This window comes from Bradyrhizobium sp. Bra64 (assembly GCF_024519875.1).
Classification (GTDB): Bacteria; Pseudomonadota; Alphaproteobacteria; order Rhizobiales; family Xanthobacteraceae; genus Bradyrhizobium; species Bradyrhizobium japonicum_G.
Genome location: NZ_JALJRD010000011.1, coordinates 54752 through 110251, shown reverse-complemented (window position 1 = coordinate 110251; position 55500 = coordinate 54752). Strand labels below are relative to the sequence as shown.

Genomic DNA, 55500 nt, shown 5'->3' with positions numbered 1-55500 from the left:
AAGTTCATGGTCAACCAGCTGGTGCTGCGCGGCTCCTCGCTTGCAACCCCGGAGGGGCACAGCCGTATCACCTATCGCAACTTCTTCTATCCGCACCACCGCTGGCAATTCACGGGATTGCGGCTCGCCGACTACGAATAGAAGTCTTATCCGACGACAAATGCGCGCCGGACAGCGCGTTCAGGAGAGTATCATGAATGTGCACGCCAGCGCTTTGGCCGAAGCCCATCTTCCCGACGAGCAGACCACCGCTTTTGCCCGCGAGGCCATCGTGGACCTTTCGCAGCAGCCGAAAAAGCTGTCGCCGAAATATTTCTATGATGCGGCCGGATCGGAATTGTTCGAGGCGATCACGCGCCTGCCGGAATATTATCCGACGCGCACCGAGCTTGCGATCCTGAAGGAGCGCGGCAGCGAGATCGCGAAGATCATTCCGGAGCATGCGGCACTGGTCGAGTTCGGCGCCGGCGCGACCACGAAGGTGCGCCTGCTGCTCAACCACTGCAAGTTCGCGGCCTATGTCCCCGTCGATATCTCCGGCGACTTCCTGAAGGCGCAGGCGAACGGCCTGAAGCGGGATTTCCCTTCGCTCGGCATCTACCCGGTCGCCGCGGACTTCACCACGCCGTTCGAGCTGCCCAAGGCGGTCGCGTCGATGCCCAAGGTCGGCTTTTTCCCGGGCTCGACCATCGGTAATTTCGAGCCGCACGAAGCGCAGGCCTTCCTGAAAAGCGCGCGCGCCATCCTGGGCCGGGGCGCGCAGATGATCATCGGCGCCGACCTGGAGAAAGAGGAGCGCGTGCTCCACGATGCCTATAACGATGCCGCCGGCGTCACCGCGCGCTTCAACCTCAATGTGCTGGTGCGCATCAACCGCGAGCTCGGCGGCAATTTCGACCTCTCCGCCTTCACCCATCGCGCGATCTACAACCGTGAGCGGCACCGCATCGAGATGCACCTGATCAGCAAGAAGAGCCAGACCGTGCGTCTGCTCGGCACCAGCTTCTCGTTCCGCCCCGGCGAGAGCATCCACACCGAGAACAGCTATAAATACAGCATCGAGCGTTTTGCGACCCTGGCGCAAGGCGCAGGCTGGCGGGTGCGCGAGAGCTGGACGGATGAGGCGAGGATGTTTTCGGTGCATGCGCTGGAGGTTGCGGAGTAAACGCGCCACCGCATCTGAGAGCGCTTTGCCTGCGGCGCATCCTTCGAGACGCCCGCTTTAGGCGGGCTCCTCAGGATGAGGAAGGAGTGCGCGGCAGCAAGTTCAACGGGCAGCGACGCGGATTAGCCTCATCCTGAGAGCCTGACCGAAAAAGGAGACCGCGCAGCGGTCGCCTCGAAGGACGAGGCGTGCAATCAGGCCGCTCCCGCGGCTCAATGCTCCTCGGCCTCTTTCGGCGTCGCCCCCAGCGACACCGACTCCCACACCGCGACCAAGATCATGATCAGGCTCGTCGCGACCGACAGCCAGAGCGGCGAGAGGTCGGCGGCGAACCACCACAGCGCCAGCAGCAGGATGATGCCGATGCCGTGCGAGAGCTGGAGGAAGCCGCGGATCGCGTGCTTGAACAAAATGGTGCCGACCAGGAACACCAAGGGACCACCGATCGTGCTCACGATGGTCCTGAGATCGGAATGGCCGGTTGGATGCTTCAGCACCAGCTCGTCCGACACCGCGGTCAGGATGATGCCGGCGATGATCGGCATGTGCAGATAGGTGTAGGCAAGCCGGGCCAGCCGGCCGGATTCGGCGGACTTCGAGATACGCTCGGAGCCCGCCTCGGCGCCCTTGTGGAAATAGACCCACCACATCGCGATGCTGCCGACCAGCGCCGAGACGAAGGCCAGGATGTTGTCCGCGGTCCACTCCAGCTCGGCGAAAGTGGCGCCGTTGACGACGACGGCCTCGCCGAGCGCGATGATGACGAAGAGAGAGCAGCGTTCGGCCATGTGGCCGCCTTCGACGGCCCAGGCCTCGACCGACGAGAAGCCCAGCCTGGGGACCCAGAAGCGGACCGCCGGCGAGACATATTCCCAGGTGACCGCCGCGATCCAGAGCCACAGCCGAGTCTCCCCCTCGGACAAGCCGCCCGCGATCCACAATACCGCGGAGATCGAGAGCCAGGTCAGGATGCGAATGGCATTGTGACGCACCGGAATCCGGTGGGACGGGGTTGCGAACAGCCAGAAGGCGGTGCGTCCGACCTGCATGGTCGCGTAGGACATCGCAAACCACAGGCCCCGGCCCTCGAAGGCGGTCGGGATCGTCGTCGACAGCACGAGGCCGCCCAGCATCATCAGGAAAAGCAGGATCCGGACCGGCGTCAGGTCGGGATTGAGCCAGTTGGTGACCCAGGCGGTGTACACCCACACCCACCACACCGCGAGAAACAGCACCGTGACGTGCACCGCACCGAGCGGCGTGAAGTGGTGCAGCAGCGTGTGCGAGACCTGCGTGATTGCGAAGACGAAGACGAGATCGAAGAACAGCTCGGCATTGGTGACGCGGCTGTGCTGGTTCGGCGCGATGACGCGAAACATGGCGCCGCGAGGATTGTCCGCAGCCATCGTCAGCCCCCCGTCACGCGATCAGTGAGGTGTCCGCCGGATCAGGTGCCCGGTACACCTGTCTGCAGCGCCAGCGCATGCAGCACGCCGCCCATCTGGCCGCGCAGGGACTGATAGACGATCTGGTGTTGCTGGACGCGGGATTTGCCGCGGAAGGATTCCGAGATCACGGTCGCGGCATAGTGGTCGCCGTCGCCGGCGAGGTCACGGATGGTCACCTCGGCATCGGGGATCGCCGCCTTGATCATCGCCTCGATATCGTGGGCGTCCATGGGCATTCGGGTCGTGCTCCTTGTCTCGGCTGCAGACCAGCCTCGTCGTCGAATCGCGGCCGGGGTCCGGATCTGCAAAGCCAAACTTGCCGGCAGGGCCAAACTTAGCGTGAACGGTCTTCTACGTCACGCTTTCCGGCACTATATCCCTGATCCGATCAGGATAAAGGCACGACAAAGTGCCGCGCGCGGCAGATTGATCGAAAAGGCGTGAATCATGAAGCTTCCAGGACCCGACCACCCCATCACCATCACCCCGAATCCCCGGCGCGTCCGCGTCACGGCGGGTGATGTCGTGATTGCCGAGAGCGCCAAGGCGCTGACGCTGAAGGAGGCCAGATACCCGGCGGTGCAATATCTGCCGCGCGAGGACGCCAACATGGCGCTGCTGGAGCGCACCGGCCGCGTCACCCACTGCCCCTACAAGGGGGACGCGAGCTATTACAGCGTCAAGGCCGACGGCAAGACGCTCGACAATGCGATCTGGACCTACGAGACGCCGTTCCCCGCGATGACCGAGATTTCCGGCCACCTCGCCTTCTATCCGGACAAGGTGAAGATCGAGGAAGTGGGGTAAGTCGCTGAGAGTTCGTCATGCCCGGCATGGCCGCCGCTACGCCCTGAATATCGTGAGCCCGAGTATCAGCAGCACCAGGAAGATCACGACGAAGACGTAGAACAGGAAGCGGGCGATGTCGGCGGAGGCGGCCGAGACGCCGGTGAAGCCGAGCACGCCGGCCACGATCGAGATCAGCAGGAAGATCAGCGCCCATTTCAGGATCGTCATTGCCAGCTCCAAATTGGTACGCTTTTCGCGGTCCTCAAGCCCTTTTGGCGAACGCTAACTTCCCTGCGGGGAACTGGTTCCTAGCGGTTGCCGGCCCCGCGGGACGTCCCAAACGACACTTGCTGAATCCAGTTCCTGGCGGCACAGTCCGGCCGGGATGGAAGCGCAAGCCGGGGCAACCATGATCACGATGTCACATTCCGCGACGATCGGCGCAGAGGCGCACGCCGCGCCGAAGACCAGGGCGCGCAACGTCTCGCTCGACCGCGCCCGCACCTTCCTCACGCTGGTCGTGCTGCTGCATCACGCCGTCATTCCCTATACTTATTTCGGCCACACCGATCCGGCGTCCTGGATCGGCTTCGACATCGTCGTGCTCGCCACCGACAGCTTCTTCATGGCGATGTTCTTCTTCCTGTCGGGCCTGTTCACCTGGCCCGGCATCGCGCGCAAGGAGCCATCGGTCTTCCTGCGCGACCGCCTGTTGCGGCTCGGACTGCCGTTCGCGATCGCCGCCCTCACCGTCATCCCGCTCGCCTATTACGCGATCGCACTGCGGCAGGACCCCGAACTGAGCTTCGCGGCGTTCTGGTGGAAGACGATCAGCGTTGGCCCGTGGCCCAGCGGCCCGATCTGGTTCGTGTGGGTGCTGCTGGCGTTCGACCTCACCGCGAGCCTGCTCTACCGGGTCTCGGCGCATCTGGTCGATCCGGTCAACCGAATCTCGCTGCGCGGATTTGACCAGCCGGCCGTGTTCTGGCTGCTGCTCGCCGTCGTGAGCGTCATCGTCTACGTGCCGGCACTGCTCTATCTCGGCGCCAACAGATGGTTCGAGTTCGGGCCGTTCTCGGTGCAGGAGAGCCGCATCCTGCTCTACTTCGCCTATTTCTTCATCGGCGTCAGCGTCGGTGCGGCGAACTTCGATCGCGGCATCCTCAGCGCCGACGGCCAGTTGCCGAAACAGCGTTGGCTGTGGGCGATCGTGACGCTGATCCCGTACTGCCTGATGTGGGGCATGATCTACGTCAAGCGCGAAATCCTGGGGAATCCGGACCCGCAACCGCACTGGTACCAGGCGATCTACGGCACGTTCTTCGTGCTTTTCTCGGCTTCGATCCTGCTCGCGATCCTCGCCTTCTTCCTGCACGAGAAGTCGCCGGGGCCGAACCTGCTCGACCGCATGCAGGCGGATGCCTATGGCATGTTCCTGGTGCACTACCCGATCGCGCTGTGGATCCAGTACGCGCTGTTCGACTATGGATTACAGGCGATCGTGAAGGCCGCGATCGGCTTCGTGCTCACGGTGGTCCTGAGCTGGGGCCTGACCGCGGCGTTGCGGAAGATTCCGGGGGCGTCACACGTGTTGTGAGGCGCACGCTCTCTCAACTCCGTTGAAGCAGCTTACGCCGCCTTCCCGCCCATATAGTCCGGCAGCCAGCGCTCGAACGAGGTCCGCAGCGTATCGATCGCGACCGGCGCCTCGCCGGCGATGGCGATCGCGTCGCCGCCGGTGGTGCCGATCCGCACGCAGGGCACCTCGCAGCCGCGCATCTTGGCGAGCACCAGGCCGGCTTCGGTTTCCGGCACGGTGACGAGATAGCGCGCCTGGTCCTCGCCGAACCAATAGGCCTGCGGCACCAGCGCGGTCGGCGCCGCCAGCAGTTTGGCGCCGATGCCGCTCGCCATCGCCATCTCGGCGAGCGCGATCAGTAGGCCGCCATCCGACAGGTCGTGCACGGCAGTTGCGGTGCCCGCATGGATCATGCCGCGCACGCAGTCGCCGTTGCGCTTCTCGGCGGCGAGATCGACCGGCGGCGGAGCGCCCTCCTCGCGGCCGCAGATGTCGCGCAAATAGACCGACTGGCCGAGCCAGCCATGGGTCTCGCCGACCAGAAGGATCGCCTCGCCCTCGGCCTTGAAGGCGAGCGAAGCCGATTTGGTGAAGTCGTCGAGCAGGCCAACGCCGCCGATCGAGGGCGTCGGCAGGATCGCGCGGCCGTTGGTCTCGTTGTAGAGCGAGACGTTGCCGGACACGACCGGGAAGTCGAGCGTGCGGCAGGCTTCCGAGATGCCCTTCAGGCAGCCCACGAACTGGCCCATGATCTCGGGCCGCTCCGGATTGCCGAAATTGAGATTGTCGGTGATCGCGAGCGGCTTGCCGCCGACCGCGGTGATGTTGCGCCAGGCTTCCGCCACCGCCTGCATGCCGCCCTGATAGGGATCGGCCTCGCAATAGCGCGGCGTGACGTCGACGGTCAGCGCTAGGCCCTTTGGCCCGTCCTCGACGCGCACCACGGCGGCATCGCCACCGGGACGCTGCATGGTGTTGCCGAGGATGACGTGGTCGTACTGCTCCCAGACCCAGCGTTTGCTGCACATGTCGGGCGTGCCGATCAGCTTCTCCAGCGCTGCACCGAGACCCATCGGCGCCGGCACCTCGCGCGCATGCACGATCGGCAGCGCGGCGGAGGGCACATGCGGGCGGTCGTAGAGCGGTGCCTCGTCGCCAAGCTCCTTGATCGGCAAATCGGCCATGACGTCACCGCCATGCTTGACCACGAAGCGCTTGCTCGGCGTGGTGTAGCCGACCACGGCGAAGTCGAGCCCCCACTTCTTGAAGATCGCTTCGGCTTCCTTTTCCTTCTCGGGCTTGAGCACCATGAGCATGCGCTCCTGGCTCTCCGAGAGCATCATCTCGTAGGCGCTCATGCCGGTCTCGCGGGTCGGCACCGCGTCGAGATCGAGATCGACGCCGAGGTCGCCCTTGGCGCCCATCTCGACCGCCGAACAGGTCAGGCCGGCCGCGCCCATGTCCTGGATCGCGATGACGCAGCCCTGCTCCATGATCTCGAGGCAGGCCTCCAGCAGCAGCTTCTCGGCGAAGGGATCGCCGACCTGCACGGTCGGGCGCTTCTCCTCGGACTTGTCGTCGAATTCGGCCGAGGCCATCGAGGCGCCGTGGATGCCGTCGCGGCCGGTCTTGGAGCCGAGATAGACGATCGGCATGTTCACGCCGGAGGCGGCGGCATAGAAGATCTTGTCGGCGTCGGCGAGGCCGACCGCCATCGCGTTGACGAGGATGTTGCCGTCATAGCGAGTGTGGAAGCGCACCTGGCCGCCGACCGTCGGCACGCCGAAGGAATTGCCATAGCCGCCGACTCCCGCGACGACGCCGGAGACGAGATGCCGCGTCCTGGCATGCTCGGGCGCACCGAAGCTCAGCGCGTTGAGGCAGGCGATCGGGCGAGCTCCCATGGTGAAGACGTCGCGCAGGATGCCGCCGACGCCAGTGGTCGCGCCCTGGTAGGGCTCGATGTAGCTCGGGTGGTTGTGGCTCTCCATCTTGAAGACCACGGCCTGGCCGTCGCCGATGTCGATCACGCCGGCATTCTCGCCCGGGCCCTGGATCACCCAGGGCGCCTTGGTCGGCAGGCCCTTCAGATGGATGCGCGAGGATTTGTACGAGCAGTGCTCGTTCCACATCGCCGAGAAGATGCCGAGCTCGGTGAAGGTCGGCTCCCGCCCGATCAGCTTCAGGATGCGCTCATACTCGTCGGGCTTTAGCCCGTGGGCGGCAACCAGTTCGGGGGTGATCTTGGGTTCATTCTTCATGGATTCGAGGCTTTCGGCGGCGGTTGGCCGTTCTTAGGAACATCGGGGGCCTACGAAAAGCCCTTTATGAAGCATTTTCCCGCTGTCCCACGTTTTGCGGCCGGGGGATGCGGGAACGGGAATTGCAAGGCGCTGACGGATCGGATTTAAGGGCTGAAGACCCGTAATTGAAGGCCCGTTTCTTTGCACGAATTGACCAAAGCGCCGCCGCCCCGCCGCCCCGACCTGCACGTCGCCACCGAGGGCGAATTCAAGGGCTGGCGGACCTGGATTCGCGACAGTTTCGAGAGCCATATCGGCCCGTTCTGGCACAGGATCGAGAACGACGGCAGCGTCCGCAGCGCCTTCCGGGTCGAGAAAAAGCACCTCAACGGCTCCGGCAACGTCCATGGCGGCTGCTTCATGGCATTTTCCGACTATTGCCTGTTCGCGATCGCCACCCACGAACTGGACGGGCCGGCAGTGACCACCAATTTCGCCTGCGATTTCCTCGACGCAGCCCGCGAAGGCGAGCTGATCGAGTGTGTGGGTGAGGTTTCCCGTGCCGGCGGCTCGCTAATCTTCCTGCGCGGCAAGCTAACATCGGGCGGACGGCCCCTGTTCACCTTCTCCGGCACGATCAAGCGGGTGAAGCGGAAGCCCGCCGTGCAGCCAAACGCATAGCTCGACGCCTTCCCTTTTCGCGTCCCCTCGCCCAGAGTTGGGTCAAGCGCTATCGCGCCGGGGAGCAAAAACAAGGGTGCCGCAGAGCACATCAAGGACGGGCCGCACAGCGGCCTCCGTCGCATCGCCATTGCCATCCATGACCGCCACCGGCGCGCGCAACTGGCGCGACTACGCGCTGCTGTTCGCGCTCGCCTGTTGCTGGAGCTCCACCTATCCACTGGCCAAGCTGGCGCTTCCCACCATCCCGCCGATCACTTTCATCTCCGCGCGCTCGCTGATCGCGGCCGCGTTCCTGTTCGCGATCCTGGGGATGCGCAGCATCAGGATCCCCACCGACGCAAAAGCCTGGAAGCTGTTCGCGACCCAGCAGCTGATCAACTCGACATTCCCGTTCCTGATCATCACCTGGTCGCAGCAATATGTACCAGCCTCGAACACGGTGGTGCTGGCCTCCACCACGCCGATTTTCGCCTTCCTGATCACCTCGCTGATCACGCGGCACGAGCCGGCAACGCTGCTCAAGCTCGCAGGCGCGATCCTCGGCCTTGCCGGCACCATCGTCATCGTCGGCCTCGACGCGCTGCGCGGGCTCAGTAGTGAGATTATCGCGGAGATCGCGATCCTGCTCGCCACCATCTCCTTTGCCTGCGCGACGATCTTCGGCCTGCGGCTCTCCGACTACGACCCGATGGTGGTGGCGGCAGGCTCCCTGCTGTTCGGGGGCCTCGTATTGCTGCCGCCCGCGCTGATCATCGACCAGCCCTGGACGCTGCATCCGACGCCGACGGCGATCGTCGCCACCATCGTGATGGGTATCGTCTCCAGCGCCTTGGGATTGATGCTGTTCTACATGTGCCTGGGCCGGCTCGGAACGCTGACGACCAACGCGCAAGGGTACTTGCGTATCCCGATCGGCGTCGGCCTGTCCGTGCTGCTGCTCGGCGAGAGCGTGCCGTCGAACCTGGCGCTGGGACTGCTGCTGGTCATGGCGGGCGTCGCCGCGATGACGGTGCCGGCCGAGCGGCTGAAGTTGCGCCTCAAACGTTGAAATTCAACCGCCAGGTCAGAACCCCATTCACGCCGCACGGTCAAGATGCTGGACCAGGCCCGCGAACAGGCCGCGGCCGTCGGTGCAACCCATGATATCTTCGACGTGGTTTTCCGGATGCGGCATCATGCCGAGCACGTTGCCCTTGTCGTTGACGAGGCCGGCGATGGAATGCGCCGCGCCGTTGATGTTGTGGCTCTCGTCAACCGCGCCGTCGGGGGAACAGTAGCGATAGAGCACCCGCCCCTCGCCTTCGATGCGCTTGATGGTCTCTTCATCCGCTTCGTAATTGCCCTCGCCATGGGCGACGGGGACGCGGATCACCTGCCCGGCATTGTAGCCGCGGGTGAACGGCGTGTCGGAGCGCTCGACGCGCAGATGCACGTCGTGGCAGATGAATTTCAGCCGCGCATTGCGCATCAGCACGCCCGGCAGCAGCCCGGATTCGCAGAGGATCTGGAAACCGTTGCAGACGCCGAGCACGAGGCCGCCCTTGGCCGCGTAGTCGCGCACCGCATCCATCACGGGCGCCCGCGCTGCGATGGCGCCACAACGAAGATAATCACCATAGGAAAAGCCGCCCGGCACCACCACGAGATCGGTTCCTGCCGGCAGCGACGTCTCGGCGTGCCAGACCATCGCGGGCTCGCGGCCCGAGATCAGCCTCAAGGCGCGCGCCATGTCGCGCTCGCGGTTGATTCCGGGAAAGACGAGAATGGCGGCTTTCATGGCAGGGGTTCCGACGGTGGCGGGATTCGGGGTGGCCAACGGGCCAAATCGTGAAGAGACATATCCATTTGACGGGGATTTTACCAGTGCTAGCCTCCGCAAGCGGCCTTGTGCACAGGCTATGGACGCATGCCGTTGGCCGACCGATTTGCCGGGATTGAAGCCATGAATGTCCCGTCGCTGCCCGCATCCCTCTCCGAGCCGGTGTCCACCGAGGGCGTCGTCGCCGCCGGCGCCTATGTCGACGGCCGGCGCGTCGCCAATATCGCCATCAGCGAGGCCTCGAGCTGGCGGGCCAAGCCCGGCCACGTGGTCTGGATCGGCCTGCACGAGCCCGACATGGCGCTTCTCGCCGCCGTGCAGAAGCAGTTCGACCTGCACGACCTCGCCATCGAGGACGCCGACCACGCTCATCAGCGGCCCAAGATCGAGCAATATGGCGAGGCGCTGTTCATCGTGGCGCGGACGGCGCAGCTGATCGAGGGCCGCATCGCCTTCGGCGAGACCCACATCTTCGTCGGCGAAGGCTATCTGGTCTCGGTGCGCCACGGCGCCTCGACGTCCTACACACCGGTGCGCGAGCGCTGCGAAAGCTGCCCGCGGGCGCTCGCGCGCGGCGAAGACTACATCCTCTACGCCATCCTCGATTTCATCGTCGACAACTACTCGCCCGTGCTCGAAAGCATTCACGACGAGGTCGAGGGCATCGAGGACGACGTGCTCTCCAAGCCGATCAGCAAGGCGCAGATCGAGCGGCTCTACATGCTGCGCCGCGACCTCTTGCGGCTCAGGAACGCGATCGGCCCGCTGGTGGAGGTCTGCCGCCGGCTGGAGCACGACGAGCTTGCGATGGTGCGCGCGACCATGCAGCCGCTGTTCCGCGACGTCACGGACCACGTTCGCAATATCCAGGAGCGTATCGATTCCATGCGCGAGGTGCTGGCGTTCGCCTTCGAGGCGAGCCTGCTGGTCGGCCAGGCCCAGGAGACGGCGGTGTCGAAGAAGCTCGCCTCCTGGCTCGCGATCATCGCCATCCCGACCGCGCTCGCCGGCATCTACGGCATGAACTTCAAGCACATGCCGGAGCTGGACTGGGAGTACGGCTACTACACGCTGCTCGGCGTGATGCTGACGTCGTGCGGCGCGCTGTACTGGCGTTTTCGTCGGGTCGGTTGGCTGTGAGCCATCCCGTTCACCCGATCAACTCGACCCGATAGTTCTCGATCACGGTGTTCGCCAGCAGCTTGTCGGCGGCGTCCTTCAACGCCGCCTCCGCCTTGGCCTTGTCCGCGCCGGCAAGCTCGATGTCGAACACCTTGCCCTGCCGGACGCTGGCGACGCCGTCGACGCCGAGCGACTTCAGCGCGCCTTCGATGGCCTTTCCCTGCGGATCGAGGATGCCCGTCTTCAAGGTAACGGTGACACGTGCCTTCACGTCCAAATCCCCTTTTAGCTCTTCACCAGCACCGGGCCGGAGCCCGCCGGACGCTCGTTCTCCATGAGGATGCCGAGACGCTTGGCGACTTCGGTATAGGCTTCGAGGAGCCCACCGAGATCCCTGCGGAAACGGTCCTTGTCGAGCTTCTCGTTCGACTTGATGTCCCACAGACGGCAGCTATCCGGCGAGATCTCGTCGGCGACGATGATCCGCATCATCTCGTTCTCGAACAGCCGGCCGCATTCCATCTTGAAGTCGACGAGGCGGATGCCGATGCCGAGGAAGAGGCCGGTGAGGAAGTCGTTGACGCGGATGGCGAGCGCCATGATGTCGTCGATCTCCTGCGGCGTCGCCCAGCCGAAGGCGGTGATGTGCTCTTCCGACACCATGGGGTCGTTGAGCTGGTCGTTCTTGTAGTAGAATTCGATGATCGAGCGCGGCAGCTGCGTGCCCTCCTCGATGCCGAGTCGCTGCGACAGCGAGCCGGCGGCAACGTTCCGCACCACCACTTCCAGCGGCACGATCTCGACTTCGCGAATCAGCTGCTCGCGCATGTTTAGGCGGCGGATGAAATGGGTCGGCACCCCGATGTCGTTGAGGTGCTGAAACAGGTACTCCGAGATCCGGTTGTTGAGGACACCCTTGCCCTCGATCACCTGATGCTTTTTCGCATTGAACGCGGTGGCGTCATCCTTGAAGTGCTGGATCAGGGTACCGGGCTCCGGGCCTTCGTAAAGAACCTTTGCCTTGCCTTCATAAATGCGACGCCGACGGCTCATGGGGATGTACCGTGTTTTGTTGAAATCCATGTATCTGGTGTGCTCCGGTTGACGAGACCTACGACCCACAGCGGAGCTGCCGTGAACGGCCCGGAACCCGCGGAAACAGAACGGGAACCCAGCCTTAGGCAACCTATCCGATTGGCTGTCCAAGCACAATCGATCCGGCCGTCCGGCATCAACTTATACCGTCTTGCCTGCGGCTTAACGGCTCGTTGTTTTGCCGATTCTTGCCTCCTATCTAGGCATGGACCGGGGCTCTCGCAACGAGGGCCGCCGGGGCCAGTCAGCAGGGAATTGGAAAAGGCATGAGCACGTTCGACAAGCGCGAGGAAGGCTTCGAGAAGAAGTTCGCCCTCGACGAGGAGCAGAAATTCAGGGCGGAAGCCCGCCGCAACCGGCTGCTCGGGCTGTGGGCGGCCGAAAAGCTCGGAATCACCGGGGAAGCCGCCACGGCCTACGCCAAGGAAGTGGTCGCGGCCGATTTCGAGGAAGCCGGCGATGCCGACGTCCTGCGCAAGGTCATGGCCGATTTCGCCGCCAAGAACGTGGCCGTCACCGAACAGGCGATTCGCGCCAAGATGAGCGAGTTGATCGCGGCGGCGGCGGCCGAGGTGAAGGCGGGAAAATAGTTAAAAAGGGAGTGGCGAATGGCGACGAAAACCCCATTCGCCGCTCGGGCTTGCAGCCAGCCCCGGGCAATGCCAAATGGGCGGTATGCCCCAAGATCGCACCAAAGATCGCACCCCGGACCATATCTCCAACGTCCTTTCCGAACGCTATGCCTCGCCCGCCATGCGCGCCATCTGGAGCGGCGAAGGCAAGGTTCGCCTCGAACGCGACTACTGGATCGCCGTGCTGAAAGCGCAGCGCGATCTCGGCATTCCCGTGCCGGATGGCGTGATCGACAGCTACGAGCGGGTGAAGGACCAGGTTGACCTCGCCTCCATTATGCGGCGCGAGCGCGTCACCCGCCACGACGTGAAGGCGCGCATCGAGGAGTTCTGCGATCTTGCCGGTCATGAGCACCTGCACAAGGGCATGACGAGCCGCGACCTCACCGAGAACGTGGAGCAGCTGCAGGTCTATCGCGGACTGCAGCTCGTCGAGACCAAGTGCATCGCCGCGCTGATCCGTTTTGCGAAGCACGCCAGGCAATTGCGAGACATCCCGTTCACGGCACGCACCCACAACGTGGCTGCGCAGGTCACGACGCTCGGCAAGCGCATCGCCATGTTCGGCGAGGAGATGCTGCTGGCGCACCAGAGCCTGGCCAATTTGCTGCAAACCTATCCCGCGCGCGGCCTGAAGGGCGCCGTCGGTACGCGGCTCGATCAGATCACCCTGTTCAACGGCGATGCCGGCAAGGCACGTGCGCTCGAGCAGCGCATCCTGGTCCATCTCGGCCTGCCCAAGAGCTTCGATGCCGTGGGCCAGGTGTATCCGCGCAGCCTCGACTTCCGCGCGGTCAGCGTCCTCGTCGATCTCGCCAGCGGTCCCGGCAGCTTCGCCAAGACGTTGCGCCTCATGGCGGGCCATGAGCTCGCCAGCGAAGGTTTTGCGAAGGGCCAGGTCGGCTCTTCCGCGATGCCGCACAAGATGAACAGCCGCTCCTGCGAGCGCATCAACGGCCTGCATGTGGTGCTGAAGGGCTATCTCGCCATGGCCGCCGGCCTCGCCGGCGATCAGTGGAACGAGGGTGATGTCTCCTGCTCCGTCGTCCGCCGCGTAATGCTGCCCGATGCCTTCCTCGCCATGGACGGCCTGCTCGAGACCCTGCTCTCGGTGCTCGACCAGATGGAAATATTCGACGCCGTCGTCGCGACCGAGCTCAACCGTTATTTGCCTTTCCTGCTGACCACCACGGTCATGATGGAAGCGGTGAAAAAGGGTGCCGGCCGTGAAGGCGCGCACGAGGCGATCAAGGAGCATGCGGTCGCGGCCATTCGCGACCTGCGCACCGGCAAGATCGTGCAGAACGACCTGCTGCAGCGTCTCGCCGCCGATCCGCGCCTCGGCATGAGCGAAGCCGAATTGCAGCGCGTGCTCGACCACGGTCGCGCCAATTCCGGCGACGCCGGCGCCCAGGTCGATTACTTCGCCGAGCAGGTCGACGCGCTCGCCAAGGCCAAGCCTGAAGCGGCGAAGTACACGCCGGGCGCGATCCTGTAACGAGGAGCGAATAGCGAGCGGCAAGAAGCCATTCGCTATTCGCAATTCCCCACTCGCCCCCGTCAGCCTTCCTTGAAGCCATACTCCGGAACGTTGCCGCTGGCGCCGTAATATTTGTACGGCAGGAATTTGCCGCTCATGGTGATCTTGACGCGGTCGCCCTTCGGATTGGGCAGGCGCTCCATCACCATGTCGAAGTCGATTGCCGACATGATGCCGTCGCCGTACTCCTCCTCGATCAGCGCCTTCCAGGCCGGGCCGTTGACCATGACCAGTTCGTAGAAGCGATAGATCAGGGGATCGGTCGGCGGCATCGGCATGCCGCGCATCGGCGTCTCGTTGAGCATCGTGGTCTCTGCCTTGGTAAGGCCGAACAGTTCGGCGGCGTTGGCGGCCTGCGGCTTCGTCAATTTCATCTGGCCGAGGATCGCGCCTGTTATCAGCACCTCCGAATAGCCACCGATCTTCTCGCAGATGTATTTCCAGCTCCAGCCCTTCTCGCGCTTGATGTCGAGCAGCTTCTCGGTGAGGTCTTCGCGTTTCATGTCAGTCTCCCTTCTAGGCAGTAAGTCCGGGACTGGTCCCGGGTATCCGTGTTTGTCGTGGTTCGTCGCTGGCCGCGATCGTCAGTCCGGGCTTGCCGATATGCACCATCGGCACGTTGCGCGGATCGTGATCGGGTGTCTCGGCGGTGAAGGTCTTGCTGCGCGTCACCAGGAAATCGATGATGTGATTGCGCAGCGCGTAATAGAGCGGATGGCGGTGCAGGTCCGTACGACCGCGATCCCTGGGCAGCGGATTTTCGACGACCTCCGCCAGCACCGCGCCGGGCCCGTTGGTCATGAGAAATATCTTGTCGGCAAGGTAGATCGCCTCGTCGACGTCGTGCGTGATCATGAATGCGGTCTGCCCGGTCTCCAGACAAATCCGGCGCACCTCGTCCTGGAGCGTGCCGCGCGTCAGCGCGTCGAGCGCGGAGAACGGCTCGTCCATCAACATCATCTTCGGCGTGATCGAGAGCGCGCGCGCGATGCCGACGCGCTGCTTCATGCCGCCCGAGAGTTCGGAAGGTCGTTTGTGCTCCGAACCCGTCAGGCCCACGAGATCGATGAAAGTCTGCGCATGCGCCTTGACCTTGGCGCGGTCCCAGCGCCGCCATTTCGAGCTCACGGCATAGGCGACATTGCCGAGCACGGTGCGCCAGGGCAAGAGCGCATGGCTCTGGAAGATCACGGCACGGTCGAGGCTGGTGCCTGATATCGCCTGTCCGTCGACGATGACCGTGCCTTCGCTCGGCGCATCGAGGCCGGCGAGGATGTTGAGCACCGTGGTCTTGCCGCAGCCGGAATGGCCGATCACGCAGCAGAACTCGCCGCGCGCCATCGAGAGCCACAGATTCTCGAAGATCGTCGTCGTGGCGCCGCTCGCGCCCGGATAGCGTTTTGCGATGCCTTCGATGGAGATGAATTTGTCGGTCACAGCCCCTACTCCGGAAATGTGACCATGCGCGTGAAGCGCGCGAGGATCTGGTCGAGCAGCATGCCGATGACCCCGATCAGCAGGATCGCGATGATGACGTTTGTGATCGAGAGGTTATTCCACTCGTTCCAGACGAAATAGCCGATGCCGGTGCCGCCGACGAGCATTTCGGCGGCGACGATCACGAGCCAGGCGATGCCGATCGAGATGCGCATGCCGGTCAGGATCGTGGGCGCGGCCGCCGGCAGGATCACGGTGAAGGCGCGCCTGATGGTGCCGACCTCCAGCGTCCGCGCGACGTTGATCCATTCCTTGCGCACGCTGGCCACGCCGAACACGGTGTTGAGCAGCATCGGCCAGATCGAGCAGATGAAGATCACGAAGATCGCTGAGATCGAGGAATCCTTGATGGTGTAGAGCGCGAGCGGCATCCACGCCAGCGGCGAAATCGGCTTCAACACCTGGATGAAGGGATCGAGCGCCTTGCTCAACAGCGGCGACATGCCGATAAGGAAGCCGAGCGGGATGGCGACGAGCACGGCCAGCAGGTAGCCGGTGCCGACGCGCGCGATGGAATAGCCGAGCTGGATGCCGAGCCCTTTGTCGTTCGGCCCATTGTCGTAGAACGGCCGCTTCAGATGCTCCCAGAGTTTTGCGCCGACGTCGATCGGACCCGGCATGGCGGATTTGCCCTGCGTCGCGGTCAGGCCCATCAGCTTGGCGTATTCCGGACTCATCGTCGCGACCGGTGCCGTCGATCGCGTGGCCAGATGCCAGATGCCGAGGAACGCGGCGAGCAGAACGATCGAGACGAGGCCGGCGCGGAGGCGGAGGGAGGATGTCATGTCGCAAGACCTCTCCACACGTCGTCCCGGCGAAGGCCGGGACCCATACCCCCAGGGAGACGTTTGGCTAAGACTGGTCGTTCGGTACCGCTGCCGTTCGAAATCGACCGATCACGCGGTATGGGTCCCGGCCTTCGCCGGGACGACAACGGAGAGCGCGCGCGGCCCCTCACGATGCCTTCCTGATCTTGAAGCTCGCGACATAATCCTCGGGCTTCGCCGGATCGAAAGTCTTTCCCATCACCGCGAACGATTTGTAGGCGCTCGCGGGCGGCGACAGGCCCATCTCGGTCATCAGCTTCCTGGTGTCGGTGGCGAGATACACCTGCTCGGCGACCGCCTTGTAGTCGACGTCGCCCTTGATCTGGCCCCAGCGCTTCATCTGCGTCAGCATCCACACCGCAAAGGACTGCCAGGGGAACGGATCGAAATCGACGCGTTTGGCGTCCGTCTTCACGCCGCCGAGGCCATCGGCATAGGTGCCGGTCAGGACCTGCTCCAGCACCGTGACCGGCGCGTTGATGTAATTGGCGGGCGCGATGGCTTCCGCGATCTGCTTGCGGTTCTCCGCCTTCGACGCATAGGCGGTGGCATCGACGATGGCGCGCGTCAGCGCGGCAAAGCTGTTCGGCGCCGTCGTGATGAATTCCTTGCTGGCGGCAAAGCTGCAGCAGGGATGGCCATCCCAGATTTCCTTGGACAAGAGGTGCATGAAGCCGACGCCGTCGTAGATCGCGCGCTGGCAGATGTTGTCGGGCGCGAGGAAGCCGTCGATGTTGTCGGCGCGCAGATTCGCCACCATTTCCGGCGGCGGCACCGAGCGCAGCTGCACGTCGGTATCGGGATCGAGCCCGTGCTCGGCGAGATAATACCGCAGCAGGTAATTGTGCATGGAATAGTCGAAGGGAATTGCGAACTTCATCCCCTTCCAGTCCTTCGGATCGCGCTTGTCCTTGTGCTTGGTCGCCAGCACGATGCCCTGCCCGTTGATGTTCTCTATCGCGGGCACCGTGAAGGGAATGGCATTGGCTCCCAGGCCCAGCGAAATCGCGAGCGGCATCGGGGCCAGCATGTGCGCGGCGTCGTATTCCTTGTTGATGGTCTTGTCGCGGATCACCGCCCAGCCGGCGGTCTTGACGACTTCGACATTGAGACCATGCTTGGCATAGAAGCCGAGCGGCGCTGCCATGATGATCGGTGTCGCGCAGGTGATCGGGATGAAGCCGACCTTGAGGTCCTTCTTCTCGGGCGCGCCGGTCTGCGCGAAGACTTCGGTCGCCGTCTTGATCGGGAAGAATTGCGACAGCGCGGCCAGCGCCGTGGACGCACCGACCGACTTCAGGAACGCGCGCCGCGCCGCGTCCTGCGGAAACATCGCGCGCATCACCGCAGATGCAACGACGCCCTCGTAACGCTTCTCCTCGCTCTCAGCGGGCTCGCAGCGCAGCGCCGTGGCCTGCTCATGCTCTGCCGCGGATTGGTGCTGGCCACAGGCACAGCCGGCTCGAAGGTTGCGATCGGGATCAAACGGATTGTCGAAAATGGACATCGGACCTCCTGCGCGTCATGCAAGGTCGAATTACGCAAGGAGCATGCCACTGCCTCTCCGCCCGCCAGTGCGTTGATGACGCAGAGCTTTCGGTCACACTTGGCCACTACGAAAAGTCGTGATAAACGATATTTCGTAGTTAAATTACGAGATCTCGCAATGGCAACGACGCCAATGCCCAGCCACAACGATGCGGCCGAAGCCGTCGACCCGCGTGTCGGAGCGTTCGAATCCTCGGTCGAGGCAACGCTGCTGGTCGATCCCTATGGCGACCAGATCGTCGATGCCAATCCGGCCGCCTGCGCCCTGCTCGGCTACGACCGAGCATTGTTGCGCCAGACCAAGGCCAGCACCCTTCATACCGGCCAGCTCCCGGCCCTCACCGTGTTCACCCAGGCCGTGCTTCACAAGGGCGCTTACTGGACCACGGCGCTCACCCCCCGCCACGCCACCGGGCAAAATCTAAGACTCGAATACGCCGGCTGCCTGCTGCCGCATGACGGCGGCACGCTGGTGCTGCTCACGCTGACCGATCTCGAAGCGCGCCGCCGCCGCAATGTCGATGCCGCCGCCGAAGACCACATGCGCAGCGGCATTTCGACCTGGCAGCGGGTCGAGCGGGTGTTCCAGGACATCGAGCGCGAAAACCAGCTGATCCTGCGCGCCGCCGGCGAAGGCATCTATGGCGTCAACGCAGAAGGCAAGACCACCTTCGTGAACCCCGCGGCCGAGCGCATGCTCGGCTGGACTGCCGAGGAGCTGGTCGGCAAGGAAATCCACCCGATCATGCACCACACCCACCATGACGGCCGGCACTATCACAACCACGATTGCCCGATCTATGCGGCGTTCCGCGACGGCGCCGTGCACCAGGTCGACGGCGAGGTGTTTTGGCGCAAGGACGGCTCGCCGGCCTGGGTCGAATACACCTCTACCCCGATCCGCGACCGCGGCGTGGTGGTCGGCGCCGTCGTGGTGTTTCGCGACGTCAGCCAGCGGCGCGAGGCCGACGAGAAGCTGCACGCCGCACTCACCGAGGTCGACCGCCTGCGGGAGCGGCTCGAGCTGGAAAACGCCTATCTCCAGGAGGAAATCCGCATCGAGACCAACCCCCGCGGCATCATCGGTCAAAGCGAGGCGGTCCAGCAGACGCTGCGTCAGGTCAAGCTGGTGGCGCCGACCACGGCTGCGGTGATGATCACGGGCGAGTCCGGCACCGGCAAGGAGCTGATCGCCCGCGCGATTCACGAGGCTTCCACCCGCAGCGACCGGCCTCTGATCCGCGTCAACTGCGCCGCGATCCCGCGCGAATTGTTCGAGAGCGAGTTCTTCGGCCACGTCCGCGGCGCTTTTACCGGCGCAACGCGCGACCGTATCGGCCGGTTCGAGCTCGCCGACGGCGGCACGCTGTTCCTCGACGAGGTCGGCGAGATTCCGCTCGAACTTCAGGGCAAGCTGCTGCGCGTGTTGCAGGAGGGCAATTTCGAGCGGGTCGGTCAGGAGCGCACGCGCGCGGTCGACGTCCGCGTCATCGCCGCGACCAATCGCGATTTCAAGCAGGAGGTGCAGCGCGGCCGTTTTCGCGAGGACCTCTATTTCCGCCTCAACGTGTTTCCGATCGAGACGGTACCCTTGCGCGAGCGGCGCGAGGACATTCCCCTGCTCGCCCAGCATTTCCTGACGCGCGAGAGCAAGGCGCTGAAGTCGAATCTGCGCCTGTCCGAAGGCGACGCGCGGCGGCTGACCCGGTACGATTGGCCCGGCAATGTCCGCGAATTGCAGAACGTGATCGAGCGCGGTGCGATCCTGTCGCAAAACGGCCGCTTGCGGATCGACCTGCCGGATGCATCCGGCGCGCTGGCTCAGACCGGCGCCGCCCGCCAGAAGGCGGAGGCGCGCCCGGCGGTCATGACGTCAGCGGAGATGCGCGATCACGAAAGGGCCAACATCCTGGCCGCGCTCGAGGCCTGCGCGGGAAAAGTGTTCGGCCCCGGCGGGGCAGCAGAGATGCTGGACATCAAGCCGACCACGCTGGCATCGCGGATCAAGGCGCTGGGAATTGCGCCCCGTCCGCGTGCCACGTGATGGCGAGCGCTCACGCCGCCTTGGTCGTCATTTCCGATGCGATCGGCAATCCCTGCTCGATCGGCAGCGACGGATCGCGCGACCATTCGTTCCAGGAGCCGAAATACATCCGCACGTCCTTCACGCCGGCGTTCTTAAGCGCCAGGAACGTGTTCGAGGCGCGCGCGCCCTTGAAGCAGTAGAGATAGACCGGCGTGGTCGTCGAGATGCCGACGGTGGCGCATTCCGCCAAAATCTCGTCCTTGGACTTGAAGCGCGGACCTTCGGCGGTCGGCTTCATCATGCGGTACCATTCCAGCCACACGGCGCCGGGGATGCGGCCCTTGCGCGGGCAGAAATCCTTGCCGTAGGGCGAGGAGCTGTCGCCGATCCACTCGTCGACATCGCGCACGTCGAGGATGGCGATGCCGGGCTTGCCGACCGCGGCGAGCATGGTCTTCGCATCGATCAGGATCTCGCCTGCTTCGGGCACGATCGAGAACGAGGCCTTCGCCGGCGCCGGCACATCCTTGGTCACCGGAAGACCCGCGGCGGCCCAGGCATCGAAGCCGCCATGCAGCACCTTGATCTTGGGATAGCCGAGCATGGTGAGCAGATAATAGCCGCGGCAGGACTGACCGAAGCCGGAGTTCATCGATTGCTCGTAGACCACGGCGGTTTCCTTGCCGGAGAGGCCGGCCGCGCCGAAGGCATCGGCGAATTTGGTCTTCAGCTCGGCCATGCCCTCCGGCGTCGAGGTCGCAAGGAACGTGAAAATCTCATGGACGTTCACGGCATTGGGGAGGTGCCCGGCGCCGTAGGCGTCGGGGTTGCGGGTGTCGATGACGACACAGGGCTCGGTCTTCAAGAGATTGGCAAGTTCGCTGGCAGAGATCAGAACGTCCGTCATTGGCAGCCTCTCCGTTGAGGTTAAGTGGTCTTCTGGGGTGGACTCGTGAAGCTCAGGACTCGAAACTCAGGACTTGAAACTCGAGACTTGAAACTCAGGACTCGGCGAGCATCTTGCGCAGCTGCTTGGTGGCCGGCGTGACGATCGCGACGAAATAGGCCTCGCGCAGACGCCGCTGCGCGCGGTGGCTCTTGAGATAGCCGCGGGCGCCACAATGCAGCATCGCCGCATGCGCCGCCGCGACGCTGGCCTCGCCGGCACGAAGCCTGAGCGCGATCACCTTGCGCCAGTAGGTCTCCTCCTCGTTGTACGGATCGCGCGCCAGCTCCATGGTCTCCGCCTCGAGCTCGGCGGCGAGATCGCGGAAATGCACCGGCTGCTGCGGCAGATAGCGGTTGATGTGGCCGAGCGGATTGTCGACCTCGTCCATGATGTTGATGCAGTCCTTGATGAGGCCGAGCGCCATGCCGGCCTGGAGCAGGATGAAGCCGGCGCGGATCTTCTTGACGAAAGGCGCGGCGGGGTCGGCCAGGATCAGCTCGTCCGGCACGAATGTGTCGCGGAACTGCACGCCATAGGTGCCGGTGCCGTCCATGGCGAGGAACGGCTTGCACGGCGTCAGCGTGATGGCGGGATCAGCGCAGTCAGCCAGGAACATCACGGTGCCCGGCTCGTCCTCGCGCTCGAAGATCGTGCCGAAGTAATGGTCCGGACCGAGATTGGAGACCCAGGGCAGCGCGCCGCGGACGATGTAGCCGCCGTCGACCTTTCGCCCTTTCAGTTTGAGCTTCTCGATACCGAAGAAGCTCTTCATCGGATTGGAGAGCCCGGTGCCGCCGAGCACCCGGCCGGTCGAGAACGCATCGCCGAAGCGCTTGGCGAGCTTCATGTTGGTGGAGTTGGCGGCGTACCAGACCAGCGTGTTCTGGCACCAGGCCATGAAGGCGGTGCCGCCGCAGACCTCGCCGATCGCCGCCATCGCCTGGATGGCGCAGCGCAAATCGGCAGGACCTTCGTGGGGCACGTGACTGCTCCAGGCGCCGACCTCGCCGAATTGGCGCAACACCGCGGCAGGATAGACCGTGCCGTCGTCGATGCCGGCGGCGAGCGGCGCAAGCTGCGCCCGCGCGATCCGCGCCACCTCCCCTGCAATGGACGGTGCGGGCTGATCCAAAACTTCGGCCCGTGATAAAGCCAGTGAACCCATGATCGTCTCCCGCACCTTGCCCTGTTGCCGTCAGCCTAGACGCCGACCTCGAGATTGACCGGGCGGGTGAAGGTGTTGGCGACCGGCGACCATTTCTTCACATGGGCGACCAGCGCGTTGATCTCGTCCTGCGAGATGCCCTCGCATTCCATGTCGACCTTGACGCGCACATCGGTGAAGCCGACCGGCTTGTCGGAGACGTCGCCGGTGCCCCAGACGGCCGTGATGTTGAGGTCGCCTTCGAGTTCGAGCTCGAGCTTGTTGACGATCCAGCCGCGGTGCACGGCGTTGGCATGCAGGCCGACCGCAAGGCAGGAACCGAGCGCGGCGAGCGAGGCTTCCGACGGATTTGGCGCGGTGTCGTCACCCAGAAGACCCGGGGGCTCGTCGACGATGTAGGGCGGCAGATTGCGGATGTAGTTGGCGTGGCGGAACTTGCCTTCCGCGACCGTCTTGCACTTCAAGGTCTTGACGACCTTCGGATTGGCCTTGCCGCTCGCGATCAGTTGCTCGAGGCCATTCTTGTCGATGGGCGCGAGGCAACCCGTCAGCACTGTCTTCTGAACGACGGCAGTCATCATCTTCTCCCTGGCAGAAGTGGAAATCGGTAGGATACCGAACGGTCTGTTTCCTTGCATGGAGCGTGCCAGAGCCGGCCAAAAACAAAAGGCGAAGCATTGGAGCCGCTTAGCCTGCGCTGCCTGCGGATTGATCAGCCGCCGTTTGCTCAAAGGCGATGCAGATGCGCCTTCTCGTGCGAATCTTTTCGGCTCGGAACAGATGCGGCTTGCTGATGCGGCGCTGCTGCGGGTAAGTTTGGACTCATGGCCAAGCCCTCACCGAACAAGCCGTCATCGAAGAAGAATTCGCCCCACGCCGTCACGGGCGAAGACGAGTCCGCGCGCGGGCGCCTCCTGAGCGCCGCGACGCATCTGTTCTGCAAGAACGGAATCAACGCCACCGGCATCGATGCGATCATCGAGGAAGCCGGCACCGCGAAGACCACGCTCTATAAATTGTTCGGCTCCAAGACCAATCTCGTCAACGCGGTGCTGGAGAGCGAAGGCAAGCAGTGGCGCGAATGGTTCATCGGCGCCATGGAGGAAGGCGGCGGCGACGCGCAGGCCAAACTCACGCGCATCTTCCCGGCGCTGAAGAGCTGGTTTGCGGAAGAGCGCTTCTACGGCTGCCCTTTCATCAACGCGGTCGGCGAGCACGACAAGGACGCCAAGCAGTTCCGCAATATCGCGCTGAAACACAAGAAGATCGTGCTCGGCCACATCGAGAAGCTCGCCGGCGAGCTCGGATCCAGCGAACCCCTCGTGCTGGCGCATCAGCTCGGCCTGCTGATCGACGGTGCCATCGTCGCGGCGATGGTGTCGCGCGATCCGGGCGTGGCCGATACGGCGGCGCTGACGGCGGGCCCCCTGCTCAGCCAGTCCAGGGCAAGGAAGAAGCGCGCGGCGGATCAGCTCGAGGCGGTGTGATCTCTCTTACCGCCCCGCCTTCCCCTCCCGCGGCAACGCCTCCGTAAACCGCCTGATCGCCGCGAGCACCGGCTGCTGATCTCCGGCAAAGAACCAGTGATCATGGCCGTCGAGCTCGACGAACTCCGCGCCGCTGATCCGGCTCGCGATGTCGCGGCCGGCGGCGATCCGCACGGCCTGGTCGTTCCGCCGGTGCAGCACCAGCGTCGGCACGGCAATTCGCGCCAGAAGGTGCCGCACGTCGGCATCGCGAAACGCCGCGAGCACGGCCGAGATGCCGCCGGGACTGGAGGCGGCGCGCAGCAGCCCCGCCCACCAGGCGCGCGCCTGCGGATCATTGGCCAGGCTCGGCGCGAAGGCTTCGATCCCGACCGGCCCGCCCCATTGCGCGATGAGGTGGCGGCTCCAGGCGTCATACTGGCTGGCGCGCAGCGCGTGCGGATAGTCCTGTGACCAGCAGCCCTTGGCCAGCGCACCGAACAGAATGAGCCCGGCCACGCGGTGCGGGTCATCGACCGCGAACTTGATGCAGGCCGGCCCGCATTCGGATGCCCCGAACAGCACGACGCGGCGCGCATCCGCCGCCCGCAACACGGTGCCGATATCCTCGGCGGTGACGTCGATATCAGGAGCCGATCCAACCCGGTCGGACAACCCGATGCCGCGGCGATCGAACACGATCAGGCGTCCAAGCTTCATCAACGACGCCAGAAACGTCCGGCTCGCGGGATGCTCCCAGGCGCGCTCCACATGCGACACGAAGCCGGGCATGACCAGGATGTCGAGCGGGCCGCTTCCGTAGGTCTGATACGCAAGATGCACATCTGAGCCCTTCACATAGCGTGTCGCCGGAACGGAATGCGGCGCCGCCGCGGGGCTCATCAGCGCTTCGGTCTCGGCTTCCGGCGCGACGCCAAGCTCGTCGCGCAGACGCTGCGTCAGTGCCGCGTGATGCCGCTCCGCCGCGCTTCGGTCGCCGGCGAGCAGCAGGCTTCGGATCAGATGCCGGCCATAGACCTCGCTGAGCGGATCGAGCTCGACCAGACGGCCCGCATGCGCGGTCGCGGCAAAATGATCGCCGGCTGTATTCTTGTCCTGCACGAGACGTTCGAGCGCGTGCATGAGCCGTCCCCTCAGCGCCTCACGGCGAAAGAATGACCAGTCGTCGAATTCAGGAGAGTGGTCCGGAGAGAAGCCGGCGAGAAAGTCACCCCGATAAAGCTGGCAGGCCGCTTCAAACTCGCCGCGATCGCAGGCGCTCTCGAACAGCTGCGAGTCGATCTTCAGCTCGACCGCCGGTGACCAACGCACACTGGTGCGGTCGGTCTCGAAAACCGGTTGGTCAAGCGTAAGCTCGATGCGGTGAAGCAGGCGCCGCAATCGGGCGAGACCGGTCTCTCGGGGCGTTTCCGGCCAAAGCAGAGTGGCGATGACATCGCGCGCAACGGCGCCTTTGGCCTCCGCAAGATAGATCAGCAGCGCAAGGCCCTTGCGCAGGTTCAGCTTGATCGAGCGTCCGTCGGCATGAACCTCCGGGAACCCGAACGCCCCCAGCGAGAAAGCCGTCATGAAGATCCTCCCTCCCCAGCCGGCGCCCCGGGGGGACGCACAGGGGACGGTCCACCGCTAACAATCGGGGCAGATCGCACCCGCTCGCCAGCGAGCATTTCAGGCTCCTGCATGCGGCACCGTTGCCGTCGGCACAATAGGAAAAACCATGTTCGCACGCCTCGCAATCCTGCTCTACGCCCTCGTCAGCTATGCCGTATTCACGGCTTCGTTTCTCTACGCGCTCGGTTTCGTCGGCAATTATGTCGTGCCCAAGTCGATCGATATGTCGATCGATATGCCGATCGACGTTGGCGGCCCCACGAATTGGGGCGAGGCCATCGCCGTCAACCTGCTGTTGACGAGCCTGTTTGCAATCCAGCACACCGTCATGGCGCGCCCGGCCTTCAAGCGATGGTGGGCCAAATTCCTTCCGCTCGCCTGCCAGCGCAGCACCTATGTGCTGCTGTCCAGCCTGATCCTCCTTTTGCTGTTCTGGCAGTGGCGTCCGATTCCGGCACCGATCTGGCAAACCAGTGGCATGGTGGCCTGGCTGCTGATCGGCGTGCATTGGCTCGGCTGGCTGATCGCGTTTGCCTCCACCCACATGATCGACCATTTCGATCTGTTCGGTCTGCGTCAGGCGTTCGTTACGTTCCGCGGGACCAAGATCTCGGGTCAATCGTTCAGGACGCCGCTGCTCTACAAGATCGTGCGGCATCCGCTCATGCTGGGCTTTCTGCTCGCGTTCTGGGCGACGCCCGAGATGACCGCCGGCCATCTGCTGTTCGCGATCGCGAACACGGCCTACATCCTGGTCGGGCTACAGTTCGAGGAGCGAGATCTGATCGCCGAGTTCGGCGCGACCTATCAGGAGTATCGCCGGCGCGTTCCCATGCTGGTGCCGCGTCTGTTCGGCCGCCGCCGGACGGACGATCGCCGCCCTGCAGGAGCGCCGCGATGAACGCGCTGTTCTCTCTCCCCAAAATGTCCGTGGATGCCGCCACATTCGCCGATACGCTCGATGGGCTCGACGTCGGCCTGTATCTCGTTGCCGCGGACGCGCGTCTCGTTCACGCCAATACGGCCGGCCAGGCCATTCTCGATGCGCGCGACATCCTGCGTGAAATCCGCGGGCACCTCGCGGCCTGCGATCTCGCGGCCAACCAGACCTTGCAGCAGCTCTTCGCGGCGGCGGGACAGGTCGGCGAAACTTCAGTGCCGATGATCGGGACCCATGGACAGCGCTACGTCGCCCATGCCCTGCCGCTGCCATCCGGCACGCGCCGGTGTGCGGATGTGGCCTGCAGCGCCGCAGCAGCCTTGTTCGTTCGCAGGGCCGCGCTGACGATGCCGCCGCGTTCCGAAGTGATCGGCAAGGCATTCAGACTGACGCCGACCGAGTTGCGCGTGCTGCTCGCGATCGTCGAGCTCGGCGGCGTTCCGGAAGTGGCGGCCGCGCTCGGCGTCGCCGGCACGACGATCAAGACGCATGTCCGCCGCCTGTTTGAAAAGACCGGCGCCGCGCGACAGGCCGATTTCGTCAAGCTCGTCGCGGGATATGCGACGCCGTTGAGAAAACCTGCCGAATGCAGACAATCCACTGGAGCACCACGATGAAAGCAGTTCTGTGCAGCTCGTTCACCGGGCCGGGCGATTTGCGCCTCGGCGAGATCGACGAGCCGAAGCCGGCCCGTGACGAGATTCTCATTGATGTCCACGCGGCGTCCGTGAGCTTCATGGACCAGTTGCTGGTTTCTGGCCTCTACCAGATGCGGCCACCGACGCCTTTCGTGCCCGGCACTGAAGCATCCGGTGTCGTCGTCGCGGTCGGCGACGGGGTCACGACATTCGCCCCCGGCGACCGTGTGGCTTGCAGCGCCTGGACCGGCGGCTACGCCGAACGGATGATTGCCAAGGAATCGAAGAGCGTGCGGTTGCCGGATGGCATCGCGTTCGAGGCCGCGGCGACGGTCCTGCACAATTATGGCACGGCCTATTATGCGCTGGTCGAGCGAGCCCGGGCGCAGCGCGGCGAAACCCTGTTCGTCACGGGCGCCGCCGGCGGCGTTGGACTGGCCGCCGTCGACCTCGGCCGTCAACTGGGCCTGCGCGTCGTCGCCGGTATCGGTTCCGATGACAAGGCTGCCCTGGTGCGCCGTTATGGGGCCGGCGAAATCGTCAACTATCGCAGCGAGGATCTGCGCGACCGGATCAAGTCGATCACGTCAGGGGAAGGCATCGACATCGGTTTCGACAATGTCGGCGGCGCGATTTTCGAGCAGATCGCCCGGCTGATGAAATGGGCCGGACGGCTGATGCCGATCGGCTTCACCAGCGGCGAAATTCCGCAGCTCCCGATGAACCTGCCGCTGCTGAAAAACTATTCCATCCTCGGCGTCTTTGCCGGCGCCTGGGTGGAGAAATTCCCGACAGAGGCAGCGCGCGCAAATGACACGCTGATGCAATTGCTGGCCGACGGAAAAATCCGCCCGCACGTCGATCGCATCCTCCCTTTGGAGGATGCCGGGGACGCCATGCGCGCCGTGGCGAGCCGGACGGTTCAAGGACGAATTGTCCTAAAGGTCAGGTAAGGTAAGCGGGCCACGGCAGGAGAGAAACACACCGATGACACAGATCATCATCGACAACCGCTTTTGCGGTCCTCCGAACTCCGGCAACGGCGGCTATGTCTGCGGCCGGCTCGCCCGCCACATCCCCGGGGCTGCGGAGGTGACGCTGCGCGCACCGCCTCCCCTGGACAAGCCGCTCGATGCGGTTGCAACGGACGACAGCACATGGGAGCTTCGCGACGGCGCCAGGGTCGTCGCGACAGGACGGGCCGCAAATGTCGAGCTTGCGCGACTGGAAACAGCCAGCTTCGAGGAGGCCTGCGCCGCCGAGTTGCTGACGCCGCTGAAGCCGCACGAGCATCCGCTGCCGACATGCTTCGTGTGCGGTCCGGCAAGGGCGAAAGGCGACGGCCTGCGCATTTTCGCCGGCTCGCTCGGGCGTCACAATGCCGTTCTCGCAGCGAGTTGGACGCCGGATAAGAATCTCGCCGCCGAGGACGGCCTGGTCGCGCCAGAATTCCTCTGGTCGGCACTCGACTGCCCCACCGGCTTCGCCTGCAATTGCGATCAGCAGAACGGCAGCTTCGACAAGACGCCACTGCTGCTCGGACGAATGTCGGCCCGGATCGAGGCCCGCCCCCGCCCCGGCGACCGCTGCATCATCACGGCCTGGCCCACCGGTCGCGACGGCCGCAAGCGCACGGCCGAAGCCGCGGCGCATGATGAAGCCGGGAGGTTGCTGGCCGTGGCGCGGGCGACATGGATCGAGGTCCAGCGCGAGGTGCAGCTTGGGCGTCCTTCGTAGGTGGGCAAAGGCGCGCAGCGCCGTGCCTACCGTCTCTCCCCTTGCCCGATGCGCACCGGTGGGCACGTTCCGCTTTGCCCCCCTGCAAGACCTTTGCCCGACGAGACCTACGCGCTCTGCTCGATCATCTCCTGCAGCCGCACCAGCTCCGCCTCGATATCGCGTTCGACATCCGCCGCCCGAATCTCTAGCACGCGATAATCGCGCGCCTCGAGCCAGGCCCGCCGCGACGCGCGGTCTGCCGCGATCGTCTCCCCCTCGCCCGGGTTCACCAGTTCGATCGCGATCCGGTGCGGGAACGAGACGAAGTCAGGGATGTGGCGGCCGACCGGGGTCTGACGCTTGAACCCTCCTGCAAAGCGGCGGTCGCGGGTCAGGGCCTGCCAGAGCAGGCGCTCGGCGTCGGTCGGGTTGCGGCGGAGCAGGCGGGCGAGCCCGCGCACCGTCGAGCCGCTGTCGGGGACACCACCCTGCCCGTGCTCGGCCAACAGCGCGCGCAGGCGCGTGGCCTGCTCCCCGTCGAGCACGCCGCCCTTGGCGGGACCCTTCCGCCCTTCCGCGATCGCCATCACCACGCCGTGCAGGGTGTGCATGTCCTGCTTGGTCGGCTCCATCCGGCTGAAGATGTTGCGCAGGTTCACCAGCATGGTGTCGCGCTTCTCGGCCGGGCGCAGGAATTCGACCCGGTCGAGCTCGCGGATCAGATTGTCGAAGAAGGCCTGCATCTGGTGCTGCGAGGCGCGCTCCGAACGTTCCGGCATGCTGTGCGGCAGCTCGCCCGAGGTCGCCCGTTTGAACCATTCGTAGCCGACCAGCAGCACGGCCTGGGCGAGGTTGAGCGAGGCGAAGCCCGGATTGACCGGAAAGGTGATGATGCGGTTGGAGAGCCCGACCTCCTCGTTGGTGAGCCCCCAGCGCTCCCGGCCGAACAGGATACCGGCCTTGCCGCCGGTCGCGACGTGGCCGGAGATCTCGCTTGCTGCTGCCTCAGGCCCGACCACCGGCTTGGCCTGGTCGTGGGGGCGCGCGGTGGTGGCGAACAGCAGGTCGAGATCGGCGACGGCCTCGCCGACCGTGTCGAACAATTCGACCTTGTCCAGAATGTAGTCGGCACCGGCGGCCGCCCGCTGGGCGGCGATGTTGGGCCAGCCGTCGCGCGGGTTGACGATGCGCAATCGGCTCAGCGCGAAGTTGCCCATGGCGCGCGCGGCCATGCCGATGTTTTCCCCGAGCTGCGGCTCGACCAGGATCACGATGGGACCGTCGAGGGAAAGGCCCGCCTTGGTCTTGTCAGTCCCCGACATCTCGCTTCGCTTTCACACTGGTTCTCAAGGCCTTGCCAAGACGCTTTCAGGACAAGGCGCTGTTAGGAATTGATTCAAAGCCGGCCGCGGGGCCGGCTCTGCCCGTTCGCCTGTCGTTTGCCTGTCCTGACGAAATTCTCAAGGGAAATAACGGGTTGGATTCGACTTTTGAATCTCGCCCGAAACCTCAACCCCGCCCCGCGACGGTGCCGCACCCCGCCCCCCATCTGGGGAAGCTGGATCGGCTAAAAGTGCATAATCACTTGGCTTTCGCCCGCCGCGCGGCGGTGCTAAGAGGCGGCGGATATTCACGTTGGCGCCAGCGGCGCCGTTCCCAAGAGGGCTTCCCCGATCATGGCAAAAATCAAGGTATCCAATCCCGTCGTCGAACTCGATGGCGACGAGATGACCCGGATCATCTGGCAGTACATCAAGGACAAGCTGATCACTCCGTTCCTGGATGTCGACCTGATGTATTTCGACCTGGGGATGGAGTACCGCGACCACACCAACGATCAGGTCACCATCGACGCCGCCGAAGCCATCAAGAAGGTCGGCGTCGGCGTCAAGTGCGCCACCATCACCCCGGACGAGGCCCGGGTGAAGGAGTTCAATCTCAAGCAGATGTGGAAGTCGCCGAACGGCACCATCCGCAACATCCTCGGCGGCGTGATCTTCCGCGAGCCGATCATCTGCAAGAACGTGCCGCGCCTGGTTCCCGGCTGGACCAAGCCGATCATCATCGGCCGCCACGCTTATGGCGACCAGTACCGCGCCACCGATTTCAAGTTCCCGGGCAAGGGCACCCTGTCGATGAAGTTCGTCGGCGAGGACGGCACCGTGATCGAGAAGGAAGTGTTCAAGGCGCCCGGCGCCGGCGTCGCCATGGAGATGTACAATCTCGACGATTCCATCATCGACTTCGCCCGCGCCTCGCTCAACTACGGCCTGCTGCGCAACTACCCGGTCTATCTCTCGACCAAGAACACCATCCTCAAGGTCTATGACGGCCGCTTCAAGGACATCTTCCAGGATATCTACGACCGCGAGTTCAAGAAGGACTTCGAGGCCAAGGGTCTGACCTACGAGCACCGCCTGATCGACGACATGGTGGCCTCGGCGCTGAAATGGTCCGGCGGCTACGTCTGGGCCTGCAAGAATTACGACGGCGACGTGCAGTCCGACACGGTCGCGCAGGGCTACGGCTCGCTCGGCCTGATGACCTCGGTCCTGCTCACCCCCGACGGCAAGACGGTCGAAGCCGAAGCGGCCCACGGCACCGTGACCCGCCACTTCCGCGAGCACCAGAAGGGCAAGGAGACCTCGACCAACTCGATCGCGTCGATCTTCGCCTGGACGCGCGGCCTCGCCCACCGCGCCAAGCTCGACAACAATGCCGAGCTCGCCAAGTTCGCGAACACGCTGGAGAAGGTCTGCGTCGACACCGTCGAGGCCGGCTACATGACCAAGGACCTCGCGCTGCTGGTCGGCGCCGACCAGCGCTGGCTCTCGACCACCGGCTTCCTCGACAAGGTCGCCGAGAACCTGACCAAGGAGCTGGCGGCGTAAGCCGTCCGCAATTTCGCCCGACTGGGCCAGACATCATCACGGGCCGCGCCTCCAGCGCGGCCCGTTCGTTTTTTGAGACCCCTTTGCGGAGATGCGATCATGTCGATCAAGCTTGCTGCCCCCAGCCTGTTGCTCGCGGCCCTGATCGGACCGGCCTTCGCCGCCGACCCGCTCCCGGACGCCATCGCCGCGCCCGGCGAGAGCGTCGTGCTCAGCGTCCACGCCGAGGGCGCGCAGGTCTATGAGTGCAAGGCAGCCGCCGACGGCAAGCTCGCCTGGGCCTTTCGCGAGCCGATCGCCACCCTGCTCGCCGAGGGCAAGACCATCGGCCGGCACTATGCCGGGCCGAACTGGGAGCATGCCGACGGCAGCGCCGTGGTCGGCAAGGCCATCGGCAACGCGCCGGGTGCGACGGCCGCCGATATCCCCTGGCTCAAGCTGGAGGTCGCCTCTCGCCGCGGCAGCGGCGTGCTGACGCCGGTCACCACCGTCCAGCGCATCAAGACCCATGGCGGCAAGCTCGAGGGCTCTTGCGAGAAGGCCGGCGAGTTCAAAAGCGCGCCCTATTCGGCCGAGTATGTTTTCCTGAAGAAGGGCTGAGACCGATGCTTTTCATGGTGATCGAACGCTTCAAGGACCACGATCCCATTCCGGTCTACCGGCGCGTCCGCGATGAAGGCGTCAAATTCCCGGATGGGCTCAAATATCTCGGCAGCTGGATCGAGCCGAATTTCGACCGCTGCTTCCAGCTGATGGAATGCGACGACGCACGCCTGTTGCAGGAATGGGTTTTGAACTGCCAGGGCTTTGGCATGACGTTCGAGATCGTGCCGGTGGTGCCCAGCAAGGAGACGCGCGAGGTCGTGGCGCCCTTCCTCGACGGCAAGTAACCGCCGGGACTATTCGTCTCAGCGGTCGGTGCCCTCGCGCTCGGCCTGCGCCAGCTCCGCCGCGGCGAGATCGCCGGTCTCCTCCAGCCGCGCCTTCGCCGTCTGGTGGACGTGCGCGGCGAGCGTCGGCATGCGCGCGATCAGGGCGTGAAAATCCTGGGCGTCGAGCACGAGCAGCCGGGTCTTGCGCGTCGCCGTCACCGTGCCGCTGCGCTTGGTTTTGTGCAGCAGCGCGATCTCGCCGAAAAACGTGCCGTCGGTGAGCCGCACATGCTGGCTCGGCAGCGCGATCTCGACCTCGCCGGCGGTGATGAAATACATCGACGAGGCGTCATCGCCCCGCCGCACCAGGATCTCGCCCTGCTCGATGGTGCGGGCGCGGAGCAGCCGCATGATGTCGGCGATCTCGGAGGCCGACAGATGCGAGAACAGCGGCACCCGCGCCAGCATGCCCCAGGTGACGACGAAATCGCGCCGCTTCACCTCTTCGGCGAAGGCCGTCGAGATGATCGCAACCGGCAGCGCGATCATGGCGAAGCCGCTGATGATCGTGAAAACGGAGATGAACTTCCCGAGCGCCGTCACCGGAACGACGTCGCCATAACCGACGGTGCCGAGCGTCACGATCGCCCACCACATCGCCTGCGGGATGGTGCCGAGCTTATCCGGCTGCACGTCGCGCTCGATGGCGTAGAGCAGCGAGGCGAAGGTCAGGACCGCGCCGATCAGGATGACGATGCAGCCGATCAGCGCCCGCCGCTCGGCATGCACGGCGGCGAGCAGCGAACGCATCGCCGGCGAATAGCGGACCAGCTTGAAGAAAGGCAGCACGCCGAGCGCGGCCAGCGTCGCATGCCGGCCGGCGATAAGCACGATTCCCGCGGGCAGGAACGCCATGAGGTCGATGATGCCGAGCGACGAGAAGGCATAAGAGAGCCGGTCGGACAGCGCGGACGCCTTGCGCTGGGTGTGACCGGCAACCGTCCACAGCCGCGCTAGATATTCCAGCGCGAACACGATCACGGACAGGATAGTGATGCCTGAGAACAGCACGCCGAACTGCGCATCCAGCTCCGGCACCGAGGCGAGGATCATCGCGGCCACGTTGAGCACGATGACGCTGATGATCAGCTGGATGAAGCGCGACCCGGCCGAATAGGCCAGCGGATCGTGCTCCAGCAGTTCGTAGAGGCGATCCCTCAAATCGGGATCGCGCAAGCCACGTCCCCGCGGAACGAGGCCCATGGCTGTCTAAGCGCCCGTCATCGCTTTTTCGATCGCGCTCAGCGCCTCGGTCGCCTTGGCCCCGTCGGGGCCGCCGGCCTGGGCCATGTCGGGCCGCCCGCCGCCGCCCTTGCCGCCGAGCGCCTCGGAGGCGACGCGCACCAGGTTCACGGCGTTGAAGCGCGCGGTGAGATCCGCGGTGACGCCGACCACGACACCGGCCTTGCCGTCCTCGGTGACGCCGACGATGGCGACCACGCCGGAGCCGATCTGCTTCTTGCCGTCGTCGGCGAGGCTCTTGAGATCCTTCATCTCGATGCCCTCGACCGCGCGCGCCATCAGCTTGACGTCGCCGACCTCGCGCACGCCTGAGGCTGCGCCATTGCCGCTCGCCGCACCGCCGCCCATCGCGAGCTTCTTGCGGGCGTCGGACAATTCGCGCTCGAACTTCTTGCGCTCGTCCATCAGCGCGGCGATGCGCGCCGGGACGTCGTCGATCGAGGTGCGCAGCTCATTGGCCGCGGTCTTGGCCAGCGCCATGGTGTCGTTGGCATGCTTGCGTGCATAATTGCCGGTCAGCGCCTCGATGCGGCGCACGCCGGAGGCGACCGCGCTCTCGCCGGTCAGCGTGATCAGGCCGATGTCGCCGGTGCGCTTCACATGCGTGCCGCCGCAGAGCTCGACCGACCAGCCGAGCGCGTTGGCGCCGCGCTCGCGCGCGGTGCGGCCCATCGAGACGACGCGAACCTCGTCGCCATATTTCTCGCCGAACAGGGCGCGCGCGCCGGCCTCGCGGGCCTCGTCGACGCCCATGACGCGGGTCGTGACCTCGTCGTTCTCAAGCACCACGTTGTTGGCGATGTCCTCGACGCGGGCGAGCTCCTCCGCCGTGATCGGCTTCTGATGCACGAAGTCGAAACGCAGGCGATCCGGCGCAACCATCGAGCCGCGCTGGGCGATGTGGTCGCCGAGCACCTGGCGCAGCGCCTCATGAATGAGATGCGTCGCCGAGTGGTGCGCGCGGATCGACGAGCGCCTGCCGTGATCGACCTCGAGCTGCAGCGCGGTGCCGAGCTTCAGCTCGCCGCTCTCCAATGTGCCGATATGGACGAAGAGATCGCCGAGCTTCTTCTGCGTGTCGGTGACGCGGAACTTGATGCCGCCATCGCCCGTCAGCACGCCGGTGTCGCCGACCTGGCCGCCAGACTCCGCATAGAACGGCGTCTGGTTCAGCAGCAGCGCGCCGGTCTCGCCGGCCTTGAGGCTGCCCGTTTCCTTGCCGTCCTTGACCAGCGCGGAGACGACGCCTTCGGCGCTCTCGGTCTCGTAGCCGAGAAATTCGGTCGCACCCAGCCTCTCGCGCAGCGGGAACCAGATCGCCTCGGAGGCCGCCTCACCCGAGCCGGCCCAGGACGCGCGCGCCTTGGCCTTCTGACGCTCCATCGCGTCGGTGAAGGAAGCCTGGTCGACGCTGATGCCGCGCGACTTCAGCGCGTCCTGCGTCAGATCGAGCGGGAAGCCGTAGGTGTCGTACAGCGTGAAGGCGACGTCGCCGTCGAACATGTCGCCCTTCTTCAACGACGCGCTCTTCTCGTCGAGGATGGCAAGGCCGCGGGTCAGCGTCTTGCGGAAGCGGGTCTCTTCCAGCCGCAGCGTTTCCTCGATCAGGTTTTCCGCGCGCATCAGATCGGGATAGGCCTGGCCCATCTCGCGCACCAGCGCCCAGACCAGGCGATGCATCAGCGGCTCCTTGGCGCCGAGCAGCTGCGCATGGCGCATCGCCCGGCGCATGATCCGGCGCAGCACGTAGCCGCGGCCCTCGTTCGAGGGCAGCACGCCGTCGGCGACCAGGAAGGCGGAGGAGCGCAGGTGATCGGCGATGACGCGGAACGAGGCCACGGTCTGCTCGTTCGGCCCGCTGCCGAGCGCGGACGATGTCGCGTCGATCAAATGACGGAACAGGTCGGTCTCGAACACGCTGTCGACGCCCTGCATGATGCAGGCCATGCGCTCCAGCCCCATGCCGGTGTCGATCGAGGGACGCGGCAGCGCCACGCGCTCCTCCTTCGTCACCTGCTCGTACTGCATGAACACCAGATTCCAGAATTCGAGGAAGCGGTCGCCGTCCTCCTCGGGACTGCCCGGCGGTCCGCCCCAGATGTGCTCGCCGCGATCGATGAAGATCTCCGAGCACGGGCCGCACGGCCCGGTGTCGCCCATCGCCCAGAAATTGTCCGAGGTCGGGATGCGGATGATGCGGTCGTCGGAGAAGCCGGCGATCTTCTTCCACAGGCCCGCCGCCTCGTCGTCGGTGTGGTAGACGGTGACGAGCAGCTTGTCCTTCTTGAGCCCGAACTCGGACGTGATCAGCTTCCAGGCCAGCTCGATCGCGCGCTCCTTGAAATAGTCGCCGAACGAGAAATTGCCGAGCATCTCGAAGAAGGTGAGATGGCGCGCGGTGTAGCCGACATTGTCGAGGTCGTTGTGCTTGCCGCCGGCGCGCACGCATTTCTGCGACGTGGTGGCGCGCTGATAGGGCCGCTTCTCGACGCCGGTGAAGACGTTCTTGAACTGCACCATGCCGGCATTGGTGAACATCAACGTCGGATCGTTGCGCGGCACCAATGGCGAGGACGACACGATTTCGTGGCCGTTCTCGGCAAAGAAGTTCAGAAAGGTCGACCTGATCTCGTTGACGCCGCTCATGTTCATCCAATCGGGTGTGCTTGGACCCGCCATACGCCATCCAAACCGCAAGTTTGGGCTGATATCTGCGGGCCAAAGCGCTTTTAGACAAGGCCAGCTTCGCTGTCCAGAAACTGTGCAACCGGATCAGTGGGTTGCCGCAGGCGCGCAATCCCCGTTGCAATCCCGTTGCAATCCCGTTGCAATCCCGTTGAAAGCCGCCGATGCCGCGTTGACAGGCTTGGCCGCCCTGTGGTCTGTACCCATCTGTATCGTACGGCCACGTCGGGAGAGACCGGCTTTAGGCAGCCGGCGCCGAAGGAGCAACCGCCCCGGAAACTCTCAGGCAAAAGGACCGCGTGGCTTTGACGACATCTGGAAAGAGGCGCCGACGGGCGATGACCTTCTAAAGGTCGACCCGGACAGCGTCCGCCGACGGGATAATACTCTCAGGCACAGCGACAGATGGGGCTTCGACTGGTGTCCACGGGAAATCGTTCCCGGGGAACCGCCGAGGGCCCCGTAATGCTTGCGCGTGACGACAAAGAATCCCTGAAACGCACCCCCCTTTACGATCTTCACGTGTCGCTCGGCGGCAAGATGGTGCCGTTCGCGGGCTATGACATGCCCGTGCAGTACCCCGCGGGCGTGCTGAAGGAACACCTCCATACCCGCAGCCAAGCCGGCCTGTTCGACGTCTCCCATATGGGACAGCTCGCGCTACGGCCGAAATCCGGCAGGGTCGAGGACGCCGCCCGCGCGCTGGAACGGCTGGTGCCGCAGGACGTCGTGGCGATCGCGCCGGGGCGTCAGCGCTATGCCCAGTTCACCAATGCGGACGGCGGCCTGCTGGACGATTTGATGGTCGCCAATTTCGGCGATCATCTGTTCCTGGTCGTCAACGCCGCCTGCAAGGAGCAGGACGAGGCGCATCTGCGCGCGAATCTCTCCGGCGACTGCGTCATCGAGCAGCTGGCGGACCGCGCGCTGATCGCGTTGCAGGGTCCGAAGGCGGAATCGGCACTGGCGAAATTGTGTGCAGAGGCGCCGTCCATGAAATTCATGGATGCCGGCCCGCACAAGGTCGCCGGCCTCGACTGTTTCGTCTCGCGCTCCGGCTACACCGGCGAGGACGGGTTCGAGATTTCGGTCCCCGCAGGCGACGCCGAGCGCCTCGCCAGGACGCTGCTGGACAACGCGGATGTGCTGCCGATCGGCTTGGGGGCCCGCGACAGCCTGCGTCTCGAGGCAGGCCTCTGTCTCTACGGCCACGACATCGACACCACGACCACGCCGGTCGAAGCCGCGCTGGAATGGTCGGTGCAGAAGAGCCGCCGCAGCGGCGGCGCGCGCGCCGGCGGCTTTCCCGGTGCCGACAAGATCCTCGCTCATTTCGACAACGGCGCAAGCCGCCGCCGCGTCGGGCTGCGCACCGAGGGCCGCGCGCCGGTGCGCGAGGGCGCGCTGCTGTTTGCGGATGCGGCCTCCAGCGAGCCGATCGGAAAGGTCACCTCCGGCGGCTTCGGCCCGAGCCTGAATGCACCGGTCGCGATGGGCTATGTGCCGACGAGCCTGAGCGCGCTCGATACGAAACTGTTCGCCGAGGTGCGCGGCCAGCGGCTGCCGCTCACCGTCGCCGCCATGCCTTTCGTGAAAAACACCTACAAACGCTGAGGACAAGACAATGACCACGACGCTGTACACCTCCGACCACGAATGGCTCGCGATCGACGGCGACGTCGCCACCGTCGGGATCACCGACTACGCGCAGTCGCAGCTCGGCGACGTCGTGTTCGTCGAGCTGCCCAAGATCGGCCGCACCCTGAAGAAGACCGAAGCCGCCGCCGTCGTGGAATCGGTGAAGGCCGCCTCCGACGTCTACGCGCCAATCTCGGGCGAGGTGCTCGAGACCAACGCCGAGCTCGCGGGCGAGCCGGCGCTGATCAATTCGGATGCTCAGGGCAAGGCCTGGTTCTTCAAGATCAGGATCGCCGACAAGAGCGAGCTCGGCGGCCTCATGGATGAAGCCGCCTACAAGGCACACACGGCTTAAAGAGCGATGGAGCAAGCGATGACCGCGCACCGCAAATCCAACGGCGACGCCGCCGCCACCTTCGTTCGGCGCCACATCGGCCCCTCCGCGCGCGATGTCGCCGCGATGCTGGAGACCGTCGGCGCCAGGACCCTCGACGCGCTGATGGCGGAGACGCTGCCGGCCTCGATCCGGCAGGCCGCGCCGCTCGATCTCGGCAAGCCGCTCAGCGAGACCGAGGCGATCGCGCATATGGGCGAGCTCGCAAGCCAGAACCAGGTCTTCACCTCGCTGATCGGCCAAGGCTATTCCGGCACGATCCTGCCCGCGGTGATCCAGCGCAACATCCTCGAGAACCCGGCCTGGTACACGGCCTACACGCCCTACCAGCCCGAGATCAGCCAGGGCCGGCTGGAGGCGCTGCTCAACTTCCAGACCATGATCTGCGACCTCACCGGGCTCGACGTCGCCAACGCCTCGCTGCTGGATGAGGCGACCGCAGCGGCCGAAGCCATGGCGCTGGCGGAGCGGCACTCGAAGGTCGAGGCAAAGGCCTTCTTCGTCGACAAGGACGTGCATCCGCAGACGCTGGCTGTGATGCGCACCCGCGCGGAGCCCTTGGGCTGGACCCTGGTCGTCGGCGATCCCCTCGCCGATCTCGACAAGGCCGACGTGCTCGGCGCGCTGCTGCAATATCCGGGCTCATCGGGCGCCGTGCGCGACCTCAGGCCCGCGATCGCGGCACTGAAGGCCAAGGGCGCGCTCGCGATCGTTGCCGCCGATCTGCTGGCGCTGACGCTGCTCGCCTCGCCCGGCGAGCTCGGCGCCGACATCGCGATCGGTTCGGCCCAGCGCTTCGGCGTGCCGATGGGTTATGGCGGGCCGCACGCGGCCTACATGGCGGTGCGCGATGCGCTGAAGCGCTCGCTGCCCGGCCGCATCGTCGGCCTCTCCGTCGATTCGCGCGGGATGCCCGCCTATCGCCTCGCGCTGCAGACCCGCGAGCAGCACATCCGCCGCGAGAAGGCGACCTCCAACATCTGCACCGCGCAGGTGCTGCTCGCCGTGATCGCCTCGATGTACGCGGTCTATCACGGCCCCGAGGGCCTGACCCACATTGCGCGAAACGTGCATCGCCGCGCCGCCGTGCTCGCTGCCGGCCTGCGCAAGCTCGGCTTCGCGCCGAGTTGCGACAGCTTCTTCGACACGCTCAGCGTGGATGCCGGCACGAGGCGTGCCGAGATCGTCGCGCGCGCTGCCTCAGAGAAGGTCAATCTCGGCGTCGGCGAAACCGCATTGCGGATCGCGCTCGACGAGACCACCACGCCTGCGACGGTGGAAGCGGTCTGGCGCGCGTTCGGCGGCACGCTTGCTTACGCCGAGTTAGATGCGACCACGCGCGAGGCGCTGCCGGAGGCGCTGAAGCGCACGACCTCCTTCCTCACCCATCCGGTGTTCCACGCGCATCGCTCGGAGACCGAGATGCTGCGCTACATGCGCAAGCTCAGCGACCGTGACCTCGCACTCGACCGCGCGATGATTCCGCTCGGCTCCTGCACGATGAAGCTGAACGCGACCACCGAGATGATGCCGCTGACCTGGCCGGAATTTTCCAGCCTGCACCCGTTTGCCCCGCGCGAGCAGGCCAAGGGTTATCACGCGATGTTCGCACGGCTGGAAAAATGGCTGTGCGACATCACCGGCTATGACGCGATCTCGCTGCAGCCGAATTCGGGCGCGCAGGGCGAATATGCCGGCCTGCTTGCCATCCGCGGCTATCACGCGGCGCGTGGGCAGAGCCATCGCAAGATCTGCCTGATCCCCTCCTCCGCCCACGGCACCAACCCGGCTTCCGCTGCGATGGTCGGCATGGACGTGGTGGTGGTCGCCTGCGAGAAGAACGGCGACGTCGACGTCAACGATCTCCGCGCCAAGGCGGAGAAGCATTCGGCCAATCTCGCCGCGGTGATGATCACCTATCCCTCGACCCATGGCGTGTTCGAGGAGCACATAAGCGAGATCTGCGACATCGTGCATGGCCATGGCGGCCAGGTGTATCTGGACGGCGCCAACCTCAACGCGCAGGTCGGCCTGAGCAGGCCCGGCGATTACGGCGCCGATGTCAGCCATCTCAATCTGCACAAGACCTTCTGCATCCCGCATGGCGGCGGCGGCCCCGGCATGGGCCCGATCGGCGTCAAGGCACACCTCGCGCCTTTCCTGCCCGGCCATCCGGCGATGCAAGCGGACGCTCCGGTCGGTCCGGTCTCGGCTGCACCGTTCGGCTCGGCTTCGATCCTGACCATCTCCTACATCTACATCCTGATGATGGGCGGCGAAGGCTTGAAGCGCGCCACCGAGATCGCGATCCTCAACGCCAACTACATCGCGGCGCGCCTCGATGCGCACTTCCCGGTGCTCTACAAGAACGCCAAGGGCCGCGTCGCACATGAGTGCATCGTCGACCCGCGCGCGCTGAAGAACACGAGTGGCGTCACCGTGGACGACATCGCAAAACGCCTGATCGACTACGGCTTCCACGCGCCCACCATGAGCTTTCCGGTGCCGGGCACGCTGATGATCGAGCCGACCGAATCGGAATCGAAGGCGGAGCTGGATCGCTTCTGCGACGCGATGATCGCGATCCGGAAGGAGATCGCCGAGGTCGAGGCGGGCCGCTTCAAGATCGAGGCCTCGCCGCTGCGCCACGCGCCGCACACCGTGCACGACATCGCCGACGATGCGTGGAATCGCGCCTACACCCGCGCCGAGGGCTGCTTCCCCGCGGGCAGCTCGCGCACCGACAAATATTGGTCGCCGGTCGGCCGCGTCGACAACGTCTATGGCGACCGCAACCTGGTGTGTTCGTGCCCGCCGGTGAGCGATTACGCGGAAGCTGCGGAGTAAGGGATCGTAGGGTGGGTTAGCGCAGCGTGACCCACCACTTCAGCTTCAACGGAGACGAACAGTGGTGGATTACGCCTTCGGCTAATCCACCCTACAATCTAGCCGTCCGGCCAACGCATCAGACTTCCCGATCGTGCCACAAGGCTCTGGCAATGGGTGCTCGCGACGGTGAGCGCCCAGGCTTGGGATTTATCGATGTTGCCCTGCAGATCAGCGAGCGCGCGCGCCTGCCAGTGTGCCCTTTCGCGTCCGAGCGGCAAGGCTTCAGTCTCCGAAACAATTCCCACAAAGGGCAAGATATCGGGATCATCTTCGAGGCGAGCCTTGAAGCTGTGCCTTGCAATTGCCCTGGCACCTTCCACCGGGGACACGCTTCCGGAAAGTATGCCTTTCGCCATCTCAATAATGATCTGGCGAGCAGCAATGACCTCGGATTGATTCCAACTCACGGCGATCCAGGGCTCACTAACTGATCCGGGTATCTCTTGTATCATAAAACGAAACGGGCCCCGAAGACGTCGGCAACTCAACGTCCTCAGCGCCCGCTCCTCGCGAAAAACTCTTCGCGTTAAAGCTTACTCGTCCGCCGGCTCGTCGCCGTCGGCGTCACGCTCGGGGGTGCCGGCCAGAATCTGCTCGGCGATCAGGCCGGAGTTCTGGCGGATCGAGGTCTCGATCTTGGCGGTGATGTCGGGGTTGGCCTTCAGGAACGCCTTGGAGTTCTCGCGGCCCTGGCCGAGACGCTGGCTGTCATAGGAGAACCAGGCGCCGGATTTCTCGACGATGCCGGCCTTGACGCCGAGATCGAGGATCTCGCCCATCTTGGAGACGCCCTCGCCGTACATGATGTCGAATTCGACCTGCTTGAACGGCGGCGCCAGCTTGTTCTTCACCACCTTGACGCGCGTGGTGTTGCCGACCACCTCGTCGCGCTCCTTGATCGCGCCGATGCGGCGGATGTCGAGGCGGACGGAGGCATAGAACTTCAGCGCGTTGCCGCCGGTCGTGGTCTCGGGCGAGCCGTACATCACACCGATCTTCATGCGGATCTGGTTGATGAAGATCACCATGGTGTTGGACTTGTTGATCGAGGCCGTCAGCTTGCGCAGCGCCTGGCTCATCAACCGCGCTTGAAGACCCGGCAGCGCATCGCCCATCTCGCCCTCGAGCTCGGCCTTCGGCACCAGCGCCGCGACCGAATCGACCACCAGAACGTCCACCGCACCCGAGCGCACCAGCGTGTCGCAGATTTCCAGCGCCTGTTCGCCCGTGTCGGGCTGCGAGATCAGAAGCTCGTCGATGTTGACCCCGAGCTTGCGGGCATAGACCGGGTCGAGCGCGTGCTCGGCGTCGATGAAGGCGCAGATGCCGCCCTTCTTCTGCGCTTCCGCCACCGTGTGCAGCGCCAGCGTGGTCTTGCCCGAGGATTCCGGCCCGTAGATTTCCACGACGCGCCCCTTCGGCAGGCCGCCGATCCCGAGCGCGATATCAAGTCCGAGCGAGCCCGAGGAGACCGCCTCGACGTCCATCGAGCGGTCGTTCTTGCCGAGCTTCATCACCGAGCCCTTGCCGAACTGCCGCTCGATCTGGGAGAGCGCGGCGGCCAGAGCTTTACTCTTGTCCATGGAGGATCCTTCGACGATACGCAGGGCAGTGGTGGACATTGGGTCGTGCTCCTTATGGCGAGGATTCGCGTGAGGGACAAAACAATTGGCGCGGCGGCTCGTCGATAAAGGCAATGTACCCCATTTGTTCTAAGTTCGCAATATGTTCTTTTGTGAATCTGGGCGCTGGCCTGTTTCGACCCTCAGTGGCCTGATCTGAATTTGAGAGTGGCCTGATTTGACTGTGTGACAATTGTCACTGTGAGGCTACCCGTCAACCAGCATAGTCCGCTCACATCATACGGCGCAAAGTCGCCATGGCTCGGAGCAGGACAAATGACCAGCAATCATCGCGAGCTTACCACGGAAGAAATGGACGTCGTCACCGGCGCTGGTCTTCTCGACATGCTGCATAGAATTAGAGAAAAGTTGGGATCAGCCTCACAGCTACCGACCAGCGCTTCTTCCAGCCCCCCAAGCGGCAGCACCGCCCATAGCGCTCAGTAAGGACCGCCTCAGTTGGCGGCCTCTTTCATCCGTCTTCGGGATCGAGGCCCTTGCCAAGCCTGGCCTGAAAGCTGAGGCTGCCTGTTTCGATCAGAGCAACTTTTAGGTGTATCGAAAAGCGGAACGCTGCTGGTTGGCGCTGTGGGTGAGCAATTTTGCTCAGACCCCAGAACAGAGATGTGCAATTTCTACCCGCCCATGGGAACGTCCGAGGTCAAACGACCAGCCCGGTCCTGCGAGGTTTGCACCCGCGCCATGACCCATATCAGTACGCTGGGAGCCTCGGGATTGCGCCGCAAGGTCTCCGTCTTCCGATGCGAACATTGCCTGCGGATAGAGGTCGAGAAGGAGTAAGGCTGCCTCGGTTGGCGGTCGGCCGGTACCTGAGTTCAGGTACGAACCTGGCTCTGCCCCAGGGGCCCTGGTTTGAAATTGGCAGTGGCTCATTTTGCAATGCGGAATTGAATCGCTTGCTGCGCGCATAGCGCGTACTGTCGCCCATCACCGCCTCACCATCGGCATCTATCGGTGACTGAGAGTATTGCGCTCCCGCCTCCTTCACGGAGAGCACCTTGACGCGCACCAAACCCCACCGACCCAAGCTTTCACTTGTGAGCCGCCTCATGCTCGAGGCAAATCGCCTCAAGGACGAGGCGCATAAGCTTCCTCACGGCCCCCTGGCGGATGCCATGATCCGGAAAGCGCGCCAGACCGAAACGGCGATGCAAGTGGATCAGTGGCTTTCATCACCGGGTCTGCAGGCTCCGAGGTAGCAACACCGACGCCCCTCCAACTCGAAGGAGCCAGTGCCCCTGCCTGGTGACCCGCCCCTGCGGATGTTCCGAATCAGGAACATTGAACCTCGGCCTTGTCCGTGTAGACTAATCTTTACCGGGGTTTTGCATCATCCCCCTCGGGGCTGGTAAGCCGCCGCCTGCGCTTCATTTAAGCAGGCGGCGTTTTAGTTTCCGATAAACGAAAAGGCCCCCGTGCGGGGCTGGCTGGGCGCTCACCTGTTTTCCGACCTCAGCGGCCTGGTTTGATTTTGGGGCGGCCTAACCTGGATTAATGACGCGCTTCCCCGGATTTGGAATCATTGCCGAACACAACGCCGAACATAACGGCTCCGTGGTCCGGCATGGGAAAAAGAGAAGCACCCAATATTGATCTCTCCCGGAAACCTCCAAGTGAGGGCGATACCCCGCGCACCGAGGAAGCCCGGCAGGTGGTCCAGGAGCAAATCGATCAGCAGCGCGCCATCCTGGAGAAGCTGCGCCGCAAGCTGAATTGAGGCCGCCTCGCTTGGCGGCCTCTTTCGTTTCACGGAGCACCCTGGAGATCTCCGCCCCTCCTGGAAGCTGACGCGCATCAAAGACGGATGGTGCGGACGCCGGCAGAATTCCGTAATCTTGTGGCACCGAACCTTTTCGTGGTCTTCCGCCTTCTCCGGAATGGGACCGCAACTCTGGGAATCTCAGTCATGACGGAAAACGCGCACCACGTCGCGAGCAGGCGCAATCCCCTCCTGGAGGCGGCGCAGGAGGAGATGATCAAGTTCGAGCGCAAGGAAAACGAGTTCCGCAAGAAGGACCGCCTGGAGCGCGCCGCCGAGCTCCGTTTGCCGCTGGACTCCATCAACGTTCATTAAGGCCGCGAACGGGCGCAGCCGACCGAGGCGCGTCGGCAGGCAGCCCCAGCATCTGCTCCACGTGGAGTGCGTCGCAGCCGGGCTGCGCGCCATTATGGTATCCAACTACCACAATTAAGCCATTGATCCCTCAATGGCATTTCGCCGGCGCCTACTGTGCATGGGGTTGTTTTCGATCTTTTGAAGAAGATGGCGTCGTCGAACGGCCTCTCACCACCGGCGTGCCGATCAGGCCGGCTCCGACGGCGCCGCCTCAGGCCATCCGTACTGAGGAAGAAGATGCGTGCATCGCTAGAGTAGCGCCAGCAGCACGATGCCGATCACCAGCACGACAAAGCCAGCCGCCGTCGCGGCGGCAAACGACCGCTCTACGTTGTCCATGATGCCACCCCGTTGCCGGCGCGCCACGTTCCCCCATGGCTGCACCGGACGGTGCGAAATCTCGCCTGCCCTTGTGTCCTGAGTTGTGCGAACGGATGTCGAAATTGGGACCGGTGCGGGGCCAGTCTGCGGCCTGGCGGCCCCGTTCTCGCGGCCATCGTCAGGCGCGCGTAAGCCTCGTCTCCTAGTCTGGGCGTGCTCGGTGGACCAACACCGGGTCTCCATGCCCAGTCGAAAACCCCGCTCCCCCCCGGGCGGGGTTTTCTATTTGCGAGACGGGCGAACACGCCGGCCCGGATTCCGTTCGTGGCCTTGTCAGGCTGTCGTAAGCTGAGCCGGCTAGGGTCGTGCGGCTATGGTGTTGCAGCCCAGCACCTCAGCCTCCAACAACCTTCTCCCCGCTTGGCTCTCCCAAGCGGGGTTTTTTCATGCCGGCCGGCCGGCTTACGAGTCCGCCTCCTCCCGCGTCAGCCACAGCGAGAAGGCACGAATTGCCGGCGCCGCGAGCAGCACGATCGGCAGCATCGCAGCCCATGCGATCAGCCACGACACCATCCAGTGCGCGAGGAAGACCAGCGCGTTCCCGGCCGGCAAGCTGGCGATGCCCGCCGCGATCAGCGAGGTCAGGCCGGACTGGATGATTCCGAAGACGAAATGAGAGTAGCGACGGGGGATGCCCAGCATGACGCGCCCATGTTGCTTGCCGTCACCCGGGGCAAGCAAGGCACATGCCGTCGCTTCCCCCGCCCCCGTAGTGACCGCCCAGGAACTCTGTTCTTGGTCGGAGAACCACGGGCACCAGGTCCTGCACCAAGTCTTGCTCCATGTCGCGCCGATGGCTGTTCTTTCGAGATTCGATTTCGTTTGTTTCAAAGCGCGGACGTTTTCGAGATAGCCGTGAATTCTCCGAGGCTTACCGACCGATTTTACTTGTCTCCGGAATATTATGCCGGCCAGCATGTTTGCAGTGATGGAAGTGAATCGTGGGAGAAGGCCATGAATCACAGGGGCGTTGAATTCACCGTCGCCAAGACGGCCATTCCCGGAATCTGGCAATGGCAGTTCCGCATCGGCGAGCAGGTCAAGACCGGCAGGACCGAGACCAGGATCGACCTCCTGGCGATCCGGCGGGTGCAGCTGCGCATCGATCGGGAGCTGAAGGCGATCGGACGCAAAGACGGCTTGGTCAATACGGTCTGAATCGGCCGCACCGGGATCGACGGCGGCACGACGCGTCATAAGGGCATTCCGTAGCCGCCCGGAATTGATCTGCCGATGGTTTGGGATTGGACTGCGTCTGGTCATGGCCGTGGGGACGGAGGGCCATCACGCGCGATCGGTGTCAGCCATGCCGCTCTACTTCTTTCGAATCCGGAACGGCCGTTATTCCGGCTGCGCCGACCAGGCGTCGGAATTTGCCGATCGCGACCTGGCCTGGAAGGAGATGACCAGCGTCTGCGCCGACATGGCCGCCGGCATCGCCCGCAAGCTCCAGGAAAATTCCGAATGGCACATGGAGCTGCTGGACGAGGCCAAGGAGCCCGTGTTCCGGATCCGCATCACCGCGGAAACCTTCGATTAGGGCCACCCTAATCCGCGCTGGGCAGCCGCCGCATCGTGAATTCGATGTCGCCGCCGGGCAGCTCGCGCCAAGTCTCGACTGCGCTCATATAGCCGGCCTTGGGGTAGCGGGCGAAGAAAGCCTCGGCCCTTTCCCGCGCCGCCGGGCGCGGCAGCGTGAAGGTCTCGCGCAGATAGCCGTCGCCGGCCGCTTCGCCCGGCTTGCGCCTGCGCGCCATCCGCTCGGCGAGATCCCGCGGACGATCGGCCATGTCCTGCCCTCCTCTACGCACATAACGCTCCCGGAGGATGTAGGAAGCGAGCCGCCCAAGAGGAGTCCCCGATCGAAGGCGTCAGCCGCCTCCGATCGGACAGAGAGGTCAATTGGCAGCGGTGCCGGATTTCTTCTTCGGCGCGCTAGTTGCGGCCGACGCCTTCGCCGCCGGCTGCTTCGGCGGATCGGAGCGCATGCCACCCCAGGGATCGTTGGACGCCTTGGAGTCCGGGATCTTCTTCAGCGTTTCCTTGTAGGCCTTGTCGCGCTCGGCTTCCGCGGCCTTCTCCTCGGGGGACTTGCTCGGACCGTCCTGCATCAAATTGATATTGGGCATTTGCGCATAGGCCGGTCCCGCCAGCACCACCAGCACCGCGGCCATACGGAAAAGCTTCATCATTGACTCCTTGATCATCCATAGAGGGCGGATCGCCCGCGCCTTGTCATCGTTGTCACGGCCGGATCGCGACCGCTCGGCCCGCTAGAGCCGGTCCGATCTGCACGATTTCGGCGCGTGCAGCCAGTCGTCCCAGATCGGGCCGCACCTGGTGCACCCGTTCAGCGCCAGGCCGAGCGCGGCCAGACAAAATACCAGGACATACCGACGCAACATCATCCACCCATACCCGGTCCGTGGCATCATATCGGGCGAAGTCGGGCATTTTCAAGCCGAAGGGACCGGCGGAGGGACCGGCGGCAGACCGGGTGACTCTGCCGTGCCAATCCGCGCAAGATGGCCGAAACATCCGGCAACACGGGAGGGAACGACAGCAATGCCATCGCAGCCAGAAGCCGAGTTCGGCATCACTGAGGCCCGACGCATACTCGGCGAGGTCTTTGCACCCTGGGTCCAGGATCTCAACCTCTCGGTCGAGCGCATCGAGCACGTGCCGCCGCCGGACGTGCCGGACTGGCAGCCGGCCGCGCTTCTGCGCATGCCGTTCTCGGAGCGGCTGTGCCGCAACGGCGGCGTGGTCTGCGGCCAGGCGCTGATGGCGCTCGCCGACACTGCGATGGTGATCGCGAACCTCGCCGCCAACCGCGGCTATCGTCCGATGACGACGGTCGACCAGACCACGCATTTCATGCGCGCCGTCTCCTCCGCGGACGTGCTGGCCGACGCCCGCGTGGTGCGGCTCGGACGCACCATGAGCTTCGGCCGCGTCACCCTGCTCTCGGCCACCGACAACAAGCCGGTGGCGATGGTGTCGAGCGCGTTCGCGATGCTGCCGGGCTGAGCATCATCCGAAACGAAAAAGCCGCGGAGCGCAAGGCTGACCGCGGCTTTCGACGGCGTCATGACGCGACGGGAAACGCGATCGCGGTCGCGCTTCGCACCGCCGCGCGCGAGAAATTACTTGCCGAGCACTTCGTCGGCTGCCGTCACGATGCTGACGTTCGGGTTCTTGCCGCAATAGGTCCCGAACTGCTTGGCGTTCTCGACGAACACGTCGGTGTCGATGATCGCGTTTTCCTCGTCGCCCTTGTACCAGCCGTCCATCCAGGTCAGCACCATCTTGATGGTGTCGTCCCCGCTCTCGAGGAACTGCTTGCAGCTCATGGTCGCGAGATCGAGCTTGGTGGCCTGAGCGGGCACGGACGACAGCGAGAGCGCCGCGGCGAACAGAAGCGAAAGCGTGGTCTTCATCAATATCTCCATCGGCGCGCAGCGCCATAAAGGAAAGTTCTTGGCGAAAGTCGGAGGAGCAGTTCTCCGCTTCAACGTCGTAAACGAAATCTGAAGCGCAGTGCAAGTAGCCCCAGTATTGAGTTTAGTTCAACGTAATTTCCATGCACTATTTTCACAAAGGTCATTATGGATCAACGCGGATGATCGAGAAGCGTACAGCGCAGCGCTACCGTGTTTTCAAGGGTGGAACGATCGCCTTTGAAAACAGCGGCATCGCGTGCACGGTGCGAAACATGTCGGCAGGCGGTGCGGCGATCGACCTCGATGGCCCGGTCACATTGCCGCAATCGTTCACGCTCGCGATCACGCGCGACAATTTCGAGCGGAATTGCCGGACCGTTTGGCGCAGCGACAGGCGCGTCGGCCTCGCCTTCGTGGAATAACGCGCACGATGTGAATGATCGTTCGCATCGCATCCATATCACGTTGATGATTGCTTGATGGCGACGACGCCGGCGCAGCTCACACCGGCTTGCCGGTGCCGCAGTCGGCACAGCCGACTCGCCAATGCCCGTCTCGGTTACTTCGGCTTCCTGGCAGGTTCAGCCGGACTCGCCCCGCTCCACGGGTCGTATTTTTACTTGGACTCGGGGATGCACTCGAGTGCGGCCTTGTAGGCTTTCTCGTCGACCTTGGGCGTGTTGTCCACCTTCTGGCGGCCCTCGTTGGGCTGGCGTCTGCCGCCGCCCATCTGCGCCTGCGCCGAGGCAACCGCCAGCGCCGGCACGGCGGCCGCCAAGACCAAAATCCTCATTGACGCAATCCCCTTCGTCCGGGGTACAAGCTAGCCGGCAATCGTGGAATAGCCAATGCCGCGGGCTCCAGGTCTTCAGGAGATCTTGGCTTCAGCAAATGTTGATCGGCCGGGACTTCGCCGGATCGCATTCGTGCCTATCTGTTGGCCCGCAGGGGACCTTCACGGATGTTGCGGATCATTGCTCTTGCGGCGCTGCTCGCCGGCTCGCTCACGCTTGGTGCCTGCGGCTTCGCCGACAGCCGCGCGCCGGTTCCCGAGTTCATGCGCATGAAGGAAGCCGAGCAGCAGCCGCCCGAACCGCCCCCCGACGTCAAGCGCGTGGTGCGCGAACAGATCGAATTCGTCTTCCTCAACACGTCCTATCCGCGCGAGGTGCATGTCGCCTCGCCCCATCGTGAGGTGCGGGGACCGGGCTGGACCGCCTGCGTTCGCGCGCAGCTCACCTCCGCGACCGGCTCGTCGCTCGGCGCCCAGACCTACGTCGTGACAATCACCGGCGGAAAGGTGGTTGATCGCCGGCGCGCGGAAGCTGACGACATCTGCGGGTCGGAAAGCTACGAGCCGATCTAGCAACAATCCAGGCTGACAGCGACCGGGTTCCGGGAAAAACCTGTAATTCGGCCGGAACGATCGCCGCCTCGCCTTCTTGTCCCGCCGAGGGCAGTTTCGAGGAGGACATGATGAGGACATTCACGATTGCATTGCTGGCTGGCGTCGGGGCTTTGGCCGCGGCGAGCGGCGCGAAGGCCGCCGACATCTACACGACCAGCGAGTACACCAGCCCCGATCTCGTCCAGCAAGTGCGGCTGGTCTGCGACGATGCCGGCAACTGCTATCGCACCCGGGGCGGTGCGCGCGTGATCGTGCGCGACTCCTACGCCACCATGCCGCGCGATCACTACTATGAGCGCCGCACCTATCGCGACTGGGATGATGGTCCGCGTGCCGGCGTCGGCATCCGGGCGCCCGGCGTCAGCGTTGGCGTCGGTGTCGGCGATCGCTGGTAGTCGATGAAGCCATGACAGGCGGGACCGGACGAGACCACTCGTCCGGTCCCGTTATCATGTTGGATGGGATCACCGCCGTCAGGCGGCGACCGATTGCTGCTGAAACTGCTCGTAGGCCGCGATCGCATCGGCGGCGTACATCAGCGACGGTCCGCCGCCCATATAGATGGCCATGCCGAGCGCCTCCTCGACCTCCTGGCGCGTCGCGCCGAGCTTGACGAGTGCTTCGGTGTGAAAGCCGATACATCCGTCGCAATGCGCGGCGACACCGAGCGCCAGCGCGATCAACTCCTTGGTCTTCTTGTCCAGCGCGCCGTCGTGCGTGGCGGCATGGGCGAGCGCGGAAAATCCCTTCATGGTGTTGGGAATGTCGCTCCGCAGCTTGCGCAGATTGGCGGAAATATTCCTGGTGATATCGACGTAGTTCTTGTCCATCGAACCCTCGCTAACTGGATTTGGTCGTCGTGGAAGTCGCCTCGTGCGGCGCGCGCAGGGCGACGTAGATCGCAGGGATGACGAGCACGGTGAGCAGCGTCGAGGACGCAAGCCCGAAGAGAAGCGAAATCGCCAGTCCCTGGAAGATCGGATCGAGCAGGATGGTCGCCGCGCCGATCATAGCGGCGAGTGCGGTCAGCAAGATGGGCTTGAAACGAACGGCGCCGGCTTCAAGCACGACCTCACGGAGCGACTTGCCGTCCCCGCCGCTGTGACGGATGAAATCGACAAGCAGGATCGAGTTACGCACGATGATGCCGGCAAGCGCGATGAAGCCGATCATCGAGGTGGCCGTGAACGGCGCGCCCAGCAGCCAATGTCCCAGCAGGATGCCGATCAGCGTCAACGGAATGGGCGTAAGGATCACGAGCGGCAGGCGGAAGCTCTTGAACTGAGCGACAACCAGCACGTAGATGCCGAGAATGGCTGCGCCGAAGGCGGCACCCATGTCGCGGAACGTCACCCATGTGATCTCCCATTCGCCGTCCCACAGCAGCGTGGGACGGGATTCATCGGTCGGCTGACCGTGCAGGCTGATCGCAGGCTTCGGCAGCTTGCCCCAATCATGGGCATCCACGCGATCCGCAACAGCCAGCATGCCGTATAGTGGCGCTTCGAATCGCCCGGCAAGTTCGGCCATCACCATGTCCGCGAAGCGGCCGTCACGACGGAAGATCGTCGGCGAACCCTCTTCCACGGTCGCCTTAACGACCTGCCCGAGTTCGACCACCGTCTTGCTGCCAGGCACCGTGTTGGCGGGCACGGGCGTGGAGGCCAGCGCCTCGTCCCAGACGAGGTCGCGCTTGCCGAGATGCACCGCGATCTCGATCGGGTTGCGATCCTCGCCGCGATGCGAATAACCGATCGAGATGCCGCCGAACAACGCCTGTATCGTGTCATAGACGTCGCGCTGCTCGACGCCGAAGAATTCGAGCCGGTCCTGATCGATCGACAGCCGCAGCCGTGGCCGCTTCTCGCCGATGGAATCGTCGACATCGACGATGAAAGGGACCTCGGCAAAGACCTTCTTCAGCTCGGCCGTCACAGCGCGGCGCGTCGCAGCATCCGGACCGTAGACTTCGGCAAGCAGCGTCGCCAGCACCGGCGGCCCGGGCGGCACTTCGACCACCTTGATGCTGGTGCCCTTTGGGATATCGAGCGCTTTCAGCCTTTGCCGCAGCTCCAGCGCGATATCATGGCTCGCCCGATTGCGTTCGCCGCGCGCGGCCAGGTTGACCTGCAGCTCGCCCATTTCGGGCTTTTCGCGCAGATAATAGTGCCGCACCAGGCCGTTGAAATTGAACGGCGCCGGCGTGCCGGCATAGGATTGTAGCGAGATGGCCTCCGGCAATTGCCGCGCGATCTCCGCCGCGCCGAACAGCGTGCGCTCGGTCGCCTCCAGGCTCGCCCCTTCCGGGAGGTCGACAACGACGGCGATTTCCGACTTGTTGTCGAACGGCAGCAGCTTGACCGTCACCGACTTGGTCGCGAATAGCGTCATTGACAGCAGTGTCGCGACACCGACGCCGAGCAGGAACATCCAGGCTGCGCGCTTACTCCGGACGATGGGAGTGGCAAGGCGCCGGTAAAGCCGCCCGAGCCGTCCTTCCTGGTGCGCGGCATGGGTCCCTGCGACCTCAGCTTTCGGCGCCAGCTTGAGCATGAGCCAGGGCGCAACGACCATCGCGACAAAGAAGGAGAACAGCATCGCCGCCGAGGCATTCGCCGGGATCGGCGCCATGTAGGGGCCCATCAATCCGGACACGAACAGCATCGGCAACAGCGCGGCAACCACCGTAAGCGTGGCGACGATGGTCGGGTTGCCGACCTCCGCCACCGCTTCGATCGTCGCCTGCAATCTCGACCGGCCGTCACGCATGCCCCAATGCCGCGCGATATTCTCGACCACGACGATGGCGTCGTCGACCAGGATGCCGATCGAGAAGATCAGCGCGAACAGGCTGACCCGGTTGATGGTGTAGCCCATCAGATTGGCCGCGAACATCGTGAGCAGGATCGTCGTCGGAATGACGACGAAAGTCACGACGGCCTCGCGCCATCCGATCGCGATCGCAATCAGCACCACGATCGAGATCGTGGCGAGCCCAAGGTGGAACAGGAGCTCGTTGGCCTTCTCGTTGGCGGTCTCGCCATAGTCGCGCGTCACCGTCACCTGAACGTCGTCGGGAATGAGGCGCCCCTTCAGTCCCTCGAGACGTCGGGCAATGTCGGCGGAGACCACGACCGCATTGGCGCCGGCGCGCTTGGCGAGCGCCAGACTGACCGCGGGCACACGCGACCACTGCCCCTTCTCGTCGCGCGCGTCGTTCCAGACCCGATGCTCGGTCGTGTTTGGTCCGATGATGACTGAGGCCACGTCCTTGACATAGACCGGCCGTCCGTCGCGCGTCGAGATCAAGAGCAACCCAATGTCGGGAATACCCGCGAGCGTCTGGCCGGCCGCGACGTTACGCACGACGCCGGCATCGCGGACCTGGCCGGCCAGGAACGAACGATTGGCGTCCTTCACCTTGGCCACGAGGTGTTGCAGCGTGACGCCGAACAGCGACAATTTCTCCGGATCCGGCTCGACCCTGATCTGCTGCGCCGCGCCGCCAGAGATGTAGGTCAGTCCGATGCTGTCGATCTTTATGAGCTCCGAGCGCAGCTTGTCGGCGAGCTCGAATAGGTCCTTGTCCGTCCAGCGTCCGGCCGCCTCCGGCTTCGGCGCCAGTGTCAATACTGTCACCGCGACATCATTGATGCCACGACCGACGATCAGCGGTTCGGGGATGCCGACCGGGATGCGATCGAGATTGGCGCGGATCTTCTCATGGACGCGGAGGATCGCATCCTCCGACTTCGTTCCGACCAGGAACCGCGCGGTGACCATCACGCGGTCGTCCTCGGTCTGGCTATAGACATGCTCGATGCCGTCGATGCCCTTGACGATCGCTTCCAGCGGCTTGGTGACGAGTTCGACTGCGTCGGGCCCGCGCAAGCCGTCGGCATTGACGCGGATATCGACCATTGGCACGCTGATCTGCGGCTCTTCCTCCCGCGGGATCACGACGACGGCGATGAGGCCGACCACGAGCGACGCGAGCAGGAACAATGGCGTCAACGGCGAGGCGATCGTCGCCTTGGTGAGCCGACCTGAGAGTCCGAGATTCACGGCCGCACCAATTGGTCGCCGGCACGGATGCCGGACAGGATCTCAAGCCCATCGGGGAGCGCGGGCGTCGGCAGTTCGCGTCCGCGCTGCACCGGCACGTCGATAACCCCGCTGGCCTCCTGAAGCCGCACGTAGTCGATGCCGAACCGGGTCGTCACGTAGCCTGCCGGAATGACGAATGCCGGCCGCGTGCCGCCGGAGATCCACACCCGCAGCCGATCCCCGACGAAGTATTCGCCGAGACCTTCGACGCTGGCGTCTGCAATGACGCGGCCCTCCTCGATCTGCGGATAGACGAGATCGATCACGCCCCATTTGGACGCCTCCTCGCCAAACTCGGCGCCGTCGACTCGAATCCTGTCGCCGGCTTTGAGCAGCCGTGCGTGCCGCTCCGGCACCCTCAACCGCAACTTGAAATGCTGCTGCGCGACGGTGACGATCGCGTCTCCGGACATCACCACAGAGCCGACAGTGACGAGCTTTTTCAACACCCGGCCACCGGAAGGCGCCAGCACCTGACCCTCGCTGAGCTGCTGCGCGATCACGCTGCGGTCGGCGGTCTTCGCGCGCAGCCCGTTATCGGCCACGTTCAGCGCGGTCCGGGCCTCGTCAAGCTTGACGCGCGGGAGCGTGCCGCGCTCGACCAGACCCTCAATGCGCGTGAAATCGATCTGCGCCTGATTGGCCTGAGCCTGGAGCGCCTCGATCTGCGCATCCAGGGCCTTCATCTGAAGGGCCAGCTTCTCGTCACCAATGGTCGCGATCGCCTGGCCGGCGGTCACAGGATCCCCCTCCCTGACATTAAGCTGGACCACAATTCCGCCGATGCGTCCACGAGCGGGCACAACGCTGACACTCTCCACCGTTGCAAACACGGCCTTTTCGTCGGCGACGGAGTGCTGCGCCACGGTGAGCGTTTCCGCCGCGGCGAGACCGCTCTGCAGGGCGGTGGCTGCGAGAACCGCCAACAATCCTAGGAGTCGCATGGGGCGTGTCCGTGTCATCATGGAACCGTTACACCGCGGCGCGGTGTCCTCTGTCATATCGTCAGCTTTATCGGGTGGGGCGTTGATCTTGCTCAACGCGCCGCAACTTGGGTGCTCGTAGACTTCATTTCGACCTTGCGGACTTGCTTGCGGACTTGGGTGCACAAAACACCTGATAGAGCGTCTTCAGGATCTCGCGGGCCGGCTCGCTCGCGATCGAATAGAAGATCGTCTGCGCGTCGCGACGCGAGGACACCAGGCCAT

General features: G+C 64.5%; 58 protein-coding genes and 1 riboswitch (2 of these 59 only partly in view). Of the genes, 29 read left to right on the top strand and 29 right to left on the bottom strand.

Annotated elements, in window-relative coordinates; all coding sequences use genetic code 11:
• On the top strand, positions 1–141 hold the end of the coding sequence (gene egtB, locus NR187_RS26645; RefSeq protein WP_256808216.1) for an ergothioneine biosynthesis protein EgtB. 1158 nt of this gene lie to the left of the window's left edge; 141 of the gene's 1299 nt are visible here — the last part of the coding sequence; the start codon falls outside the window, past its left edge; its stop codon occupies positions 139–141.
• A 52-nt stretch (positions 142–193) separates the two neighbouring features.
• Positions 194–1165: an L-histidine N(alpha)-methyltransferase gene (gene egtD, locus NR187_RS26640; protein WP_211385236.1), complete on the top strand. Its 972-nt coding sequence runs from the start codon at positions 194–196 to the stop codon at positions 1163–1165.
• A 212-nt stretch (positions 1166–1377) separates the two neighbouring features.
• Here the strand turns inward: egtD and NR187_RS26635 are convergent, their stop codons facing one another.
• Entirely contained in the window at positions 1378–2571 is a 1194-nt protein-coding gene (locus NR187_RS26635; RefSeq protein WP_256808214.1) for a low temperature requirement protein A, read from the bottom strand.
• Positions 2572–2612: 41 nt separating this feature from the next.
• Positions 2613–2849 carry a BolA family protein gene (locus NR187_RS26630; RefSeq protein WP_011088461.1) on the bottom strand — a complete coding sequence of 79 codons (237 nt, stop codon included), beginning with the start codon at positions 2847–2849 and terminating at the stop codon, positions 2613–2615.
• 211 nt (positions 2850–3060) lie between these two features.
• Here NR187_RS26630 and NR187_RS26625 point away from each other — a divergent pair, with 211 nt between their 5' ends.
• A complete protein-coding gene (locus tag NR187_RS26625; protein WP_211385238.1) occupies positions 3061–3420 on the top strand; it encodes a DUF427 domain-containing protein in 360 nt (119 codons plus the stop codon).
• Between the two features lie 36 nt (positions 3421–3456).
• Here NR187_RS26625 and NR187_RS26620 read toward each other — a convergent pair whose 3' ends face one another.
• Positions 3457–3630, bottom strand: a complete 174-nt coding sequence (locus NR187_RS26620; RefSeq protein ID WP_008564193.1) for a DUF1328 domain-containing protein — start codon at positions 3628–3630, stop codon at positions 3457–3459.
• 181 nt (positions 3631–3811) lie between these two features.
• Here NR187_RS26620 and NR187_RS26615 point away from each other — a divergent pair, with 181 nt between their 5' ends.
• Positions 3812–4999, top strand: coding sequence for an acyltransferase (locus NR187_RS26615; protein ID WP_256808205.1), 1188 nt, complete (start codon positions 3812–3814; stop codon positions 4997–4999).
• A gap of 32 nt (positions 5000–5031) precedes the next feature.
• On the opposite strand, the gene purL is transcribed toward NR187_RS26615, so the two are convergent.
• Positions 5032–7242 (bottom strand): phosphoribosylformylglycinamidine synthase subunit PurL, encoded by a 2211-nt coding sequence (gene purL, locus NR187_RS26610; protein ID WP_211385240.1) that lies wholly within the window; start codon positions 7240–7242, stop codon positions 5032–5034.
• Between the two features lie 183 nt (positions 7243–7425).
• On the opposite strand from purL, the gene NR187_RS26605 reads away from it, so the two are divergent.
• Both NR187_RS26605 and NR187_RS26600 read left to right on the top strand, forming a co-directional pair.
• Complete coding sequence (locus NR187_RS26605) at positions 7426–7905, top strand: PaaI family thioesterase (protein WP_211385241.1); 480 nt, start codon at positions 7426–7428, stop codon at positions 7903–7905.
• Positions 7906–7981: 76 nt separating this feature from the next.
• Entirely contained in the window at positions 7982–8956 is a 975-nt protein-coding gene (locus tag NR187_RS26600; RefSeq protein WP_211385242.1) for a DMT family transporter, read from the top strand.
• A gap of 27 nt (positions 8957–8983) precedes the next feature.
• Here NR187_RS26600 and purQ read toward each other — a convergent pair whose 3' ends face one another.
• Positions 8984–9685: a phosphoribosylformylglycinamidine synthase subunit PurQ gene (gene purQ, locus NR187_RS26595; protein WP_211385243.1), complete on the bottom strand. Its 702-nt coding sequence runs from the start codon at positions 9683–9685 to the stop codon at positions 8984–8986.
• Positions 9686–9850: 165 nt separating this feature from the next.
• On the opposite strand from purQ, the gene NR187_RS26590 reads away from it, so the two are divergent.
• A complete protein-coding gene (locus NR187_RS26590) occupies positions 9851–10867 on the top strand; it encodes a magnesium and cobalt transport protein CorA (RefSeq protein WP_211385244.1) in 1017 nt (338 codons plus the stop codon).
• Between the two features lie 10 nt (positions 10868–10877).
• Here the strand turns inward: NR187_RS26590 and purS are convergent, their stop codons facing one another.
• Both purS and purC read right to left on the bottom strand, forming a co-directional pair.
• A complete protein-coding gene (gene purS / locus NR187_RS26585) occupies positions 10878–11120 on the bottom strand; it encodes a phosphoribosylformylglycinamidine synthase subunit PurS (RefSeq protein WP_007602264.1) in 243 nt (80 codons plus the stop codon).
• Between the two features lie 14 nt (positions 11121–11134).
• Positions 11135–11902 (bottom strand): phosphoribosylaminoimidazolesuccinocarboxamide synthase, encoded by a 768-nt coding sequence (purC, locus tag NR187_RS26580; protein ID WP_008974302.1) that lies wholly within the window; start codon positions 11900–11902, stop codon positions 11135–11137.
• A 308-nt stretch (positions 11903–12210) separates the two neighbouring features.
• Here purC and NR187_RS26575 point away from each other — a divergent pair, with 308 nt between their 5' ends.
• A complete protein-coding gene (locus tag NR187_RS26575; protein WP_211385245.1) occupies positions 12211–12534 on the top strand; it encodes a DUF1476 domain-containing protein in 324 nt (107 codons plus the stop codon).
• A gap of 85 nt (positions 12535–12619) precedes the next feature.
• A complete protein-coding gene (gene purB / locus NR187_RS26570; RefSeq protein WP_256808202.1) occupies positions 12620–14074 on the top strand; it encodes an adenylosuccinate lyase in 1455 nt (484 codons plus the stop codon).
• Positions 14075–14136: 62 nt separating this feature from the next.
• Here the strand turns inward: purB and cynS are convergent, their stop codons facing one another.
• The 4 genes from cynS to NR187_RS26550 all read right to left on the bottom strand — a co-directional run bounded on the left by cynS (position 14137) and on the right by NR187_RS26550 (position 17947).
• Positions 14137–14619, bottom strand: coding sequence for a cyanase (gene cynS / locus NR187_RS26565; RefSeq protein ID WP_211385247.1), 483 nt, complete (start codon positions 14617–14619; stop codon positions 14137–14139).
• 13 nt (positions 14620–14632) lie between these two features.
• A complete protein-coding gene (locus tag NR187_RS26560; RefSeq protein WP_256808200.1) occupies positions 14633–15553 on the bottom strand; it encodes an ABC transporter ATP-binding protein in 921 nt (306 codons plus the stop codon).
• Between the two features lie 5 nt (positions 15554–15558).
• A complete protein-coding gene (gene ntrB, locus NR187_RS26555; RefSeq protein ID WP_256808197.1) occupies positions 15559–16398 on the bottom strand; it encodes a nitrate ABC transporter permease in 840 nt (279 codons plus the stop codon).
• A gap of 169 nt (positions 16399–16567) precedes the next feature.
• On the bottom strand, positions 16568–17947 hold the full coding sequence (locus NR187_RS26550; protein WP_211385250.1) for a CmpA/NrtA family ABC transporter substrate-binding protein: 1380 nt from the start codon (positions 17945–17947) through the stop codon (positions 16568–16570).
• 159 nt (positions 17948–18106) lie between these two features.
• Here NR187_RS26550 and NR187_RS26545 point away from each other — a divergent pair, with 159 nt between their 5' ends.
• Positions 18107–20032 carry a sigma 54-interacting transcriptional regulator gene (locus NR187_RS26545; protein WP_211385251.1) on the top strand — a complete coding sequence of 642 codons (1926 nt, stop codon included), beginning with the start codon at positions 18107–18109 and terminating at the stop codon, positions 20030–20032.
• A 10-nt stretch (positions 20033–20042) separates the two neighbouring features.
• On the opposite strand, the gene NR187_RS26540 is transcribed toward NR187_RS26545, so the two are convergent.
• The 3 genes from NR187_RS26540 to NR187_RS26530 all read right to left on the bottom strand — a co-directional run bounded on the left by NR187_RS26540 (position 20043) and on the right by NR187_RS26530 (position 22706).
• On the bottom strand, positions 20043–20921 hold the full coding sequence (locus NR187_RS26540; protein ID WP_256808196.1) for a sulfurtransferase: 879 nt from the start codon (positions 20919–20921) through the stop codon (positions 20043–20045).
• Between the two features lie 94 nt (positions 20922–21015).
• Positions 21016–22128, bottom strand: coding sequence for an acyl-CoA dehydrogenase family protein (locus NR187_RS26535; protein WP_211385253.1), 1113 nt, complete (start codon positions 22126–22128; stop codon positions 21016–21018).
• A 35-nt stretch (positions 22129–22163) separates the two neighbouring features.
• Positions 22164–22706: an OsmC family protein gene (locus NR187_RS26530; protein ID WP_211385254.1), complete on the bottom strand. Its 543-nt coding sequence runs from the start codon at positions 22704–22706 to the stop codon at positions 22164–22166.
• Positions 22707–22952: 246 nt separating this feature from the next.
• Here NR187_RS26530 and NR187_RS26525 point away from each other — a divergent pair, with 246 nt between their 5' ends.
• Positions 22953–23615, top strand: a complete 663-nt coding sequence (locus tag NR187_RS26525) for a TetR/AcrR family transcriptional regulator (RefSeq protein WP_211385255.1) — start codon at positions 22953–22955, stop codon at positions 23613–23615.
• 6 nt (positions 23616–23621) lie between these two features.
• On the opposite strand, the gene NR187_RS26520 is transcribed toward NR187_RS26525, so the two are convergent.
• Positions 23622–25184, bottom strand: coding sequence for an alpha/beta fold hydrolase (locus NR187_RS26520; RefSeq protein WP_211385256.1), 1563 nt, complete (start codon positions 25182–25184; stop codon positions 23622–23624).
• Positions 25185–25332: 148 nt separating this feature from the next.
• Here NR187_RS26520 and mddA point away from each other — a divergent pair, with 148 nt between their 5' ends.
• From mddA to NR187_RS26500, 4 genes are read left to right on the top strand one after another with little or no spacing between them, the layout of a single operon-like run.
• The gene (gene mddA / locus NR187_RS26515) at positions 25333–26127 is read left to right on the top strand and encodes a methanethiol S-methyltransferase (protein ID WP_256808195.1); all 795 of its coding nucleotides are present in this window, start codon (positions 25333–25335) and stop codon (positions 26125–26127) included.
• Positions 26124–26783, top strand: a complete 660-nt coding sequence (locus NR187_RS26510) for a helix-turn-helix transcriptional regulator (protein ID WP_249129221.1) — start codon at positions 26124–26126, stop codon at positions 26781–26783. Before mddA ends, NR187_RS26510 begins: the two co-directional genes overlap by 4 nt.
• A complete protein-coding gene (locus NR187_RS26505; protein WP_211385258.1) occupies positions 26780–27757 on the top strand; it encodes an NADPH:quinone oxidoreductase family protein in 978 nt (325 codons plus the stop codon). Before NR187_RS26510 ends, NR187_RS26505 begins: the two co-directional genes overlap by 4 nt.
• Positions 27758–27791: 34 nt before the next feature.
• A complete protein-coding gene (locus tag NR187_RS26500; RefSeq protein WP_256808194.1) occupies positions 27792–28541 on the top strand; it encodes a PaaI family thioesterase in 750 nt (249 codons plus the stop codon).
• Positions 28542–28648: 107 nt separating this feature from the next.
• Here NR187_RS26500 and NR187_RS26495 read toward each other — a convergent pair whose 3' ends face one another.
• Entirely contained in the window at positions 28649–29845 is a 1197-nt protein-coding gene (locus tag NR187_RS26495; protein WP_211385260.1) for a TrmJ/YjtD family RNA methyltransferase, read from the bottom strand.
• A 354-nt stretch (positions 29846–30199) separates the two neighbouring features.
• On the opposite strand from NR187_RS26495, the gene NR187_RS26490 reads away from it, so the two are divergent.
• The 3 genes from NR187_RS26490 to NR187_RS26480 all read left to right on the top strand — a co-directional run bounded on the left by NR187_RS26490 (position 30200) and on the right by NR187_RS26480 (position 32304).
• Entirely contained in the window at positions 30200–31414 is a 1215-nt protein-coding gene (locus NR187_RS26490) for an NADP-dependent isocitrate dehydrogenase (protein WP_256808193.1), read from the top strand.
• Positions 31415–31513: 99 nt separating this feature from the next.
• Positions 31514–32014, top strand: coding sequence for a DUF3455 domain-containing protein (locus tag NR187_RS26485; RefSeq protein ID WP_256808192.1), 501 nt, complete (start codon positions 31514–31516; stop codon positions 32012–32014).
• A 5-nt stretch (positions 32015–32019) separates the two neighbouring features.
• The gene (locus tag NR187_RS26480) at positions 32020–32304 is read left to right on the top strand and encodes a DUF3303 domain-containing protein (protein WP_256808190.1); all 285 of its coding nucleotides are present in this window, start codon (positions 32020–32022) and stop codon (positions 32302–32304) included.
• A gap of 18 nt (positions 32305–32322) precedes the next feature.
• Here NR187_RS26480 and NR187_RS26475 read toward each other — a convergent pair whose 3' ends face one another.
• Together NR187_RS26475 and alaS are read right to left on the bottom strand one after the other, a co-directional pair.
• A complete protein-coding gene (locus NR187_RS26475; protein WP_211385264.1) occupies positions 32323–33549 on the bottom strand; it encodes a cyclic nucleotide-gated ion channel in 1227 nt (408 codons plus the stop codon).
• 6 nt (positions 33550–33555) lie between these two features.
• Entirely contained in the window at positions 33556–36234 is a 2679-nt protein-coding gene (gene alaS / locus NR187_RS26470) for an alanine--tRNA ligase (protein WP_256808189.1), read from the bottom strand.
• Between the two features lie 255 nt (positions 36235–36489).
• Positions 36490–36580, top strand: a riboswitch (glycine riboswitch).
• A gap of 158 nt (positions 36581–36738) precedes the next feature.
• On the opposite strand from alaS, the gene gcvT reads away from it, so the two are divergent.
• Genes gcvT through gcvP form a run of 3 tightly spaced genes read left to right on the top strand, consistent with a single transcriptional unit; the run spans position 36739 to position 41152 of the window.
• On the top strand, positions 36739–37887 hold the full coding sequence (gene gcvT, locus NR187_RS26465; RefSeq protein WP_211385266.1) for a glycine cleavage system aminomethyltransferase GcvT: 1149 nt from the start codon (positions 36739–36741) through the stop codon (positions 37885–37887).
• A gap of 10 nt (positions 37888–37897) precedes the next feature.
• The gene (gcvH, locus tag NR187_RS26460; RefSeq protein WP_211385267.1) at positions 37898–38266 is read left to right on the top strand and encodes a glycine cleavage system protein GcvH; all 369 of its coding nucleotides are present in this window, start codon (positions 37898–37900) and stop codon (positions 38264–38266) included.
• 18 nt (positions 38267–38284) lie between these two features.
• Positions 38285–41152, top strand: a complete 2868-nt coding sequence (gcvP, locus tag NR187_RS26455; RefSeq protein WP_256808187.1) for an aminomethyl-transferring glycine dehydrogenase — start codon at positions 38285–38287, stop codon at positions 41150–41152.
• A gap of 98 nt (positions 41153–41250) precedes the next feature.
• Here gcvP and NR187_RS26450 read toward each other — a convergent pair whose 3' ends face one another.
• Positions 41251–41601 carry a hypothetical protein gene (locus NR187_RS26450; protein WP_211385269.1) on the bottom strand — a complete coding sequence of 117 codons (351 nt, stop codon included), beginning with the start codon at positions 41599–41601 and terminating at the stop codon, positions 41251–41253.
• A 126-nt stretch (positions 41602–41727) separates the two neighbouring features.
• Positions 41728–42816: a recombinase RecA gene (gene recA / locus NR187_RS26445; protein WP_211385270.1), complete on the bottom strand. Its 1089-nt coding sequence runs from the start codon at positions 42814–42816 to the stop codon at positions 41728–41730.
• A gap of 1543 nt (positions 42817–44359) precedes the next feature.
• Between recA and NR187_RS26440 the strand changes: the two genes are divergently transcribed.
• Positions 44360–44554, top strand: coding sequence for a hypothetical protein (locus NR187_RS26440; protein ID WP_211385277.1), 195 nt, complete (start codon positions 44360–44362; stop codon positions 44552–44554).
• Between the two features lie 189 nt (positions 44555–44743).
• A complete protein-coding gene (locus NR187_RS26435) occupies positions 44744–44911 on the top strand; it encodes a hypothetical protein (RefSeq protein ID WP_211385278.1) in 168 nt (55 codons plus the stop codon).
• 825 nt (positions 44912–45736) lie between these two features.
• Here the strand turns inward: NR187_RS26435 and NR187_RS26430 are convergent.
• Complete coding sequence (locus NR187_RS26430; RefSeq protein WP_256808186.1) at positions 45737–45976, bottom strand: DUF2798 domain-containing protein; 240 nt, start codon at positions 45974–45976, stop codon at positions 45737–45739.
• A 312-nt stretch (positions 45977–46288) separates the two neighbouring features.
• Here NR187_RS26430 and NR187_RS26425 point away from each other — a divergent pair, with 312 nt between their 5' ends.
• The gene (locus NR187_RS26425) at positions 46289–46492 is read left to right on the top strand and encodes a hypothetical protein (protein WP_211385280.1); all 204 of its coding nucleotides are present in this window, start codon (positions 46289–46291) and stop codon (positions 46490–46492) included.
• A gap of 148 nt (positions 46493–46640) precedes the next feature.
• Positions 46641–46874, top strand: coding sequence for a hypothetical protein (locus tag NR187_RS26420; protein WP_211385281.1), 234 nt, complete (start codon positions 46641–46643; stop codon positions 46872–46874).
• A gap of 7 nt (positions 46875–46881) precedes the next feature.
• Here NR187_RS26420 and NR187_RS26415 read toward each other — a convergent pair whose 3' ends face one another.
• Both NR187_RS26415 and NR187_RS26410 read right to left on the bottom strand, forming a co-directional pair.
• The gene (locus tag NR187_RS26415; RefSeq protein WP_256808185.1) at positions 46882–47124 is read right to left on the bottom strand and encodes a hypothetical protein; all 243 of its coding nucleotides are present in this window, start codon (positions 47122–47124) and stop codon (positions 46882–46884) included.
• Positions 47125–47232: 108 nt separating this feature from the next.
• Complete coding sequence (locus tag NR187_RS26410; RefSeq protein WP_211385283.1) at positions 47233–47523, bottom strand: hypothetical protein; 291 nt, start codon at positions 47521–47523, stop codon at positions 47233–47235.
• A 376-nt stretch (positions 47524–47899) separates the two neighbouring features.
• Between NR187_RS26410 and NR187_RS26405 the strand changes: the two genes are divergently transcribed.
• Positions 47900–48364, top strand: coding sequence for a PaaI family thioesterase (locus NR187_RS26405; RefSeq protein WP_211385284.1), 465 nt, complete (start codon positions 47900–47902; stop codon positions 48362–48364).
• Between the two features lie 116 nt (positions 48365–48480).
• Here the strand turns inward: NR187_RS26405 and NR187_RS26400 are convergent, their stop codons facing one another.
• Positions 48481–48774, bottom strand: coding sequence for an HdeA/HdeB family chaperone (locus NR187_RS26400; RefSeq protein WP_211385285.1), 294 nt, complete (start codon positions 48772–48774; stop codon positions 48481–48483).
• 182 nt (positions 48775–48956) lie between these two features.
• Between NR187_RS26400 and NR187_RS26395 the strand changes: the two genes are divergently transcribed.
• Positions 48957–49199, top strand: a complete 243-nt coding sequence (locus NR187_RS26395; RefSeq protein WP_211385286.1) for a PilZ domain-containing protein — start codon at positions 48957–48959, stop codon at positions 49197–49199.
• A 194-nt stretch (positions 49200–49393) separates the two neighbouring features.
• Here NR187_RS26395 and NR187_RS26390 read toward each other — a convergent pair whose 3' ends face one another.
• Complete coding sequence (locus NR187_RS26390) at positions 49394–49570, bottom strand: hypothetical protein (RefSeq protein ID WP_256808184.1); 177 nt, start codon at positions 49568–49570, stop codon at positions 49394–49396.
• A 168-nt stretch (positions 49571–49738) separates the two neighbouring features.
• Here NR187_RS26390 and NR187_RS26385 point away from each other — a divergent pair, with 168 nt between their 5' ends.
• Both NR187_RS26385 and NR187_RS26380 read left to right on the top strand, forming a co-directional pair.
• Entirely contained in the window at positions 49739–50143 is a 405-nt protein-coding gene (locus NR187_RS26385) for a hypothetical protein (RefSeq protein ID WP_211385288.1), read from the top strand.
• A 107-nt stretch (positions 50144–50250) separates the two neighbouring features.
• A complete protein-coding gene (locus tag NR187_RS26380; protein ID WP_256808183.1) occupies positions 50251–50580 on the top strand; it encodes a hypothetical protein in 330 nt (109 codons plus the stop codon).
• Between the two features lie 78 nt (positions 50581–50658).
• Here NR187_RS26380 and NR187_RS26375 read toward each other — a convergent pair whose 3' ends face one another.
• From NR187_RS26375 to NR187_RS26360, 4 genes are all read right to left on the bottom strand, one after another.
• A complete protein-coding gene (locus NR187_RS26375; protein ID WP_256808182.1) occupies positions 50659–51015 on the bottom strand; it encodes a carboxymuconolactone decarboxylase family protein in 357 nt (118 codons plus the stop codon).
• 10 nt (positions 51016–51025) lie between these two features.
• Positions 51026–54250, bottom strand: coding sequence for an efflux RND transporter permease subunit (locus tag NR187_RS26370; RefSeq protein ID WP_211385291.1), 3225 nt, complete (start codon positions 54248–54250; stop codon positions 51026–51028).
• Entirely contained in the window at positions 54247–55236 is a 990-nt protein-coding gene (locus NR187_RS26365; protein ID WP_211385292.1) for an efflux RND transporter periplasmic adaptor subunit, read from the bottom strand. Before NR187_RS26365 ends, NR187_RS26370 begins: the two co-directional genes overlap by 4 nt.
• A gap of 124 nt (positions 55237–55360) precedes the next feature.
• Positions 55361–55500: the final stretch of a helix-turn-helix transcriptional regulator gene (locus NR187_RS26360; protein ID WP_249129227.1), read on the bottom strand. 172 nt of this gene lie beyond the right edge of the window; 140 of the gene's 312 nt are visible here — the last part of the coding sequence; its start codon lies beyond the right edge, outside the window; it ends in the stop codon at positions 55361–55363.

Coding starts and splice junctions, on each gene's coding strand:
- egtD (WP_211385236.1), top strand. CDS start 194: ATGAATGTGCACGCCAGCGCTTTGGCCGAAGCCCATCTTCCCGACGAG.
- NR187_RS26635 (WP_256808214.1), bottom strand. CDS start 2,571: ATGGCTGCGGACAATCCTCGCGGCGCCATGTTTCGCGTCATCGCGCCG.
- NR187_RS26630 (WP_011088461.1), bottom strand. CDS start 2,849: ATGCCCATGGACGCCCACGATATCGAGGCGATGATCAAGGCGGCGATC.
- NR187_RS26625 (WP_211385238.1), top strand. CDS start 3,061: ATGAAGCTTCCAGGACCCGACCACCCCATCACCATCACCCCGAATCCC.
- NR187_RS26620 (WP_008564193.1), bottom strand. CDS start 3,630: ATGACGATCCTGAAATGGGCGCTGATCTTCCTGCTGATCTCGATCGTG.
- NR187_RS26615 (WP_256808205.1), top strand. CDS start 3,812: ATGATCACGATGTCACATTCCGCGACGATCGGCGCAGAGGCGCACGCC.
- purL (WP_211385240.1), bottom strand. CDS start 7,242: ATGAAGAATGAACCCAAGATCACCCCCGAACTGGTTGCCGCCCACGGG.
- purQ (WP_211385243.1), bottom strand. CDS start 9,685: ATGAAAGCCGCCATTCTCGTCTTTCCCGGAATCAACCGCGAGCGCGAC.
- NR187_RS26590 (WP_211385244.1), top strand. CDS start 9,851: ATGAATGTCCCGTCGCTGCCCGCATCCCTCTCCGAGCCGGTGTCCACC.
- purC (WP_008974302.1), bottom strand. CDS start 11,902: ATGAGCCGTCGGCGTCGCATTTATGAAGGCAAGGCAAAGGTTCTTTAC.
- NR187_RS26575 (WP_211385245.1), top strand. CDS start 12,211: ATGAGCACGTTCGACAAGCGCGAGGAAGGCTTCGAGAAGAAGTTCGCC.
- purB (WP_256808202.1), top strand. CDS start 12,620: ATGCCCCAAGATCGCACCAAAGATCGCACCCCGGACCATATCTCCAAC.
- cynS (WP_211385247.1), bottom strand. CDS start 14,619: ATGAAACGCGAAGACCTCACCGAGAAGCTGCTCGACATCAAGCGCGAG.
- ntrB (WP_256808197.1), bottom strand. CDS start 16,398: ATGACATCCTCCCTCCGCCTCCGCGCCGGCCTCGTCTCGATCGTTCTG.
- NR187_RS26550 (WP_211385250.1), bottom strand. CDS start 17,947: ATGTCCATTTTCGACAATCCGTTTGATCCCGATCGCAACCTTCGAGCC.
- NR187_RS26545 (WP_211385251.1), top strand. CDS start 18,107: ATGGCAACGACGCCAATGCCCAGCCACAACGATGCGGCCGAAGCCGTC.
- NR187_RS26540 (WP_256808196.1), bottom strand. CDS start 20,921: ATGACGGACGTTCTGATCTCTGCCAGCGAACTTGCCAATCTCTTGAAG.
- NR187_RS26535 (WP_211385253.1), bottom strand. CDS start 22,128: ATGGGTTCACTGGCTTTATCACGGGCCGAAGTTTTGGATCAGCCCGCA.
- NR187_RS26530 (WP_211385254.1), bottom strand. CDS start 22,706: ATGACTGCCGTCGTTCAGAAGACAGTGCTGACGGGTTGCCTCGCGCCC.
- NR187_RS26525 (WP_211385255.1), top strand. CDS start 22,953: ATGGCCAAGCCCTCACCGAACAAGCCGTCATCGAAGAAGAATTCGCCC.
- NR187_RS26520 (WP_211385256.1), bottom strand. CDS start 25,184: ATGACGGCTTTCTCGCTGGGGGCGTTCGGGTTCCCGGAGGTTCATGCC.
- mddA (WP_256808195.1), top strand. CDS start 25,333: ATGTTCGCACGCCTCGCAATCCTGCTCTACGCCCTCGTCAGCTATGCC.
- NR187_RS26510 (WP_249129221.1), top strand. CDS start 26,124: ATGAACGCGCTGTTCTCTCTCCCCAAAATGTCCGTGGATGCCGCCACA.
- NR187_RS26505 (WP_211385258.1), top strand. CDS start 26,780: ATGAAAGCAGTTCTGTGCAGCTCGTTCACCGGGCCGGGCGATTTGCGC.
- NR187_RS26500 (WP_256808194.1), top strand. CDS start 27,792: ATGACACAGATCATCATCGACAACCGCTTTTGCGGTCCTCCGAACTCC.
- NR187_RS26495 (WP_211385260.1), bottom strand. CDS start 29,845: ATGTCGGGGACTGACAAGACCAAGGCGGGCCTTTCCCTCGACGGTCCC.
- NR187_RS26490 (WP_256808193.1), top strand. CDS start 30,200: ATGGCAAAAATCAAGGTATCCAATCCCGTCGTCGAACTCGATGGCGAC.
- NR187_RS26485 (WP_256808192.1), top strand. CDS start 31,514: ATGTCGATCAAGCTTGCTGCCCCCAGCCTGTTGCTCGCGGCCCTGATC.
- NR187_RS26480 (WP_256808190.1), top strand. CDS start 32,020: ATGCTTTTCATGGTGATCGAACGCTTCAAGGACCACGATCCCATTCCG.
- NR187_RS26475 (WP_211385264.1), bottom strand. CDS start 33,549: ATGGGCCTCGTTCCGCGGGGACGTGGCTTGCGCGATCCCGATTTGAGG.
- alaS (WP_256808189.1), bottom strand. CDS start 36,234: ATGAGCGGCGTCAACGAGATCAGGTCGACCTTTCTGAACTTCTTTGCC.
- gcvT (WP_211385266.1), top strand. CDS start 36,739: ATGCTTGCGCGTGACGACAAAGAATCCCTGAAACGCACCCCCCTTTAC.
- gcvH (WP_211385267.1), top strand. CDS start 37,898: ATGACCACGACGCTGTACACCTCCGACCACGAATGGCTCGCGATCGAC.
- gcvP (WP_256808187.1), top strand. CDS start 38,285: ATGACCGCGCACCGCAAATCCAACGGCGACGCCGCCGCCACCTTCGTT.
- recA (WP_211385270.1), bottom strand. CDS start 42,816: ATGTCCACCACTGCCCTGCGTATCGTCGAAGGATCCTCCATGGACAAG.
- NR187_RS26435 (WP_211385278.1), top strand. CDS start 44,744: ATGACGGAAAACGCGCACCACGTCGCGAGCAGGCGCAATCCCCTCCTG.
- NR187_RS26430 (WP_256808186.1), bottom strand. CDS start 45,976: ATGCTGGGCATCCCCCGTCGCTACTCTCATTTCGTCTTCGGAATCATC.
- NR187_RS26425 (WP_211385280.1), top strand. CDS start 46,289: ATGAATCACAGGGGCGTTGAATTCACCGTCGCCAAGACGGCCATTCCC.
- NR187_RS26420 (WP_211385281.1), top strand. CDS start 46,641: ATGCCGCTCTACTTCTTTCGAATCCGGAACGGCCGTTATTCCGGCTGC.
- NR187_RS26415 (WP_256808185.1), bottom strand. CDS start 47,124: ATGGCCGATCGTCCGCGGGATCTCGCCGAGCGGATGGCGCGCAGGCGC.
- NR187_RS26410 (WP_211385283.1), bottom strand. CDS start 47,523: ATGAAGCTTTTCCGTATGGCCGCGGTGCTGGTGGTGCTGGCGGGACCG.
- NR187_RS26405 (WP_211385284.1), top strand. CDS start 47,900: ATGCCATCGCAGCCAGAAGCCGAGTTCGGCATCACTGAGGCCCGACGC.
- NR187_RS26400 (WP_211385285.1), bottom strand. CDS start 48,774: ATGAAGACCACGCTTTCGCTTCTGTTCGCCGCGGCGCTCTCGCTGTCG.
- NR187_RS26395 (WP_211385286.1), top strand. CDS start 48,957: ATGATCGAGAAGCGTACAGCGCAGCGCTACCGTGTTTTCAAGGGTGGA.
- NR187_RS26390 (WP_256808184.1), bottom strand. CDS start 49,570: ATGAGGATTTTGGTCTTGGCGGCCGCCGTGCCGGCGCTGGCGGTTGCC.
- NR187_RS26385 (WP_211385288.1), top strand. CDS start 49,739: ATGTTGCGGATCATTGCTCTTGCGGCGCTGCTCGCCGGCTCGCTCACG.
- NR187_RS26380 (WP_256808183.1), top strand. CDS start 50,251: ATGATGAGGACATTCACGATTGCATTGCTGGCTGGCGTCGGGGCTTTG.
- NR187_RS26375 (WP_256808182.1), bottom strand. CDS start 51,015: ATGGACAAGAACTACGTCGATATCACCAGGAATATTTCCGCCAATCTG.
- NR187_RS26365 (WP_211385292.1), bottom strand. CDS start 55,236: ATGCGACTCCTAGGATTGTTGGCGGTTCTCGCAGCCACCGCCCTGCAG.